At 63.0% G+C, this 56262-nt stretch carries 53 protein-coding genes and 1 pseudogene (2 of these 54 running past the window's edge); 26 read left to right on the top strand and 28 right to left on the bottom strand.

Annotated features, from left to right (window positions below; translation table 11 throughout):
• The 3 genes from AC0KWY_RS15310 to AC0KWY_RS15300 all read right to left on the bottom strand — a co-directional run.
• Positions 1 to 258 carry the beginning of a hypothetical protein gene (locus tag AC0KWY_RS15310; protein ID WP_474026354.1) on the bottom strand. The gene continues 861 nt to the left of window position 1, outside the view, so the window shows 258 of its 1119 coding nt (coding positions 1-258); it begins with the start codon at positions 256 to 258; its stop codon lies beyond the left edge, outside the window.
• A gap of 239 nt (positions 259 to 497) precedes the next feature.
• On the bottom strand, positions 498 to 707 hold the full coding sequence (locus AC0KWY_RS15305) for a hypothetical protein (RefSeq protein WP_474026353.1): 210 nt from the start codon (positions 705 to 707) through the stop codon (positions 498 to 500).
• Between the two features lie 840 nt (positions 708 to 1547).
• On the bottom strand, positions 1548 to 1778 hold the full coding sequence (locus tag AC0KWY_RS15300) for a restriction endonuclease (protein ID WP_474026352.1): 231 nt from the start codon (positions 1776 to 1778) through the stop codon (positions 1548 to 1550).
• On the opposite strand from AC0KWY_RS15300, the gene AC0KWY_RS15295 reads away from it, so the two are divergent.
• Positions 1769 to 1939 carry a hypothetical protein gene (locus AC0KWY_RS15295; RefSeq protein ID WP_474026351.1) on the top strand — a complete coding sequence of 57 codons (171 nt, stop codon included), beginning with the start codon at positions 1769 to 1771 and terminating at the stop codon, positions 1937 to 1939. The two genes, AC0KWY_RS15300 and AC0KWY_RS15295, sit on opposite strands and share 10 nt — an antisense overlap.
• Before the next feature lie 190 nt (positions 1940 to 2129).
• On the opposite strand, the gene AC0KWY_RS15290 is transcribed toward AC0KWY_RS15295, so the two are convergent.
• From AC0KWY_RS15290 to AC0KWY_RS15270, 5 genes and pseudogenes are all read right to left on the bottom strand, one after another.
• Positions 2130 to 2411, bottom strand: coding sequence for a hypothetical protein (locus AC0KWY_RS15290; protein WP_474029773.1), 282 nt, complete (start codon positions 2409 to 2411; stop codon positions 2130 to 2132).
• A gap of 69 nt (positions 2412 to 2480) precedes the next feature.
• Positions 2481 to 3038: pseudogene (locus AC0KWY_RS15285) on the bottom strand (recombination directionality factor); the annotation flags it as partial.
• A gap of 81 nt (positions 3039 to 3119) precedes the next feature.
• Positions 3120 to 4127 (bottom strand): YqaJ viral recombinase family nuclease, encoded by a 1008-nt coding sequence (locus AC0KWY_RS15280; protein ID WP_474026350.1) that lies wholly within the window; start codon positions 4125 to 4127, stop codon positions 3120 to 3122.
• Positions 4128 to 4220: 93 nt separating this feature from the next.
• On the bottom strand, positions 4221 to 5180 hold the full coding sequence (locus tag AC0KWY_RS15275) for a DUF932 domain-containing protein (RefSeq protein WP_474026349.1): 960 nt from the start codon (positions 5178 to 5180) through the stop codon (positions 4221 to 4223).
• Positions 5181 to 5281: 101 nt separating this feature from the next.
• Positions 5282 to 5689 (bottom strand): hypothetical protein, encoded by a 408-nt coding sequence (locus tag AC0KWY_RS15270; protein WP_474026348.1) that lies wholly within the window; start codon positions 5687 to 5689, stop codon positions 5282 to 5284.
• A 691-nt stretch (positions 5690 to 6380) separates the two neighbouring features.
• On the opposite strand from AC0KWY_RS15270, the gene AC0KWY_RS15265 reads away from it, so the two are divergent.
• From AC0KWY_RS15265 to AC0KWY_RS15230, 8 genes are all read left to right on the top strand, one after another.
• A complete protein-coding gene (locus AC0KWY_RS15265) occupies positions 6381 to 6575 on the top strand; it encodes a ribbon-helix-helix domain-containing protein (protein WP_474026347.1) in 195 nt (64 codons plus the stop codon).
• Positions 6576 to 6586: 11 nt separating this feature from the next.
• The gene (locus AC0KWY_RS15260) at positions 6587 to 8326 is read left to right on the top strand and encodes an Eco57I restriction-modification methylase domain-containing protein (protein ID WP_474026346.1); all 1740 of its coding nucleotides are present in this window, start codon (positions 6587 to 6589) and stop codon (positions 8324 to 8326) included.
• A complete protein-coding gene (locus AC0KWY_RS15255) occupies positions 8323 to 11391 on the top strand; it encodes an Eco57I restriction-modification methylase domain-containing protein (protein WP_474026345.1) in 3069 nt (1022 codons plus the stop codon). The genes AC0KWY_RS15260 and AC0KWY_RS15255 overlap by 4 nt, the downstream gene beginning before the upstream one ends.
• Before the next feature lie 57 nt (positions 11392 to 11448).
• The gene (locus AC0KWY_RS15250; protein WP_474026344.1) at positions 11449 to 13488 is read left to right on the top strand and encodes an ATP-dependent nuclease; all 2040 of its coding nucleotides are present in this window, start codon (positions 11449 to 11451) and stop codon (positions 13486 to 13488) included.
• Positions 13485 to 15233, top strand: a complete 1749-nt coding sequence (locus AC0KWY_RS15245; RefSeq protein ID WP_474026343.1) for a UvrD-helicase domain-containing protein — start codon at positions 13485 to 13487, stop codon at positions 15231 to 15233. The genes AC0KWY_RS15250 and AC0KWY_RS15245 overlap by 4 nt, the downstream gene beginning before the upstream one ends.
• Positions 15234 to 15570: 337 nt before the next feature.
• Positions 15571 to 16530 carry a site-specific integrase gene (locus AC0KWY_RS15240; protein WP_474026342.1) on the top strand — a complete coding sequence of 320 codons (960 nt, stop codon included), beginning with the start codon at positions 15571 to 15573 and terminating at the stop codon, positions 16528 to 16530.
• Complete coding sequence (locus AC0KWY_RS15235) at positions 16527 to 17501, top strand: tyrosine-type recombinase/integrase (protein ID WP_474026341.1); 975 nt, start codon at positions 16527 to 16529, stop codon at positions 17499 to 17501. Before AC0KWY_RS15240 ends, AC0KWY_RS15235 begins: the two co-directional genes overlap by 4 nt.
• Entirely contained in the window at positions 17494 to 18513 is a 1020-nt protein-coding gene (locus AC0KWY_RS15230; protein WP_474026340.1) for a tyrosine-type recombinase/integrase, read from the top strand. The genes AC0KWY_RS15235 and AC0KWY_RS15230 overlap by 8 nt, the downstream gene beginning before the upstream one ends.
• A gap of 391 nt (positions 18514 to 18904) precedes the next feature.
• Here the strand turns inward: AC0KWY_RS15230 and AC0KWY_RS15225 are convergent, their stop codons facing one another.
• The 4 genes from AC0KWY_RS15225 to rng all read right to left on the bottom strand — a co-directional run bounded on the left by AC0KWY_RS15225 (position 18905) and on the right by rng (position 24855).
• Positions 18905 to 20731: a DUF4365 domain-containing protein gene (locus AC0KWY_RS15225; protein WP_474026339.1), complete on the bottom strand. Its 1827-nt coding sequence runs from the start codon at positions 20729 to 20731 to the stop codon at positions 18905 to 18907.
• A gap of 339 nt (positions 20732 to 21070) precedes the next feature.
• Positions 21071 to 21931, bottom strand: coding sequence for a DUF6387 family protein (locus AC0KWY_RS15220; protein ID WP_474026338.1), 861 nt, complete (start codon positions 21929 to 21931; stop codon positions 21071 to 21073).
• A 43-nt stretch (positions 21932 to 21974) separates the two neighbouring features.
• Positions 21975 to 23225, bottom strand: coding sequence for a tyrosine-type recombinase/integrase (locus tag AC0KWY_RS15215; RefSeq protein ID WP_474026337.1), 1251 nt, complete (start codon positions 23223 to 23225; stop codon positions 21975 to 21977).
• Between the two features lie 178 nt (positions 23226 to 23403).
• A complete protein-coding gene (rng, locus tag AC0KWY_RS15210) occupies positions 23404 to 24855 on the bottom strand; it encodes a ribonuclease G (protein WP_474026336.1) in 1452 nt (483 codons plus the stop codon).
• A 34-nt stretch (positions 24856 to 24889) separates the two neighbouring features.
• Between rng and trhP the strand changes: the two genes are divergently transcribed.
• Both trhP and AC0KWY_RS15200 read left to right on the top strand, forming a co-directional pair.
• On the top strand, positions 24890 to 26164 hold the full coding sequence (trhP, locus tag AC0KWY_RS15205) for a prephenate-dependent tRNA uridine(34) hydroxylase TrhP (RefSeq protein WP_474026335.1): 1275 nt from the start codon (positions 24890 to 24892) through the stop codon (positions 26162 to 26164).
• Between the two features lie 43 nt (positions 26165 to 26207).
• Positions 26208 to 27287, top strand: a complete 1080-nt coding sequence (locus tag AC0KWY_RS15200) for an acyltransferase family protein (protein ID WP_474026334.1) — start codon at positions 26208 to 26210, stop codon at positions 27285 to 27287.
• Here AC0KWY_RS15200 and AC0KWY_RS15195 read toward each other — a convergent pair.
• Positions 27284 to 29242 carry an acetoacetate--CoA ligase gene (locus AC0KWY_RS15195; RefSeq protein ID WP_474026333.1) on the bottom strand — a complete coding sequence of 653 codons (1959 nt, stop codon included), beginning with the start codon at positions 29240 to 29242 and terminating at the stop codon, positions 27284 to 27286. The two genes, AC0KWY_RS15200 and AC0KWY_RS15195, sit on opposite strands and share 4 nt — an antisense overlap.
• A gap of 115 nt (positions 29243 to 29357) precedes the next feature.
• On the opposite strand from AC0KWY_RS15195, the gene AC0KWY_RS15190 reads away from it, so the two are divergent.
• On the top strand, positions 29358 to 30131 hold the full coding sequence (locus AC0KWY_RS15190) for an enoyl-CoA hydratase (RefSeq protein WP_474026332.1): 774 nt from the start codon (positions 29358 to 29360) through the stop codon (positions 30129 to 30131).
• 3 nt (positions 30132 to 30134) lie between these two features.
• Here AC0KWY_RS15190 and AC0KWY_RS15185 read toward each other — a convergent pair whose 3' ends face one another.
• Positions 30135 to 30734 carry an isochorismatase family protein gene (locus AC0KWY_RS15185; protein WP_474026331.1) on the bottom strand — a complete coding sequence of 200 codons (600 nt, stop codon included), beginning with the start codon at positions 30732 to 30734 and terminating at the stop codon, positions 30135 to 30137.
• A 92-nt stretch (positions 30735 to 30826) separates the two neighbouring features.
• Here AC0KWY_RS15185 and AC0KWY_RS15180 point away from each other — a divergent pair, with 92 nt between their 5' ends.
• Both AC0KWY_RS15180 and AC0KWY_RS15175 read left to right on the top strand, forming a co-directional pair.
• On the top strand, positions 30827 to 31813 hold the full coding sequence (locus tag AC0KWY_RS15180; protein WP_474026330.1) for a GlxA family transcriptional regulator: 987 nt from the start codon (positions 30827 to 30829) through the stop codon (positions 31811 to 31813).
• Between the two features lie 3 nt (positions 31814 to 31816).
• Positions 31817 to 32914, top strand: coding sequence for a hypothetical protein (locus AC0KWY_RS15175; RefSeq protein WP_474026329.1), 1098 nt, complete (start codon positions 31817 to 31819; stop codon positions 32912 to 32914).
• On the opposite strand, the gene AC0KWY_RS15170 is transcribed toward AC0KWY_RS15175, so the two are convergent.
• The 10 genes from AC0KWY_RS15170 to AC0KWY_RS15125 all read right to left on the bottom strand — a co-directional run bounded on the left by AC0KWY_RS15170 (position 32911) and on the right by AC0KWY_RS15125 (position 39485).
• Positions 32911 to 33789 carry an FIST N-terminal domain-containing protein gene (locus tag AC0KWY_RS15170; protein WP_474026328.1) on the bottom strand — a complete coding sequence of 293 codons (879 nt, stop codon included), beginning with the start codon at positions 33787 to 33789 and terminating at the stop codon, positions 32911 to 32913. The genes AC0KWY_RS15175 and AC0KWY_RS15170 overlap by 4 nt on opposite strands.
• 81 nt (positions 33790 to 33870) lie before the next feature.
• Positions 33871 to 34455: a Maf family protein gene (locus AC0KWY_RS15165; RefSeq protein WP_474026327.1), complete on the bottom strand. Its 585-nt coding sequence runs from the start codon at positions 34453 to 34455 to the stop codon at positions 33871 to 33873.
• Positions 34455 to 34925 (bottom strand): 23S rRNA (pseudouridine(1915)-N(3))-methyltransferase RlmH, encoded by a 471-nt coding sequence (gene rlmH, locus AC0KWY_RS15160; protein WP_474026326.1) that lies wholly within the window; start codon positions 34923 to 34925, stop codon positions 34455 to 34457. Before rlmH ends, AC0KWY_RS15165 begins: the two co-directional genes overlap by 1 nt.
• The gene (gene rsfS, locus AC0KWY_RS15155) at positions 34922 to 35287 is read right to left on the bottom strand and encodes a ribosome silencing factor (RefSeq protein ID WP_474026325.1); all 366 of its coding nucleotides are present in this window, start codon (positions 35285 to 35287) and stop codon (positions 34922 to 34924) included. Before rsfS ends, rlmH begins: the two co-directional genes overlap by 4 nt.
• A complete protein-coding gene (nadD, locus tag AC0KWY_RS15150) occupies positions 35287 to 35940 on the bottom strand; it encodes a nicotinate-nucleotide adenylyltransferase (protein ID WP_474026324.1) in 654 nt (217 codons plus the stop codon). The genes rsfS and nadD overlap by 1 nt, the downstream gene beginning before the upstream one ends.
• Positions 35933 to 36706, bottom strand: coding sequence for a BPSS1780 family membrane protein (locus AC0KWY_RS15145; RefSeq protein ID WP_474026323.1), 774 nt, complete (start codon positions 36704 to 36706; stop codon positions 35933 to 35935). Before AC0KWY_RS15145 ends, nadD begins: the two co-directional genes overlap by 8 nt.
• A 3-nt stretch (positions 36707 to 36709) precedes the next feature.
• Positions 36710 to 37456 (bottom strand): BPSS1780 family membrane protein, encoded by a 747-nt coding sequence (locus AC0KWY_RS15140; RefSeq protein WP_474026322.1) that lies wholly within the window; start codon positions 37454 to 37456, stop codon positions 36710 to 36712.
• Between the two features lie 9 nt (positions 37457 to 37465).
• Positions 37466 to 38392, bottom strand: coding sequence for a homoserine kinase (locus tag AC0KWY_RS15135; RefSeq protein WP_474026321.1), 927 nt, complete (start codon positions 38390 to 38392; stop codon positions 37466 to 37468).
• Between the two features lie 3 nt (positions 38393 to 38395).
• Positions 38396 to 38725 carry a DUF2782 domain-containing protein gene (locus tag AC0KWY_RS15130; protein WP_474026320.1) on the bottom strand — a complete coding sequence of 110 codons (330 nt, stop codon included), beginning with the start codon at positions 38723 to 38725 and terminating at the stop codon, positions 38396 to 38398.
• A gap of 31 nt (positions 38726 to 38756) precedes the next feature.
• Entirely contained in the window at positions 38757 to 39485 is a 729-nt protein-coding gene (locus AC0KWY_RS15125) for an LOG family protein (RefSeq protein WP_474026319.1), read from the bottom strand.
• A gap of 3 nt (positions 39486 to 39488) precedes the next feature.
• Between AC0KWY_RS15125 and polA the strand changes: the two genes are divergently transcribed.
• Together polA and AC0KWY_RS15115 are read left to right on the top strand one after the other, a co-directional pair.
• Positions 39489 to 42188, top strand: a complete 2700-nt coding sequence (polA, locus tag AC0KWY_RS15120) for a DNA polymerase I (RefSeq protein ID WP_474026318.1) — start codon at positions 39489 to 39491, stop codon at positions 42186 to 42188.
• 47 nt (positions 42189 to 42235) lie between these two features.
• Positions 42236 to 42826, top strand: coding sequence for a Uma2 family endonuclease (locus AC0KWY_RS15115; RefSeq protein WP_474026317.1), 591 nt, complete (start codon positions 42236 to 42238; stop codon positions 42824 to 42826).
• A 15-nt stretch (positions 42827 to 42841) separates the two neighbouring features.
• On the opposite strand, the gene AC0KWY_RS15110 is transcribed toward AC0KWY_RS15115, so the two are convergent.
• Positions 42842 to 43459 (bottom strand): adenylate/guanylate cyclase domain-containing protein, encoded by a 618-nt coding sequence (locus AC0KWY_RS15110; protein WP_474026316.1) that lies wholly within the window; start codon positions 43457 to 43459, stop codon positions 42842 to 42844.
• Between the two features lie 163 nt (positions 43460 to 43622).
• Here AC0KWY_RS15110 and AC0KWY_RS15105 point away from each other — a divergent pair, with 163 nt between their 5' ends.
• The 6 genes from AC0KWY_RS15105 to AC0KWY_RS15080 are packed head-to-tail and all read left to right on the top strand — an operon-like array spanning position 43623 to position 49814.
• Positions 43623 to 44222, top strand: coding sequence for a thermostable hemolysin (locus AC0KWY_RS15105; protein ID WP_474026315.1), 600 nt, complete (start codon positions 43623 to 43625; stop codon positions 44220 to 44222).
• On the top strand, positions 44215 to 46338 hold the full coding sequence (locus tag AC0KWY_RS15100) for an AMP-binding protein (protein WP_474026314.1): 2124 nt from the start codon (positions 44215 to 44217) through the stop codon (positions 46336 to 46338). Before AC0KWY_RS15105 ends, AC0KWY_RS15100 begins: the two co-directional genes overlap by 8 nt.
• Positions 46329 to 47114: an SDR family oxidoreductase gene (locus AC0KWY_RS15095; RefSeq protein ID WP_474026313.1), complete on the top strand. Its 786-nt coding sequence runs from the start codon at positions 46329 to 46331 to the stop codon at positions 47112 to 47114. Before AC0KWY_RS15100 ends, AC0KWY_RS15095 begins: the two co-directional genes overlap by 10 nt.
• 25 nt (positions 47115 to 47139) lie before the next feature.
• Positions 47140 to 47784, top strand: coding sequence for a TRAP transporter TatT component family protein (locus AC0KWY_RS15090; RefSeq protein WP_474026312.1), 645 nt, complete (start codon positions 47140 to 47142; stop codon positions 47782 to 47784).
• Positions 47785 to 48450: a response regulator gene (locus AC0KWY_RS15085; protein WP_474026311.1), complete on the top strand. Its 666-nt coding sequence runs from the start codon at positions 47785 to 47787 to the stop codon at positions 48448 to 48450.
• Positions 48447 to 49814: an ATP-binding protein gene (locus tag AC0KWY_RS15080; RefSeq protein WP_474026310.1), complete on the top strand. Its 1368-nt coding sequence runs from the start codon at positions 48447 to 48449 to the stop codon at positions 49812 to 49814. The genes AC0KWY_RS15085 and AC0KWY_RS15080 overlap by 4 nt, the downstream gene beginning before the upstream one ends.
• Here the strand turns inward: AC0KWY_RS15080 and AC0KWY_RS15075 are convergent.
• Positions 49780 to 50748: an SdiA-regulated domain-containing protein gene (locus tag AC0KWY_RS15075; protein ID WP_474026309.1), complete on the bottom strand. Its 969-nt coding sequence runs from the start codon at positions 50746 to 50748 to the stop codon at positions 49780 to 49782. The genes AC0KWY_RS15080 and AC0KWY_RS15075 overlap by 35 nt on opposite strands.
• A 111-nt stretch (positions 50749 to 50859) precedes the next feature.
• Here AC0KWY_RS15075 and AC0KWY_RS15070 point away from each other — a divergent pair, with 111 nt between their 5' ends.
• The 4 genes from AC0KWY_RS15070 to AC0KWY_RS15055 all read left to right on the top strand — a co-directional run bounded on the left by AC0KWY_RS15070 (position 50860) and on the right by AC0KWY_RS15055 (position 55630).
• Positions 50860 to 51561 carry a PepSY domain-containing protein gene (locus tag AC0KWY_RS15070; protein WP_474026308.1) on the top strand — a complete coding sequence of 234 codons (702 nt, stop codon included), beginning with the start codon at positions 50860 to 50862 and terminating at the stop codon, positions 51559 to 51561.
• Positions 51558 to 52226, top strand: coding sequence for a response regulator transcription factor (locus AC0KWY_RS15065; protein WP_474026307.1), 669 nt, complete (start codon positions 51558 to 51560; stop codon positions 52224 to 52226). The genes AC0KWY_RS15070 and AC0KWY_RS15065 overlap by 4 nt, the downstream gene beginning before the upstream one ends.
• The gene (locus AC0KWY_RS15060) at positions 52216 to 53538 is read left to right on the top strand and encodes a sensor histidine kinase (RefSeq protein WP_474026306.1); all 1323 of its coding nucleotides are present in this window, start codon (positions 52216 to 52218) and stop codon (positions 53536 to 53538) included. The genes AC0KWY_RS15065 and AC0KWY_RS15060 overlap by 11 nt, the downstream gene beginning before the upstream one ends.
• An 85-nt stretch (positions 53539 to 53623) precedes the next feature.
• Positions 53624 to 55630 (top strand): LTA synthase family protein, encoded by a 2007-nt coding sequence (locus AC0KWY_RS15055; protein ID WP_474026305.1) that lies wholly within the window; start codon positions 53624 to 53626, stop codon positions 55628 to 55630.
• Here the strand turns inward: AC0KWY_RS15055 and cobC are convergent.
• Positions 55609 to 56142 (bottom strand): alpha-ribazole phosphatase family protein, encoded by a 534-nt coding sequence (gene cobC, locus AC0KWY_RS15050; RefSeq protein ID WP_474026304.1) that lies wholly within the window; start codon positions 56140 to 56142, stop codon positions 55609 to 55611. The two genes, AC0KWY_RS15055 and cobC, sit on opposite strands and share 22 nt — an antisense overlap.
• Positions 56130 to 56262: the 3' end of an adenosylcobinamide-GDP ribazoletransferase gene (locus AC0KWY_RS15045; protein WP_474026303.1), read on the bottom strand. 629 nt of this gene lie beyond the right edge of the window; only the last 133 of its 762 coding nucleotides appear in the window; the start codon falls outside the window, past its right edge; it ends in the stop codon at positions 56130 to 56132. Before AC0KWY_RS15045 ends, cobC begins: the two co-directional genes overlap by 13 nt.

The following is a 56262-nucleotide window of genomic DNA, read 5'->3' as shown; positions in this document are numbered from 1 at the left end:
GGTCTTGTCGAAAACGAAAGGCAGGTCGGCTGACTTGATCGCATTGGCAACAAACGACTCTATCAGCGGGATGGCATACAGAGGCCACGGAATCCCTTGGTTGGTACTTTGATAGCGAGTCGGCATCCCACATTGATCAAGATCCCAGTATTGGAAGTTGTCACGGATGTGCTGGAAGATGCTGTCAGTTCCATTCGTTTTAAAATTGTTTTGCATAGTTTTATTTGATTGGTTGTTGGTGACGGGTTGCGGTTTCATGTTTTTTCGTTAGCGTTTATAGATAGGCATTGGCCTCATCAAATCAGCCTCGATGACTGACGTTATCTACCCTTCCTTAACCCTGTAAAAACCAGAATTGTTTAATGTTCAAATGTCCCCGGTGGGATGGCGGAATTAAATTTTTAGTCGCTTGATCCTCCAGGTTATTTCCTGTTCGGCATATACAGAGATAGCCCTTTTTTTGCCTCTTCAAGTCATGAATGCCATGCGGGTTTAAATTATTTTTCGCCCCCCTTCAGCGCTTCGCGCAGCTGCCCCACATTCCAACGCGTGTGCCCGCCGAAGCGGCGCGGTGCCGGGATTTCATTCCGACGAAGCCTTGCCCAAACCGTGGGTATTTCGCAGCAAAAAAGCACGGCCACCGTGTCTACATTGACGTGCGCCGCATCCGGCAGGCGGTCAAAATTGGTTACATCGTTCCAGTTCATTTCAGCTCCTTGGATCTCCAGAGAATTGCGGAGAGTGCGGCGCGAGTTTGACTTCAACGATACGTAGGGTCGAGGCACAAAAAGTCCCCGATTTTTGTGCCGGTTTCGAATCGGGCATTTCTTTCGATTCTTCGCATTGACTGCTGCGCGCTGAACGAAAACGCCAATTGACCGGTCAGGCCTCACGGACGTGTGTCAGCGACCGGCATATAGGATCCACTTTGTGACCGGCGTAATGGAGCCACCGGGGCAGCGAAGGAGTAAGCAACGGGAATTTCTGATTTTTCAACGAGCGATCGTTACCCTCGGCGGTTTTTTGCTGGGGTTCGATGAGAAGAAGGAAATCCGAAATGCACCACTACCGGCAGGCCATGATGCGGATGCGTCAGGGCGATTCAGATCGCGACATTGCCAAGGAGAGACCCGTGATGGGTGCCATATACTCGTGAAACACCTGTCCCGTGTGTGCTTCTACGAGTTGGATGCAGAGGTGATTCAGCAATCTCTTCCCCTGAAATTACGTCTCCGCTCGTTCAGTCCGGCTGCGCGGAATTGCTTCGACGCTGAGCCGTAGGCGGGTGTTGAATAGGTCAAAAGTGGTTTCAGCCCGGTCGCCTACGGTCAATTCGTCGCCCCCCCCGACAGGGCGCTATTCTTGGGTAGCGATAGCGGAACACCGCCACTAATTTGCCCCATGGGAAAACTTGCGGCTTCAAATCTTGAATCTCACAAACCTCGATATGGATCAACTGCTTGCGGCCAAGTCGGTATAGGGTTTTTTCAGCAATATCGGGTCTAGAAACGCCCCCAACCGGCAGCCGCCCGCTACGCCGCGTAGCGCTACTTCACCAACTCCATCAGCTTCCCATGCCCATCCACCACGTCGTACTTCACCTGGTCCGAAGTGATCTTGGCGAAGAACTTTCTGGCGCAGTCGATCTTCGATTTTTCTATCGCGCGTAAATCGAGCGTGGACATCGAGCCCTTGGTCTCGGCGATGAAGTAGACGTGTTTTACCTTGTCCTCCTGAAATCCGCCTCTTCTTCGACGGGAGCAAGACCATGGACACACCGACCTCCGACATCAGCCCGCTACGCCAACGCATGCTCGACGACCTGCGGATGCGCAAGCTTAACCCCAAGACGCAAAGCGCTTACATGACATTGCGCGCATCGGAATCTCGTTGCAGATTGACGATTTTTCACCAAGAAAAAAACTTTCACCTGAAATAGCGAAGGGGCAGATGCCCCTTCGCTATTTCTCAGTGACTATGCCGTCCCTGCGCCCTCATCCATCGTCCATAGGCCGAAACCAGAACGACAGAAGCCGCTCCGACGGCAAAGGTGATGGCATACGAGAGCAATGTTTCCAGCGGTGATTGATTGAGCATATTAATCTCCTCGGACTTGAGCTCCTGATCCGTCATGCTGTGGTAGCAGCGCCGGCCTTAGCATCCAGCTTGGCCTGCAAACTCGAACGCTCTCGGTCCTGTTGAGGCGGAATAACAGCCCCGGTCGCACTTTCCCCGCCATCCCGCGCAAAGAACTCTTCGACCACGGACTCGCCTTCTTCCTCGCTGTCCTCGAACGCCCCATTGCCAAAGCCCTGACGTGCCGCCGCGTCCAGTGCTGCCTGATCGAACCCGGCGAGCTGTCGCGCTTCATGGCGCTGTTTGGCTTCGTTCAGCCCATCTTCGACGGTCATCCCACTTCGTAACGAGAGATCCACGTAGTAAATCGGCGTGCCGTGACTCAGCCGCGTCGATTTCCCCCGAAGTCTCAGTTCCAGCGGCAGACAGGACAGTCGATCTCCTGAAATGGCCTGGAAGTAGTGCAGGCGAGCCGTCAGGGTTCGGATGCTGTTGAACCCTGTCGTCCGGAAGACAAAGCTCCCCAGCGGATCATCATCACCAATGCTGACGTTGAGTCAACCATAGGGCTTGCAGGCACCGCCCTTGGCAATCGGGCAGCTATCCGGTGACGGACAGGGCAATTGCCTGAGTCCATCCTCGGTCTGTCGCTTGCAGGTTTCTCCGTTCCCGACACACAACGGGCGCCCCGTCGTTCGGTCGAACAAGCTGTATTCAGCCCGGAAATTGAGTGCCGGATCGTTGAACAAGAGGCGGATTGGGATACTCCGGATCTTTCCGCCTTGTTCCTTGCGCAGCCCCTCATCAAGGGGATGCGGCAGCCAGCCGTCCTTGCCCTGAACTTGGGAGGTGATGGTGAATTGGTCATCCTTCTCCGGCAGACGCTTGCCGTTCTTCTCAACGACCTTGCCGATGGAAATCCGGCCGAGAACGGGAGGGGTAATTGCAAGACCTTTCAACATGTTGCGTGACTCCTGAAAAAATGACGCCTTCCCACTTCTCCTATTTGGGAGAAGTGGGAAGGCGTTTATGGGTTGGGGTTATCAGGCGATGAGAAAGCGCCGGCTGCCCGGTTTGGTCTGGCTGTAGCGTTGCTGATACTCGGGGTGGTCCTTGAGCAGTTGGGTGATATCGAGAGCCACACTGTCCTTGGCCTTCTTCCAGCTGACTGTCCCGGTTTCGAAAGTCGCCCGTGTGGCGCTGCCCATGGCCTGCTGGAGCGTCTGCTTTAACTGGGCTTCCAGCTTCTCCTGCTCAGCGATAGTTTGCCGAACCGAGAGCCAATCAGCGAAGGTTGCGGACAAGTTGCGCTCGGACGAGAAATCAACACTCTGCCCTTCGTCCTCTGGATACAGACAACGCAAAGCCAGATCGGCTGAGGCCGACCCGTCGGCCGGTGGTGGCGAATCCGTTTCGACGTAGTGCCAGAAATGCCGTTCCAGTTCGATCAGTCGGGTAATCAGTTGCTCGTCCCGGTTGATGCGGTGCAGTTCCAGATGCTGGCCGCCGAGCAGAACGGCCACATCGGCTGCCTGCTTACCTGTAACCGCGAGCTGGTGCATCACTTGGAGCTGCACGTATTCTGGAACGCCTTCCTTCCAAAGGCGCGCACCGTTAATCCCGGCCGTCTTGCATTCCAGAATCTGGACTTCATTGGACCCGGTGACTTCCCGGTCGATATTGGCCAGCATCCAAGGCAGGCTGGGGTCAGGATGCTGGAGAACGGCATTGATCCGCCGCACCCGGTGGCCAGTGCGCTTGGTGTAGTGCGCCGCCACGATGGGTTCGAGGATGTTGCCCCAATAAAGGGGCGACGCTTCGTCATGCGGATCGGCCTTGGGCAAATTGCCATCGCGACCCGTCTTCTCCATCCAGAGTTCCAACTGCGACTTGTACGGATTGAGACCGACGGCGGTAGCGGCATCGGAACTGCCAATGCCTTGCTTACGGATCGCCAGCCAGTCTTCACGCGGCAGTTCCTTGGTCTTGACCAGACGAAGTGCCGGACGAGGTTTCCCGGTCGGCTGCGTCATCAATTGTTGAGCTTTCATAACACCTCCAGAAAAGACGAAACCCCCAGCCGGCAAAAGCCGCTGGGGGTCTCAATAGGTTGAAAAATGAAGCGGGGTAAGGATTACGAGGATTTAGGCCGCCAGTAACAGCGCGGCATCCAGAGCACGTTGCTTGAGCATCGCTCCTTGACCGAACCAAGCGGAGTCCAGGCGGTTCTCGGTACTACGTGCCCGGCGTTCGTGATCGACGAATTCAGTCACCGCGTTGAGCAAGCCCCACGCGGTTTGCTTGGCGGATTCGAGTTCGGCACCTTTGCCTTGACCGTCGTACAGGCCCTGCACTTTCTTCAAGGCCCGTTCGTTGGTCAGCGATTCGTTCGGAGAACCTTGCTCGCAAAGCACGTTGAGGAAGTAGGCCATTGCCTCATGCGTTTTGACCTTCCGCTCGGAGAGGATGCGCATGCGATACATGAAGTGGTCCCATTGCGACACGGCAATCCCCAACTGGTGCTTGACGGCTTGGGCATCGAACTTCGTGCGGTGACCGACCTTGATCGCCTGCGGAGCCCCATTTACTGCGATGGCGAGGGTGTTATTACAGACGACGCGAACGGTGGTGGGCGTTGCCGTGGTGGCCAGCGTTCCATCGCATGAGGTGGCCAGCAGCAGGTAGCCATTGACCAGATCGTTGCCCTTGAGCGACAACGACTGACCGGTCTTGGCCAAGGCCCAGAACTTCTTGCCGCCTTTCAACACCCCAGCCGTTTCCAGCTCATAGCCGGAGACCTCGGTGAGGTCGCGGTAGAACTCCAGGACTTCACGCGGTTGGACGACCTGATAGCGCTGTGAGACGACCGACAGGGCTTGCTTGGTATCGGAACGGTAGAGGACTTTCTGTTCGTCGAAGGAATGGATGCTGCCGAGACTGCCGATGCTGTCGGCCAGAAAGCGGACCGGTGTTTCCTGAATGGTCCAATCCATGCCGGCAGACTTCTGCCAAACATCGATAGGTTGTTGAGAGGGAAGCCGGTTGCCAAGGCCGTGCCACGGTTCGGCCCCGACGTAGGCCATTTGTTGGACGAGGTGTGCCATGAGGAACTCCTGAAAGATGAGCGCATAAAGCCCGGCCGAAGCCGAGCAAGCGAGAAATCATGGGAAAAGGGAAGTGGAGAAGTGCAGCCCGACGAGAAGGGCTAGGAATGCTTCAGGCTGAAGGTGTGGCCACAGCTGTGGCAGAGGTAGTTGTTGAGGATTTTGTCGTCAATAACTTCGCCAAGCTTCACTCCGGTCGCGCTGCTTGCGGCACCGCTAATTAGCGCAGCGAGAACCGAGCTGGTGATGATGCTGAAGGCCGCACCAGGGCCGCCAGCTAGACCAGCAACCGCTCTGGCTTTGGCGCTTGCTGCGAGCATTGCGCTGGCTGCGCCCGACAAGGCACCAATTGCGCCACCGAGCCTGCGCGCGCTGTTGCGGGTTTCAATTCGCAACGAATGGCACTTGGGGCAAACCGGAATTGGCGCTTGGCCATGGAATGACTGAGCGTCATGGGGAGGGATGTAGTCCTCTTCGTCATTAAAGGACTGGGAACGATTGAGCGACATCGACAATTCCTCCTTTTCAAAAAGTGCCGGAACGTCTCGATAGAAGCAAGGTGTGTAGCACGCAGGGGCGAGTGCAAACGGCGAGGTATTCGAATGGAGAAGAAGTGGGGGTCACGGGAGCCTCCTAAAGCAAGAATCAATTATCAATCAGGGCGAGATTGCGCTGATGGAGCCGCTCTGTACTGCTCCGGTGGTGATATGTGATTGAAAAAAATTGGCTTTACGGAGGTGCGCCGGATTCTGATGGTGTTGATCAGGCAGTCCAGCGACGTGGCTACTCTGACCGGCGATCATGACCAGGAGCGGCAGCCGGCAGCATTCGGCCTATTGTGTTGAAAAAGTCCCCGAGCGAAATTGTCACCACTTTTTTGGGGTCATTTTATCCTTCCGGACACCCTGATCGCCTCAAAGGGGGCAATTGTGGGTCGGTTTTTTCAGAGCCGCGAATCAAACTGCCGCAAGCGAGTTTTTCAACAAAATAAGAGTGAAGCTGTGGCCCAAAGTCATTTCGCAGGGGCAACAGGTCTCCATCGCGGCCGTTGAGGTTCTAGCGCGTGACCGGCGTTTGACCTTCCCATTGCCGACCCCTCGGCACTCTGAAAAATGCCATCGTCAACCATTTGAGACTCAAAGCTCTGTCCACGTGCTGCGTCATGATGTAAAATGCTGCATCTAATTCGATGGGCTGGTCATGACTGTCAAACGAGGGCGCAAGCCGACTGGCAAACCGCGTGCAACACGCGCCTCGGCGAGCTTGCCCCCGGAGTTGTACGCGACACTGCAAGACATCGCAAAGCAAAAGAAGGTTTCCGTCGCTTGGGTCATCCGGGATGCAGCTGAGAAGTACATCGAAGAACAGTGGCCGCTGTTCGCAAAATCACAGTGAGCAATAATCCAATGGCAACCAAGAAAAAGACGGCCGAGAAGACACAGACCCACAGTGGGCGTTTCACCAGCCTCGACGAAAACAAGCTGCGCGGCGGCTACTACACCTCTTCAGCCATCGCTGATTGGTTGTGCGCTTGGGCGATTCGTTCCCCTAAAGACCGGGTGCTAGAGCCCAGTTGCGGTGATGGCGCATTCCTAGAAGCCGCCGCCAAGCGTTTTTCCGAACTAGGCACCCGTGGCCCCGCAATCGCACGACAACTGACAGGCGTTGAAATCGTCACAGCCGAAGCCGAGAAGGCAAGTGCTCGGCTGCTGGACGCGTTGGCTCAGCGTGCATCAGGTGTCGTCAACAACAGTGACTTTTTCAGTTGGTGGCAAGCAACGGAACAGCCGGTGTTTGACGCAGTGATCGGAAATCCGCCCTTTATTCGCTATCAGACATTTCCAGAGCCACACCGCAGCCTGGCGATGGCTCTGATGGTCGAACAAGGCCTGAAACCCAACCGCCTGACCAATATCTGGGTGCCATTTGTAGTCGCGGCGGTAGCCAGCCTGCGTCCTGGTGGCCGACTGGCGTTGGTATTGCCGGCAGAGCTACTTCAAGTTACGTATGCGTCTCAGCTGCGTTCATTCCTCACGGATCGATTCGAGCGCATAGACATCGTGGCGTGCAACGAGCTGTTCTTCGAGAAAGCTCAACAGGAAGTTGTTCTCTTGTTGGCCGATGGCGTACTGGCAGCGGGTTCGGACGACAATCTTTGTCGGGTGACGATGACTGAGACATGCACCGTTGGTGAAATCACGAATCGTGCGCCCGCCATCGTGCTGGCTGATGCCCAGCCGAAGACCATTCGCCATGACAACGAGAAGTGGCTGAAATACTTTTTGTCGGAGCGTGAAATCACATTCATGCGCGCGCTCCGAGACTCCGGCATGACCGCCAATCTTTCATCTCATGCCAGCGTTGACGTTGGTGTGGTGACCGGCAAGAATGAATTTTTCGTTCTAACAAGCGCGCAGGTCATGGAATTGGGCCTTGAAGGCTTTACGTCGCCCCTGGTTTCGCGATCAGCCCACCTCAAGGGCGCCAAGGTCGGCAAGGCCGATTGGAACGCCATGTCGGACGCAGGCGACCGCGTCCATCTGCTGCACCTAAAGAGGAGCGATGCTAAGCCTACGGCTGCGCTCGCAAACTACATTCGCTTCGGCGAAGGCAATGAGGTCCACAAAGGCTACAAGTGCTCGATTCGTGAGCCTTGGTATGCGGTACCGTCTGTGTGGACTCCGGATGGATTTCTGTTCCGGCAAATTTATGACTTCCCACGGGTCGTATTGAACCAAGCCGGGGCAACCTCGACCGACACGATTCATCGCTTGTCCTGCAAGAGTGAGACGCCAGAGCGCGTCATTGCCAACACCTACACCTGGCTCACTGCCGCGTCGGCAGAGATCGAAGGACGCAGCTACGGTGGGGGCGTACTGGAGCTGGAGCCAACCGAAGCTGAACGCCTACTTATGCCGGCAACACTCAACGGCGCCATACCGTTGACGGAGTGCGACAAGCTCATGCGAGCTGGTCGCCTTGACGAAGTGTTGGAAGAGAACGCGCGGATCGTTCTGCGGGGCCACATGGGCCTATCCGAGCAGGACTGTCTTATCCTGCGCGACATCTGGGTCAAGATGCGCAATCGACGCAACGCTCGGAAGCGCGGTCGCGTGAGCAAACCAGCCGATGGTGTAAGCGCGTGACGGACGAGGCCACAGCCAAGGCCGCGGCGCGTGTCCGCATCGCCGAACTGATTTTAGGCTTCCAACGCAACGAGGCCGATTACCTACGCCCCACCTACAACGAGACTCAGGCGCGCACGGACTTCATTACGCCGCTGCTTGCTGCTTTTGGCTGGGATGTGCATAACCGTGCCGGGCATCCGTCGGGGCTGCGTGAGGTCATTGAAGAAGCCACGGTCGATGTCGGCGAGGGGCTTTCAAAGCGACCGGACTATGAATTGCGTCTGGCACGGCAGCGCAAACTGTTTGTCGAAGCCAAGAAGCCTAGCGTCGCCATTGATCACAGCCGTGACGCGGCGTTTCAGACTCGTCGGTATGGCTACTCCGCCAGCCTGCCGATCGCCGTTCTAACCAATTTCCACCAGATCGCGGTCTATGACTGCGTTCCGGTTCCGGCGCAGACTGACGCGGCGAACGTCGCGCGTCTCTTGCTCGTCCGCTTCGATGAGTTCGAGGCGCGTTTCGACGAGCTGTGGCTGCTGCTTTCACGCCATGCCGTCTATTCCGGCGACTTTGATCGGCGCTTCGCGGTCGGCGGCACGCGTCACGGTGCCGAGCAGTTCGATGACTTCTTCCTGCGCCAAGTGCGCTCATGGCGCGAACGCCTCGCCACTGACATTCATGCCAACACGCCGGGGCTGAGTCCAGGCGAGCTGACCTACGCGGTCCAGCTGTTCCTGTCCCGCATCGTCTTTCTACGCATCTGCGAAGACCGCGACATTGAACGCTACGAGAACCTGAGAAACCTGCCGGCAGCCCATACGTTCGACGCATTGTTGGCCGAGTTGCGCCGCGCCGATGCGTTCTACAACTCCGGCCTCTTTCGCTTGCTTGACGATGCCCGCCTCGGTATTCGCATCAGCGATGCCGTGCTTCAGAGCGTCATCGGCGAGCTGTACTACCCGCAAAGCCCCTACACCTTCGCGGTGGTCGAGACCGAAGTCCTCGGCGAAATCTACGAGCAGTTCCTAGGTGAAGAAATCACCATCACCGGCGGGACGGTCGCGATCGTCCGCAAACCGGAAGTCCGTGAAAGTGGCGGCGTCGTCCCGACACCTCGCTACATCGTGGACGCCATCGTTGCCCGCACACTCACGCCGGCGCTGGCCGGGAATAGTCCGGCAGACCTTGCCGGTTTCACAGCAGCCGACATTTGCTGTGGTTCCGGTATCTTCCTGCTGGCCATCTATGAATTTATTCTCGACCATTGCCTGAGCTGGTACCTGGCCAATCGCCCGGCCGACCATATCGGCACCATGATCTATGAGGCTGGCGCCGGCAACTGGCGCCTGACCTTCGATGAAAAGCGCCGCATTCTTCAGAGCCACATCCGCGGCGTGGATATCGACGCCAACGCAGTCGAGGTCGCACAGTTCAGCCTGTTGCTGAAGTTGATCGAGAACGAAACGCGGGATGGGCTCACGGACTACGTGACGCGGCGCCGTGAACGCGCGTTGCCGGACTTGGGCGGAATCGTACGCGCAGGCAATAGCCTGGTCAGCCGTGCCGAGTGGTTGGCAGCCGTCGGGACGCCGATGCCCGAGGCGCTCATCCGTAAGGTCAATCCCTTCGATTGGCAGGCCGAGTTCCCCGTCGAGATGGGGCATGGCGGCTTCGACGTGATCGTCGGCAATCCGCCATACATCCGTATCCAGAATATGATGGGCTACTCGCCGGAAGAAGCGGGTTTCTATCAGCGTCCGACGTCACCCTATACGACAGCAAGGCAAGACAATTTCGACAAATACGCGCTGTTCTTCGAGCGCGCACTGGCACTGTTGCGCCCGACCGGCCGGCTCGGCTTTATCACGCCGCACAAGTTCATGACGATTCAGGCCGGACGCGCTTTGCGTCGCCTGCTCACAGCGGGCAATCCGCTGGAAGCCGTTGTGCATTTCGGCGTAAAACAGATCTTCGGTCGCGCCGCCAGCAACTACACCTGCATCATCCTCCTCGATCGCAGCGGCAGACCCGACGTTCAGGTCGAACAGGTGGGCAGTCTGGAAGCCTGGCGGTACGGTGAAGCGGGCGCCGTAACTACACTGGCGGCAGCAACGCTGGGCGAGGACGCCTGGCAATTCGCTGACACCGGAACGCGTGCCGTGTTTAACCGCCTGCGGGCGGCCTGTTCAACTCGACTTGGTACCGTCGCCGAAATTTTCGTTGGCGTGCAGACCAGTGCGGACGCCATCTACATCTTTCACAGTGCCGCAGAGACGGCAGACCACCATGTATTGCAGTGGGATGGGCGCGACTGGCCGATCGAGAAGGGCGTGCTTCGGCCATTCCTGCTTGACGTTCAGCTCACCGCCTTCAGCCGTCCCGCCGCGAATACCTGGCTGATCTTTCCCTATGAATTCGTCACGACTCGGGGCCGCACTGCGGCCCGACTGTTGCAGCCAGACGAAATGGCAGCACGCTATCCGAACTGTCTGGCCTACCTGACCGCGCGGCGCGCACAGTTGGAAGCGCGGGCAATCGCTGGCGGAAGGGCTGACGAGCAGCAGTTTTACCAGTTTGGCCGTTCGCAAAGCCTCGTCAAGTTCAACAGCCCGAAGATTATCCTGCCGGCACTGTCACTGGAGCCGCGCTACGTCTATGACGACAGCAACGTCATGGTGACGGGCGGCGGCAATGGCCCTTATTACCTGGTACGCCAACGCGATGGAAGCGGCGTGACTGATCACTACCTGCTAGCTGTGCTCAATCATCCGGTGAGCGAGGCGCTTGTGCGTACGAATACCAGCGTGTTCCGTGGCGGTTACTACTCGCACGGCAAGCAGTTCATCGAAGATTTGCCGGTGCCGATTCCCAGTGATGCCGCTAGGGCAACGATTGACGCGCTCGTCGTCCGCTTGATCGCCGCCCATGGTGACATCGCTACAGCCCGTACGCCACACGACAAGACGCTGTACGAACGTCAAGCCACTGACCTACGTCAGCAAATTGAGGCCCACATCACGCAGCTCTTCGGACTGACGCCCGCTGACATGGATATTGTCCGCGCCGTGCCCGTCCCAGGCTGAGGAGATAACGCGGCGCGGCGTGCCACATGACAACGCACAGTCCGGGAGGGGCATGCAATGAAGTTGAAGAACATAGCGGTCAAAAACTTTCGACTGCTGCATGACGCAAGTCTGATCCTTGAGAAGCAGACGACTGTGATCGTTGGCCGCAACAACAGCGGCAAGACCTCATTGACCGAAGTGATGAAGCGGCTTCTGGGGGATAGCAGCCCGTCGTTCCGGCTCGAAGATTTCTCATTTGCCACGCACCAAAGTTTCTGGAACGCCTTTGTGGCAGCGGCGCAGGGCGCCGATGAACCGGATGTGCGTAAGGCTTTGCCCACCATCGAGATCCAACTGACCTTCGGCTACGAAGCCGGAGAGGCGCTTGGTACCCTCAATGAGTTCGTCATTGATCTCGACCCCACCTGCACCGAGGCGCTCGTGGTTGCGCGCTATGCGCTCCGCGATGGAAAGGTCGGTGAGCTGTTTGCTGACCTGAATGCCCCGGACGAGAAGGCCACGCCGGATCAGATCGAACTGGCGAAGGCCGCGTTGCTCAAGGCCCTGCGCGACCGCGTCCCGGCACTGTTTGGGATAGTCTTCGCAGCAGTCGATCCCAATGACGCGACCAACGAGAAGATCGTTGAAGCCTCCGCTGTAAGGGCGCTTTGTGCCAGCGGCTTCATCGGCGCACAACGCGGCCTTGATGATGCCAGCCAAAAGGACCGTGTTGTCATCGGCAAGGTGCTTGAAAACCTCTTCGCCACTGCCAAGACGAACGCGGCCGACGCTGAGGGTCACGGTACGGCCGAAGAGCTTGAACAGGCCGTGAAAGACATTCAGGACAAGATCGGCGCAGATTTCAACTTGAAGCTTGACGCGCTGCTACCGGCACTTTCGCTGTTTGGCTACCCCAGCCTGTCGGACCAGAAGCTGCGTACCGAGACCACCCTTGATGTGGCGCGGCTGCTCACCAATCACACCAAGGTTCGATACACCGGCGCAAACGGCGTCCACCTGCCCGAGGCCTACAACGGTTTGGGGACGCGCAACATCATCTTGATCCTGCTGCAACTGCGGGAGTTCTTCAAACTCTACTCTGCCATGGAGCCGCGACCGGGAATGCATGTCGTCTTCATCGAAGAGCCGGAGGTTCACCTGCATCCACAAATGCAGGAGGTATTCATCCGCAAGCTCGGTGAGATTGCGACGGTCTTCAGCAAGGAACTGGGAACACACTGGCCCGTGCAGTTTGTTGTCTCGACGCATTCTTCACACGTCGCCAACGAAGCCCATTTCGAGACCATTCGATATTTTCTCGCGGCACTTGACGCGGCCGATGGCACGATGAAGACGGTGGTAAAGGACCTTCGCAAGGGCCTATCGGGGAAGGGCGAGCCGGACAGAACATTTTTGCACCAGTACATGACGTTGACGCGCTGCGACCTGTTCTTCGCCGACAAGGCCGTATTGATTGAGGGGACGACCGAACGCCTCCTGCTGCCCCGCGTGATCAAGATGCTGGATTACGGTAAGCCGGAGGCAACAAAGCTCGGCAGCCAGTACCTTTCAGTGATTGAGGTCGGGGGCGCCTATGCACACATCTTCTTTGATCTGCTTGTCTTTCTTGAACTCCGGACGCTCGTGATTACCGATATTGATACGGTCAAGGCGAACGGCAAGGGCCAATACGAGTCGTGCCAGGTACGCCACGGGGAGCGCACCAGTAATGCTTGCATAAAGGCCTGGTTCAAGAACGATGTCACCCCGGCCGAACTGCTTGCGGCGGATGCCGTTGCAAAAACAATTGCGAAGCGACGCATCGCGTTTCAGCAGCCTGAAGTGAAGGATGGCCCCTGTGGACGTAGCTTTGAAGATGCGTTCATGCTGGCCAATCCAGCGCTCTTTCCTTTCGCCGGACCGGGGGGCGAGGAGCACGAGACGCAGGCGTGGGAAGAGGCTAAGGGCGTAAAGAAGTCGGAGTTTGCTCTGAGGCACGCGCTTTCGACTGATGCTTGGCAGATACCGCGATACATCGCCGAAGGGCTTGCCTGGCTGGCAGAGAACAACCTGTCGGCAGGCATGGCGTCTCCAGCAACGGGAACCGTAGCATGAGTGTGGTTGAGCAACTAAGTCCCGCGTTGTTGGCAGCGCGTACTGCCGACGAACAGGTGGCGCAGTGCTTGAAGAACGGCACAAGCTTCCTGCTTGAAGCGGGCGCTGGGGCAGGGAAGACGTACTCGCTGGTCGAGACCTTGCGGCACCTCATTGCCACGCAAAGTGATGGCCTACGTCTGCGCAATCAGCGTATCGCGTGTATTACCTACACAAACGCGGCCACGGCCGTCATCAGCAGCCGGATCGATGGAAACCCTCTGGTCTTTACGGACACCATCCACGCCTTTTGCTGGTCGCTGATCAAGGGTTTTCAGGCGGCACTCCGGCAAAGATTGATGGCGCTCCCGGCCTGGCAGGAGCGTCTCGCCGCCGGCCCCGTGCTGATACATCAGCCCGTCGATTACGACCTGGGGCATCGCAGACTCACGGACACGCTTGTGTCGCTGCATCACGATGATGTCCTCGCGCTAACAGCAGCCTTATTGCCATTGCAAAAGTTTCAGACCATCCTCACCGATCGTTATCCATTCATCCTTATCGACGAATATCAGGATACGAATACGGAGATCATGGACGCCATCAAGTCCAACCTTTTGGGACGGGCAAGCGGGCCACAGATTGGGCTGTTTGGCGATCACTGGCAACGTATATACAACGACACCTGTGGTCATGTGACGCACGATGCGCTGGTCGAGATTGGCAAGAAGGCGAACTTCCGCTCCGCGACTTCTATTGTCGATGTGCTGAACAAAATGAGGACGGCGCTGCCGCAGTCCGTGAAGGATGAAGCCTTTGTTGGATCAGCCACGACGTACCACACCAATGCGTGGGTTGGGGACCGGCGGACGGGAGCGGGCGGCGGGCACTGGAAAGATGATCTGCCGGCAGATGCCGCACATCAGTTTCTTGAGGCATTCATCGCGAAGCTAAAAGGCGACGGCTGGGATTTTGCGCCCGACAAGACGAAAGTCTTGATGCTGACCCACAATGTGCTCGCTGCAGAACAAGGTTATGCCGCACTCGCGAAGGTGTTCCCCTACACCGACCATTTCATCAAGAAGGAGGATGACTACATCGCCTTCTTTGCAGACAAGCTGGAGCCGGCCTGTATTGCCTTTGGGCACCGCCGTTTTGGCGAAATGTTCGAACTGCTGGGCAGCACGGCGCCCAAGTTCACGTCCCATGCCGACAAGCTCCGCTGGTCAAGTGCAATGAATGAACTCGTGGCCCTACGTCAAACGGGCACGATCGCGGACGTGGTCGCGCATATCGCCAAAGGTGGCTACATCAGTCTCCCGGAGGCAATCGTTCGGCGCGAGCATGACGCGGATCACTACGAGGTCGCCGCCGGCGAGGAACTGCCTGACCGTATGGTCATTACAAGAAATCTACGGGCTATCCCGTACCGCGAGGTGATTGCACTCGATCAGTTTATCGACGGGCACACACCGTTCACCACTAAGCACAGCGTCAAAGGCGACGAGTTTGAGAATGTGGTCGTAGTACTCGGACGAGGCTGGAACAAATACAACTTTGATCAGTATCTGGAATGGGCTGGTTCAGGTAACGTGCCCACCGGCAAACAGGACACATTCGAGCGATACCGCAACCTGTTCTACGTATCGTGCTCGCGGCCGACGACGCGTTTGGCTCTATTGTTCACACAGAAACTTTCGCAGGCCTCAATTCAGACGCTCCAATCATGGTTTGGTGTCGAGGCAGTTCAGGCCTTCAGTATTTGAAGATACACGCCAACAGGTAGTTTGAAGTTTCTCGAACACCACCGTTTTTCGAACAGTCTGCCTATCGGCGATTCCGGTAATAGCCCGAGGTGCCAACCGGTCATTCGAGGCGACTTCCTGTCCTACGACGGTTGACCTGCCCATTGCAGCCGTTCGTGGCGCGGCACTCCAACGGCAGGATTGGCCGATTATGCAGAGCCCCCGATTATGTGGACTTGCCAGAGAGTGAAGCCGCGAAAGCGGCGCCATTTGGGGCTTGGCGGCGACTGATATCGCTGAGAGGTCAACATAATTTTCGCGGTCGTCTGAAGTGGTAATTCCACTTCAGGAGGCCGTTATGAACCAAGTCACTCTGTCACCAGCGGCGCCAAGCGCCCGCCAATCCGCTGCGCAGTCGGAACAAATTTCCGAGGAGTTGCGCCGCTACGACGAACACCTACGCAATGTACGAGGGCTGGCGGCGGCAACGCGTGTCGATTTGATTCGCGTCGCAGGCTGGCTGCTGCGGCAACAGTTCGAGGAAGGTGCCGTCGATATGGCCAAGCTACAGCCCGACGATGTTCGCCGATTCCTCGCCAGCCAACTCGACGCCCATCGAACTGCCTCCAACGCATCGCGGTTGGCGGCGGCGCTTCGAAGTTACTTCCGATATCGGACCACCTGCGGCGACCCGGTCGGCAGACTGACAGCTGTCATCACGAACCCGGTTCACTGGAAGCTGGCGTCCTTGCCACGCGCCCTCAAGCCGGACGAAGTCGAGCGCCTGCTGAACTCGTTCACCGCCGATCGTCGTTGGCCGAAGCGGGGCTATGCCATCGTCCGTTGCGCCCTGGACATGGGGCTGCGCTCCTGCGAAATCGCGCATCTCATGTTGGCCGACATTGACTGGCATGCCGGCACGGTGACGCTGCGCGGCACGAAGTCGCTGCGGCAGGACATCCTGCCCTTGCCGATGGAGACCGGCCAAGCCTTGGTCGACTACCTGCAACACGAGCGACCCACCGCAGTCAATCCGGCCGTCTTCGTCCGGCACGGGGCGCCGTACGATCAACCCATCACTCCGAATGCCATTCGGAACGTAATTCGCCGTGCCTACCACCGCATCGGCCTTACCCATTCCCGCTCGCATGCCCTGCGCCATACCCTGGCATGTCGCCTGGTGGAGAGCGGCAGCTCGCTCAAGGAAGTGGCCGATGTCCTGCGCCACCGTTCACTGAGCACGACGCTGATCTACGCCAAGCTCGACACGCCGAAGCTGTCCGCCGTGCCGCTGCCCTGGCCGGGGAGCGGATCATGAGCCGGCGCATCAGCCTGCAGGCGAGAATCAACGACTACCTTGCCGAGCGCCGTCGCCTGGGCTTCGAGTTGCACTCGCGGGACACGCTCCTGGCAAGTTTCGCCCGCTACGTCGCCGGTCGACATCACCGAGGGCCACTGACCGTCGATCTCATGGCGGATTGGGCACGGCGCGACAAAGGAAACCGGGGAACACCAGGCACCTGGGCGCATCGCTTGGCGTTGCTGCGGCCCTTTGCCCGCTACCTGAAACAGTTCGAGCCCGATACCGAGGTGCCGGATGAGTTGATCTTCGGTCCGGAGCCGGGACGGGTTGCGCCCCACATTTACCGCGAGGACGAGATCGTCGAATTGCTGGCGGCGGCTCGCCAGCTCGGGCCTCGCGGCAGTTTGCGCCCGATGGCCTTCGAGACGTTGTTCGGACTGATGGCTTCGACCGGACTGCGGGTCTCCGAGGCCCTTCACCTGCGCGACGCCGATGTCGATCTCAAACGCGGGATGCTGACCATCCGGCAAACCAAGTTCGCAAAGTCCCGGCAATTGCCGCTGCACCCGAGCACGGTCGAGGCATTGGCGCACTACCGGTGGCAACGCACCCGGCATGTTCCGAGCACCGGCGACACCCCGTTCCTGATCAGCAGCCGTGGCCGGCGGCTGGGGCAGCCGCTCGGCGACCGGCAGGCCCACCGGGTCTTCAATGCCTTGCGGGACAGCCTCGGCTGGGTCAATCGCGGGGCGCATGAAGCGCCACGGCTTCATGACCTGCGCCACACCTTTGCCGTCCGGCGCCTGATGCGCTGGCATGCCGAGGGAACCGATATCGATCAGATGATGCTGGCGCTGTCAACCTACCTGGGCCACGCCGAGATCTTCTACACCTACTGGTATCTGACGGCCGTTCCCGAATTGATGGCGCTGGCCGGCGGCAAGTTCGAGCACTTCGTCGATTTCCCGGGAGACGGCGATGAGTAAGGCCAAGCCCCAAAAATCGCCGCCGTCATTTGCCGCGCTCGTCCAAACCTACTTCACCGAGCATCTGACGCAGCACCGGGCGTTGAGCCCGCAAACGATCGCTGCCTACCGCGATGCCTTCATGCTGTTTCTTGGGTTTGCCGAGTCCCGTCTCGGCAAGACGCCGACCACGATGGCGCTGGCCGACATCACGCCGGATCTGATCATGGCCTTCCTCGATCATCTGGAATGCCAACGACACAATTCCGTGCGTAGCCGCAATGCCCGTCTGGCGGCGCTGCGGTCGTTTCTGAAATTCGCCGCCCACCGGGACGTGTCGTCGTTGCAAGTGATTGAACGCGCCCTCGGCGTTCCCGTGAAACGCTTCGAGCGACCGATGTTCGGCTACCTGTCTCGCGAGGAAATGCTGGCGGTGATCGGCACGTCGGACGGAACCTGGACCGGCCAACGCGATCAGCTGCTGTTCCTGCTGCTCTACAACGTCGGCGCACGCGTTTCGGAAATCACCGCGGTCAAGGTCGGCGATGTGGTGCTCGAGGCGGGCGCGGCTTGCGTTCATCTGCATGGCAAGGGCCGCAAGCAGCGCAGCGTTCCACTGTGGCGCTCGACCATCAAATCAATCCGGGCCTGGCTGAAAGTGAATCCGCAGTTCGATGCAGCGTCAGCGCTGCTGCCCAATCGCGATGGCCAAGCGATGTCACGATCCAACGTAGCGAAGCGTTTGGCGCTGGCGGTACAAGCCACCGCTGAAACTCTCCCCAACTTGGCAAAGCGGCACATCTCGCCTCATTCCATTCGCCACACGACGGCCATGCATCTATTGCAGGCCGGCGTCGACATGAGTGTGATCGCACTTTGGCTCGGCCATGAAAGCCCGGAAACAACCCACCAATACGTCGAGGCTGATCTGGCGATGAAGGAACGCGCTCTGGCTCGGCTGCAGGAACCCAAAGCAAAAATCTGCCGCTACCGTGCACCTGACTCGTTGACCGACTTCCTGAAAACGCTTTGATTATGTGGAGATCGGAATTCGCGCCTGCCGCTGCCATCCAGCGGTTGGCGAGTGATCCAACTCGAAGCTCCACATAATCGGGGGCTCTGCATAATCGGCCTTATGTAGAACTCTACATAAGGCCGACCTGCCGCCGGCTTGAAAATTTCCACGATTGACCGAAGGTCGGCCGAAGCGGCCGGTGAGTTCGGAACGGAAATTAAGGCTAGCGAATGACCGGTTCAAAATTCCACGGATGCGTACTTGTGCGACAAAGCAGCCAGATGACTTGTCCAAAATTGGCCGTCCGACGTCCACTTCAGCAGCCGGGCAGGCACAAAGCGATGCCTCGCCGACCAGTCCGCAGAAGTGTAGTGACATATGCAACTACCCGTGATCACCCCCGTGCCAGTCAGTACATGCGGTCGCCCTCAAAATACATCTCTCCAGCATATTTCAGCACTTCAAGGGACGTTGAAAATCTCTCTGCTATCGCGATTTTCCTCGGCAGTACCCTATCAAAGATTCGAATAACTTCTGGTAGTGCCCTCTCAACCGCTTGTGCGGAGCTTTCATCGAGGTGCGGCGCCCACGAAATAGATAACGCGGCGATATTCTCGAACGATTCGATGATGTAGGCATTTACCTCAATCGATTCTTCATCGCGCACATGGGTTGCAAGAGCAGTGCAAGACTCACGAAGCAGCAACTCAGCCTGCTGGGTATCAAAGGCAATATCAGCGCGGAAGCGTTGCAGCACAACTCGTCTGATTGAGAGATCGATTGGGAGACCCGGCTCACACTTGGTCCCGTCAACGATCCACCCTTCAGGGACATCCCGTGCAAGACGACTGATGCTGTTTAGCAATTTATCATTGAGCGCAGATGATCCTTCATGACCGGGCAATTGGCCAAGAGTCATTGTTTTTTCGATGCAACTTCTGACAGTTCCTTGTTCAAACTCCGACCAGTTACGGGCTTGCGGAATCAGTCCGACAGCAGGAGCAAACATCGGGGTCCTGATTGCACCCGAGATGTACTCGAATTCATCCGTGCAGAGGTTTGCCTCCTCTAGTGGCGCAAACACAAGCTCGGCGTCCAAAAGTCTCCGCTGCAGCATATCGAGTTCGCTCCGTGGGCATTCCCACGGCAGGAACTGACCCAGCATGTGTTCACGTAGTGTGGTTTGAAATAGCCGGTCGGCCGGAGTTGTAGCGACGCTAGCCAGCAGTTCAACCGCTACATCGTGCTCACATGACACAAAATAGTAGCCAGGCCAGCTTCTTGCACGCCTTCCAATTTGCCGAATGAAGCCAGTCGGCGGTTCAAATGCGTACTCATGATCCGATATTAAACTCGAGCCAATCTTGGCATAGCTTAACCAGCCAGTGAGATCTTTTCCAAGAGCGTCAGAAGAGTCTTCAGACTGCTGGATGCTGAAACGAATGGGGCTGCACACGAACGCAAGCCATTCACCTTTAGGAACTTGATAGGTAACACTCGACAACTCTTTGGTCAGTAAATCGGAGAATTGAGCGAGATCAGAGGTCGGAACGCGGAAGGACATGCCGGAAAAAAATTGACCGTCTAGTGTTCGTAGCGAGGTTGTCCACGCGGGGAGAGCGTCCCGGTGTACGGATGTATAGGCCGACCGACCCTTGTGAACGCGTCCTAAATGGAGCAGATTACTCGTGTCCGCAGCCGGAAAAACGCGGTAGCCCGGCATCAGTACAGGGAACACGTTCCGCTCCACAGATTCAGAATGTGCCTTCAGCAGACCGGCGTAAAAGTACGTGAGCGATGAAATAACTTGCGCCTGCTGTTCAGCCAATACCCCGTCATGGCTTACGTGTAGCGTCATCTCCTTGCTTGATAGAGACGAAACTTTTGAACGAATTTGCTGAGTGGCATCTGCCCAAAATGTCACTTTGGATTTACGGTCGTAGACAACCAGGAAAACAGGGTAATAGGCGAGCAGCCAAGCGCGGCACGTCTCGGATGCAATCCGAATGCTGAAGTCCCCGGACTTTAGTCGCCGTACTTTGCTGTCAGCATCAGCGGACGATTTAACTTGGCAGCGAAAGTGCAAAGGCGTCCGGTAACTCTCGATAAAAACATGGCAATTCAGATCTTCGCCGTAGTCACTCTGGATTATGTCCGCAGTCCAGCCCCATTCTGCGAGAAGCAGGGCGACCGCCTTCTGGCCAACATCACCGGTAACATGTTGTTCTGGTCTCATCCGCTATTCGTCTCTTAGCGTTCCATCCGATGCAATCAAATATGCAGCACCCTGGCGAAATGCAGGTGTTAGGGTAAATCATGGTCCCGGTCTGATGCCGAATTATTCATGTCGCGTGTCGAGCAGATGCTGGTTTTGAGGTGGCCTTATCGTCTGCTTCCGGCCTATTGTACGCATTCGGCATCTTGACTGAAAAGCGGTCGCTTATGACCTTAATCGCCATGACGCTCACCGGCCGCTTTGGCCCATTTCCGGTCCTCGGCCTCGGATAGGGGTAGGGAACGACGCTCGCCGTCCGCTCATTCCGAACCCGGTGTGCGGTTTTCCCGCGGCGGGCTCTCAGGCGCTGGCGCTTAGTTTGGTACGCAACTGAAAAACCAAGGCATCAATGACTTCTTCGCTCGCAATCTCCAATGCATTCGGGCGGATTGTTTTACGGATTTGAAGATCTGTTGCTGAAATCTTGTTGGGAAAAAGTGCTTCTGCGATTCTAAATTGAGTAATTTTCCTGCTTTGCGTTTCTGCCCATAAAGTTAGGTCAAGGTACGCAAGCAATCGTTGATCATGCCAACGAATGAAATCGGCTTCTGTGAATGCTCGCCGAATTGGTGCTATTCCTGCTTCATGTCGCGTAGTCTTTAGCCAATCCTTGAAGAAATTGATGAGTGCATCATCAGGCGATCCTAAATCTACAGAAACAAGAAATTTACGTTCTTTCGTTCCGACTTCCCGATGCATTTTCCATGCAGCTGTATTGTTGATCACTTTCTGTCCGCGCCGAATTTCCTCTTCAAATTCTCCGTCAATGATTTCATTTCCGTCTTCATCTACATCGAAATCATAAAAAGCAGCATGCGTGCACCTGTTTGACCACTCTTGATAGGGCGGTTCATTAAAGGAAAAGTAACCTTCAAAGAATTCTGATACGGTTTGATCGGTGACGGGAGGCGGTTGCTTTTTCATAGATACAGCATATGAATGCTTCTCGACGGGGTTCTTCAGTAGCTTCTCTGCTCTTTCGCGAGCGGTGCGCAAGAGATTCTCTGGCGTTTTCTTATCTTTTCCAGAATCGCATGCAAGCTCCCAGTTTTGCCGAAGATTCCCGCGAACCACGAGCGCTGAGGTCCAGTCTTCCAGTGACCAAGAAGCACAAACGTCGTATGCCTTTATGTCAAATTCTTTAGGTATGCCGGAGGTCAAGGGAAATGTCTATTCATTGTCAGTATCTGAAGCCAAGGTTCGTTTAGTAGGCCTTTGCATTCACGACCGACTGTGGAGAAACTTTATTTTCAGCACTTACGGATTGGCATGCCAACAAGAACTGAGCCCATAAGTGAAGGGCAGTACGGCGCTCTTCATAGTAGGAATGCTGGTCATAAATGCCCTCAACGCCAGGAAGTTTATGATTCAGGCACATTTCTGAAATGTCGCGCGACACGCCAAGTTTCCGCAGATGGCTTTTCATCGTGCTGCGAAGATCATGCGGAGTGAAACGACGAATGGCTGGGGTGTGATTTGCTATCCAATAATCAATTGCCGCTCGAATCGAATCCTTAGATACATACGTATCACCATCGTATCGCTCACATCGTGTTCGCAAGCGAGCCGGCAAGACATAGACTGAGTTACCGGCTAGCTCAAACAGTTGCTTAAACCAATCAACAACACAAGGTGCCAACGGGATATCCATAGCAGGCCCAGTTTTGCTTTGTGGTATGTGCCAGCGCGCTTCCTTGATGAATACATTCTCTCTCAACGCGGTATAAAGCTCGGAACCTCTCACTCCTGTTGCCAGTAGTATTTGTACTGACAGAAGGTTGTCTGATTTCATTTGTGCATTCATCAGCACGTACAACTCATCCGCACTCAGCATTAGCCGCTTCCTAATCTCAGGCCGTTTGCCAATAATGGCCTCCAATTGGATACCTGCACATGGACTGGCAAAGATGAGTTTCTTACCCGTCGCATGCTTGAAAATGCCAAGAAGAACACACCAAAGAGTAAAAAGCTCCACCCAACCGGTTTTGACGCGCTCAATCTGCGCGATAACATCAGCGGGGCCGACCGATTGAACGGACATGGCACCCATGCCATTTTCGATCCGTTTTAGATTTCTACCGTAGCTACGTTGAGTGCTTTCAGCCAGATTCTTGAGTACCAACTCACGATAGTCTCTGATCAACTCACGCACCGTCCAATCTCGGCGAGCTTTAGTCTTGCGCACCTCATCTGCCGGATTTACTCCGTCAAGAATGGCCAAGCGCTTCTTAGATGCCGTTAAGCGAGCATTAGCTAGCGACACATCTGGATAGCGCCCAAGAGTAACCTCTTGCCTACGACCTCCGTGTTGGTAGCGTAAGACCCAGGTTGCCGCACCGGCTGCTGACAGCGTAAACGTGAGACCTGCGCCATCTGACTTCGCCACCGGCAAACCTGCACGAACCCATTTCCGTAGTTGGATATCCGTCAGTAAGTTGGATTGGATTTTGGCCATCGTCGTGACACTCCGAAATGCAATGGGTAGCCAGCAACCCGGCTACCCATCTAGCTACCCATGAAAGGGCTATTTCGATTATACGGAGATCAACGGCGATTAACACTATCTAGGCACAACCCTTGTTAAATGGTGCATTACAAGGGCAATTCATATACGTCGATGAATTGAAATTACGCTACATCAAAACAATGTCGTACTGCTCGGGTGAATAACTCGGTTCGGACTGCAGGGAAACCGCCTTGCCGATGAAGTCGGAAAGCATCGCCAGCGATTGCGATTCCTCGTCGAGGAACAGGTCGACGATGGCCGGACCAGCCAGGATGCGGTACTCGCGGGCGTTGAACTGGCGCGCCTCGCGCAGCAGTTCGCGGAGGATTTCGTAGGCGACGGTACGCGCCGTCTTCACCTCGCCGCGACCGCCGCAGGTCGGGCACGGCTCGCACAGCACATGCGCCAGCGATTCACGGGTGCGCTTCCTGGTCATCTCGACCAGGCCGAGGTGGGTGAAGCCGTTGACCGTCAGCCGCGTGTGGTCGCGCGACAGCGCCTTGTTGAACTCTTCCAGCACCGACTTCTTGTGCTCCTCGTTTTCCATATCGATGAAATCGACAATGATGATGCCACCGAGGTTCCGCAAACGTAGCTGGCGGGCGATGGTGACCGCCGCCTCGAGGTTGGTCTTGAAGATGGTGTCGTCGAAGTTGCGCACGCCGACGAAGCCGCCGGTATTGACATCGATGGTGGTCATCGCCTCGGTCTGGTCGATGATCAGGTAGCCGCCGGACTTCAGGTCGACGCGGCGGGCCAGCGCTTTCTGGATTTCGTCCTCGACGCCGTGCAGGTCGAACAACGGCCGCTGGCCGATGTAATGTTCGAGCAGCGGCCGCACCGCTGGCGTGTATTCATCGGCGAAGGCCGTCAGTTTCTGGAAGTTTTCCCGCGAATCGATGATGATCTGCGTCGTTTCTGGATTGACGAAGTCGCGCAATACGCGCTGACCGAGCGACAGCTCCTGGTAGAGCAGGCTGGGCGGCGCACAGGTACGCGAACGCTGGCGGATGTCGGCGCAGATTTTCTTGAGGTAGGCGATGTCGGTGGCGAATTCCTCGTCGCTGGCATTCTCGGCCATCGTCCGGACGATGAAACCACCCGATTCGTCGGCTGGCACCAGCCGGGTCAGGCGCTCGCGCAGCAGTTCGCGCTCGGTTTCGTCCTCGATCCGCTGCGAGATGCCGATGTGCTTCTCCTGCGGCAGATAAACCAGCATGCGCCCGGCGATCGACAGTTGCGTCGTCAGCCGTGCCCCTTTGGTGCCGATCGGGTCCTTGACCACCTGGACGACGATGCTCTGGCCTTCGGCGAGGATTTTCTCGATCGGCCGCTCGGTGGCCGACTCGCGCGGCTGCCAGATGTCGGCGACGTGCAGGAAGGCGGTGCGTTCGAGGCCGACATCGATGAAGGCAGACTGCATGCCGGGCAGGATGCGGACGATGCGCCCGAGATAGACATTGCCGACCAGCCCCCGGCTGGCCGTACGTTCGATATGGAGCTCCTGGACGACCCCCTGTTGCATCACGGCAACGCGGGTCTCCTGGGGCGTGAAGTTGATCAGGATTTCTTCGGTCATGAGGGTAGAATTCGCGGTTTTTCAAGATTTTACTATGCGCAAGGCGCCTGAACTCCTCGCCCCGGCCGGTTCGCTCGAAATGATGCGCAGCGCCTTCGCCTTCGGCGCCGACGCGATCTATGCCGGCCAGCCGCGCTACAGCCTGCGCGTACGCAACAACGCCTTCGGCGACCTGACAATCCTCGGCGACGCCATCGCCGAAGCACATGCCGCCAGCAAGCAGTTTTTCGTCGTCAGCAACATCTACCCGCACAACGCCAAGCTGAAGACCTACCTCGACGACATGGCCCCGGTCGTCGCGCTCAAGCCGGACGCGCTGATCATGTCCGACCCGGGGCTGATCGACATGGTGCGCGCGCAATGGCCGGAGCAGGTGATCCATCTGTCGGTGCAGTCGAACACGGTGAATTGGGCGGCGGTCAGGTTCTGGCAGAAGATGGGCGTCAGCCGCGTCATCCTGTCGCGCGAACTGTCGCTCGACGAGGTCGCCGAAATCCGCCAGCAATGCCCGGACATCGAGCTCGAAGTCTTCGTGCATGGCGCGCTGTGCATCGCCTATTCCGGCCGCTGCCTGCTCTCCGGTTATTTCAACCACCGCGACCCGAACCAGGGCACCTGCACCAATTCCTGCCGCTGGGACTACAAGGTGTCGACTTCCGATGGGCAGCCGGTCAATTTTTACCAGAGTCCGGAGCAGGAAATCCTGCTCGAGGAACGCCAGCGCCCCGGCGAACTGATGCCGATCGAGGAAGACGAGCACGGCACCTACATCATGAATTCGAAGGACCTGCGCGCCATCGAGCACGTGCATCGGCTCACCGAGATCGGCGTCGATTCGCTGAAGATCGAGGGCCGCACCAAGAGTCCCTACTACGTCGCCCGCACCTGCCAGGCCTACCGCCGGGCGATCGACGACGCCGTCGCCGGCCGCCCCTTCGACCCGAGCCTGCTCGGCGAACTGGAAAACCTCGCCAATCGAGGTTACACCGACGGTTTCTACCAGCGCCACCACGACGCCGATTACCAGAACTACCTGCGCGGCCACTCCGAATCGGACCGCAGCCAGTATGTTGGCGACGCCGTCGCCTTCGACGCAGCGCGCGGCCTGATGCAGGTCGCCGTCAAGAACCGCTTCGCGCTCGGCGACCGCATCGAATGCGTGCATCCGCGGGGCAACCTGCGGGCGACCATCGGCCGCATGGAAAACGCGGCCGGCGAACCCGTTCCCGTCGCCCCGGGCAGCGGCCACACGGTGTGGATTGACCTGCCTGCCGGGCACGCCGGTTCATTCGTCAGCCGCCTATTCTGAAACCGATTTTGTGCACCGCAACAATTCGCGTAACATGATCGTCATGAAACCGACAACTTCGCGCATGCCCCTGCTCGATGCGCTCAAGGCTGCCGCCTCGCAGCTGGTCCTGTTGCACCACTTCGCGCTCTACGGCCCGCTGGCCGTGGCCTTCGGCGCGACTTTCCCGGAAGTTGCCGAATGGCTGGTCGATTACGGACGGATGGCGGTCCAGGTCTTCCTCGTCTGCGCCGGCTTCCTCGCTGCCCGCGGCCTGGCGCCGGACGGTCGGATACGGGCGGGCAACCCGCTGCCGCTGATCGGGCGTCGCTACCTGCGCCTCGCCCTGCCCTTCGTCGCTGCGATCAGTATCGCCGTCATCGTCTCGGCCATCGCCGACCAGTGGCTCGACGATCCGGCGGTGCCCGACCGCGCCACCTTCGGCCAGTGGCTGGCCCATGTCTTCCTGCTGCACGGCGTGCTCGGCGCCGAATCACTGTCCGCCGGCGTCTGGTACGTCGCCATCGACTTCCAGCTCTACGCCCTGATGGCGCTGCTGCTGTGGCTGGGGCGCAAGCCGCCCGGCGCGCTGCTGGCAGTGCTCGGGCTGGCGCTTGCCTCGCTGTTTCATTTCAACCGCGACAGCTGTCTCGACAACTGGGCGATCTACTTCTTCGGCTCCTACGGCCTCGGCGCCGCGGCCTGGTGGGCGTCGGCGCGCGGCCGCCTGCGGCTCTGGCTGGGGCTCATCGCCACCGTCGGCATCGCCGCGCTGGTCGAGGACTTCCGCCTGCGCATCGCGATTGCCCTGGCAGTGGCGCTGCTGCTCGCCTTCAGTCGGCGCAGCGGCCTCCTCGAACGCTGGCCGCAAGGACGGCCGGCGGCCTTCTTCGGGCGCATTTCCTACTCGGTCTTCCTCGTTCACTTTCCCGTCCTGCTCCTCGCCAACGCGCTGTTCGCCAACAGCGCCCCGCGCGATGCTGCGGCGATCACCTGGTGGACGCTGGTCACCTGGGGCGCCTGCATCGGCGCCGGCATGGCCTTCCATCGCTGGATCGAAGTCCCGGCCGGCAAGGTGCAGATGCCGGCCCTGCTCCGCCAGTGGGGCCGCCGCGCCCTGCAGGCCCTGCCCGGACGCGGTTAATTGGCCAGTTCGGGGCGCCGCCGGAAACCTTCCAGCGCTTCCGGGTTGGCCAGCGCCTCGACGTTCTTCACCGGCCGCTCGTGCACCACGTTGCGCACCGCCAGTTCGACGATCTTGCCCGACTTGGTGCGCGGGATGTCCGGCACCTGGACGACCTTCGCCGGCACGTGGCGCGGCGTCGTGTTGGCGCGGATCTGCTGCTTGATGCGCTCGACCAGCGCGGCGTCGAGCACGGCGCCCTCGGCCAGCTTGACGAAGAGCACCACGCGCACGTCGTCGTTGCGGCCCGGCGGCCAGTCCTGGCCGATCACCAATGACTCCAGCACTTCCGGCAACTGCTCGACCTGACGGTAGATTTCGGCGGTGCCGATGCGTACGCCGCCCGGATTGAGCGTCGCGTCGGAGCGGCCGTAGATGATCATGCCGTCGTGCGCGGTCAGTTCCGAGAAATCGCCGTGGCACCAGATGTTGTCGAAGCGTTCGAAGTAGGCGGCGCGGTACTTGCTGCCGTCGGCATCGTTCCAGAAGCCGACCGGCATCACCGGAAAGGGCCGGGTGCACACCAGTTCGCCCTTCTCGCCGCGCACCGGCCGGCCGTCCTCGTCGAACACGTCGACCGCCATGCCCAGCCCGCGGCACTGGATTTCGCCGCGATAGACGGGCAGTACCGGATTGCCGAGGACGAAACAGGAAATGATGTCGGTGCCGCCGGAAATCGAGGCGAGCAGGATATCGGCCTTGACCTCGCGATAGACCCAGTCGAAGCCTTCCGGCGACAGCGGGCTGCCGGTCGAGAACAACGCGCGCAGGGCGCCCAGGTCGTGCGTGCGTGCCGGCGTCAGGCCCTGCTTGGCGGCGGCGTCGATGAATTTGGCCGAGGTGCCGAAGTGGCTCATGCGCTCGGCCTCGGCGTAGTCGAACAGCACCCGGCCGCCGGCTGCGAATGGCGAGCCGTCGTAGAGCAGCAGCGTGGCGCCGGCGGCCAATCCCGAAACCAGCCAGTTCCACATCATCCAGCCGCAGGTGGTGAAATAGAACAGGCGGTCGCCGGGGCGCACGTCGCTGTGCAGGACATGCTCCTTGAGGTGCTGCAGCAGCACGCCGCCATGGCAATGGACGATGCACTTGGGGACGCCAGTGGTGCCCGACGAGTACATGATGAACAGCGGATGGTCGAAGGCGACCCGGTTGAACACCGGCATCGTCGCCGCATCGGCCACCGGCAGCGCCGGCCAGGCGACGGCGTTGGCGATACCGCCGATTTCCGGGGCTTGACTCAGATACGGCACGACCACGGTCTTCACCAGCGACGGCATCTGCGCCACGACTTCCGCGTTCTTGGCCAGGCAATCGACCGCCTTGCCGTTGTACCAGTAGCCATCGACGCAGACCAGCACCTTCGGCGCGATCTGACCGAAGCGGTCGAGCACGCCCTGCACGCCGAAATCCGGCGAGGCCGACGACCAGATGGCGCCGAGCGCCGTCGTCGCCAGCATGGCGGCGAGCGTTTCCGGCAGGTTAGGCAGGTAGCCGGCGACGCGGTCGCCTGCACCAACCCCGGCATCGATCAGGAAACGCTGGAAGCGGGCGACCTCGCGGCGCAGTTCGCTGCGGCTCATGCGCCGCTTGACCTTGTCCTCGCCCCAGAACACCAGCGCTTCGCCGTCATCGGCGTGGCGCAGCAGGTTTTCCGCGTAGTTCAGGCGAGCCCGCGGAAACCAGCGCGCGCCGGGCATCTTGCCGCCATCCTCGAGCACCGTCTCGCCGCGCTCGCCGACCGCAGCGCAAAAGCGCCAGACCTGCGGCCAGAATTCCTCAGGCCGGTCGACCGACCATTGCCACAGTTCGGCGTAGCGGCCGTGGCCGGTCGCCTGCATGAACTGCGCCATGCGGGTGTCGCCGACGGTGGCCGGATTCGGGGTCCACAACGGGGTCGCGGCTATCGGATAGGTCATCTTGTCTCCTCCGGGATGGTTTTTCGTGACAGCTTAGCAGGTTAACGTTAACGTCAACTGTCGCGCGCCGGACAATGCGGCGCCAGCCTTCAACAAGAATATCCAGGAGAATCCAATGAGCAACGTCGTACTGAGCGAAATCCACGGCAAGGTCGGCCTGATCCGCATCAACCGGCCGGAGGCGATGAACGCGCTGAACAACGAGGTGGTCGACGGCATCGCCGCCGCCATCGACGCCTTCGAAGCCGACGAGAACATCGGCTGCATCGTCCTCACCGGCAACGAGAAAGCCTTCGCCGCCGGCGCCGACATCGGCTTCATGAAGGACTTCGACTACATGCACGCCTACAAGACCGACTTCATCACGCGCAACTGGGAGCGCATCAAGACCACGCGCAAGCCGGTGATCGCGGCGGTGGCCGGCTTCGCGCTGGGCGGCGGCTGCGAGATGGCGATGATGTGCGACATGATCTTCGCCGCCGATACCGCCAAGTTCGGCCAGCCGGAAATCCGCCTCGGCACGCTGCCCGGCGCCGGCGGCACGCAGCGCCTGCCGCGCGCCGTCGGCAAGGCGAAGGCGATGGACCTGTGCCTGACCGCGCGCATGATGGACGCCGCCGAAGCCGAAAAGGCCGGTCTGGTCGCCCGTGTGATTCCGGCCGAGCAACTGCTGGACGAAACGCTGAAGGCCGCCGCGACCATCGCCGGCTATTCGCTGCCGGTGGTGATGATGATCAAGGAATCGGTCAACCGCGCCTTCGAATCCTCGCTCAACGAAGGCCTCTTGTTCGAACGCCGCGTTTTCCACGCGGCCTTCGCCCTCGAAGACCAGAAGGAAGGCATGGCCGCCTTCGTCGAAAAACGCAAACCGGCGTTCAAGAACCGCTGAGGTTCAGTCGGGAATAGCAGCGACCTCGCGGACGATCGCCGCCTGCGTGTCGCTGAGGCCGACCAGGCTGGCCTCGTGCAGCAACTCGGCGGCCAGCACCCCGCCCAGCCCGTCCGGCAGCGGGCGGGTAGCGCAGGCCGGGGCGACGACGGTGCACCGGAAACCGCGCCCGGTCGCCGCGCGCACCGTCGAACTGACGCAGTTGTGGGTCATGAAACCGATGACGATCAGGTTCTGCCGCCCTGTGGCTGCCAGCACCGCCTGCAGTTCGGTACCGGCAAAGGCGTCGGCCAGCGTCTTGTTGACGACGCTTTCGCCGGGCAGCGGCTGCATTTCGTCGAGCGGCCGGTAAGCAGGTGTTTCCGGGTTGAACAGCGGCCCGGCGCCGCGATGCAGAACGTGCACGACCGGTGTGCCGGCAGCGCGAGCACGCGCCAGCAAGCGGGCACCGGCAGCCAGCGCGCTGGCGATGCCGGGCAAGGCCAGTTGGCCGTCGAGGTATTCGCGCTGGGCGTCGATGATCAGCAACACGCTGTCGGCGAGCCGGTTCGGCGGGCTTGGCGGAGCGAAGCGCTGAAGGATGGTGAAGGCGTCGGTAGTCATGGCAATCTCCGTGTAAGTGGGCAGGGCAATGATGCGCGTCGGCAAAAGGCGGCGACAGCGGCATAATTGACATTCTTCGTGCCGAATCTGCCATGACCGCCCTCGCCCTCCTCGTTGCCCCCGGCTCCACGCCATCGAGCGTCACCAGCACGCTGGACATGGTCGCAGTCGCCCGCCGCCATCCGGCCGCCGCCGACTGTCGGCTCGACCTGCTGTCGGCGCAAGGTGGCGAGATCGAACTGGCGCCCGCCCTCCGTTTGCAAACGACGGCGCTGCCGGAGAGCCTGACCGGCTACGCGGCGATCCTCATCTCCGGCTTCTTCGCGGCTGATATCGACGACCTGGTGCGCCAGCTCGGCACCGTCTGGCAACCGGCAATCCGCCGCCTGACGGCGCTGCCGGCAGATCGCCTGGTCGCCGCCAGTTGCTACGGCAGCTTCGTTCTCGCCGAAAGCGGACGCCTCGACGGGCGTCCGGCAACCACCCCGTGGTGGCTGGCCGACGCCTTCCGCCAGCGCTATCCGCAGGTCCGACTCGACGCCGACCAGGCGCTGGTCGACGCCGGCCCGGCAATCACCGCCGGGGCGATGACGGCGCATGTCGACCTGTCGCTGCATGTCCTGCGCCGCCTGTTCGGCGCCCCGCTCGCCCGCCAGGTCGCCGGCATCATGCTGGTCGATGGCGCCCGCCGCTCGCAGCGGCCGTTCAAGTCCCTGCCGCAGCGCTTCGCCGACCCGCTGGTCGACGCGGCGGCGGCCTGGATGAGTCGCCGCGCCACCCAGGATTTCAGCACGCACGAACTCGCCGCCGCGCTGGCCGTCAGCTACCGCACCCTGCACCGGCGTTTCGTCGCCGCTGCCGGCATGGCGCCGCTCGCCTACCGGCAAGCGCTGCGCATCGAACACGCCCGCGAACTGCTGGAAACGACGCGCGACAGCGTCGAGCGCATCGTCGAAGCGGTCGGCTACCGCGACAGTTCTGCCTTCCGCCGCCTGTTCGCGCGCCAGGTCGGGCTCAGCCCGGCCGAGTATCGCCAGCGCTTCCGCCACCCCGAGCCCACTTTTCCGGAGACCGACTGAGCCATGCATCTGTTTGCCGACATCACCGCCCACGGCTTCGGCCACCTGGCGATCAGCGCGCCGGTCCTCAACGCGCTGGCCGAGATCGCGCCCGAACTGCGCCTGACCGTGCGCAGCCGCTTGCCGCTCGCCAAACTGCGCGAGCGGATCGCCCCGCCCTTCACCCTGATCGAAGCCGCCAGCGATTTCGGCTACGTGATGCACGACGCCCTGCGCGTCGACCGGGAGGCCAGCGCCGCCGCCTACCGTGCCGCACACGCCGACTGGCCGGCGCGGGTTGCGGCGGAAGCGGAATTCCTGCGTTCGCTGGCGCCGCACGCGGTGCTCAGCAACGTTGCCTACCTGCCGCTGGCCGGCGCCCGGCAGGTAGGCATTCCGGCGCTGGCGATCTGCTCGCTGAACTGGGCCGACCTGTTTGCCCACCATTTTCCCGGCGAACCCTGGGCGCCGCCGATCCATGCCCAGATCCTCGCCGCCTACCGCGACGCCGACGCCTTCCTGCGCCTGACGCCAGGCATGCCGATGCACGACCTGGCCCGCGTCGAACCGATCGCCCCGATCGCCGCCCGCGGCACCCGGCACGATCTCGGACTCGGCACCGGGCGCAAGATCCTGATCGCCCTCGGCGGCTTCGACCATCGCCTGCCGGTCGACGACTGGCCGCGGCTGCCCGCCACCCGCTGGCTGGTACCGGCCAGCTGGCAATGCCGGCACCCGGACGCGGTCGCCTTCGATGACCCTGGGCTGAGTTTCACCGACCTGCTCGCCTCGGTCGATGCCGTGATCACCAAGCCAGGCTACGGTTCTTTTGCCGAAGCCGCCTGCTGCGGCACACCGGTGCTTTACCTGCGACGCGACGACTGGCCGGAGCAGGATTGCCTGATCGACTGGCTGGAGCAGCATGGCCGCTGCCGCGAAATCGCCGCCGACCGCCTGCGCCGGGGCGACATCGTGCGCGACCTGGAAACCCTGCTGGCCCTGCCGGCACCACCTTGCCCGCAGCCGGACGGCGCACTCCAGGCGGCGCGCCGCATCCTGGCGACGGTCCAGGGCGGGAGCGCAGCAAACGGCGGGCGGCAGCTTACTGCGAACACGCGCTAGGAAGTCGCCAGGCGCTGCAGCAGGGTGAGTTGGGCGACCGCCTCCTGCATCGCCTCCATCCCCTTCGCCAGTTCTTCCAGGCCGGCCATGGCGGCTGACGAACTACTGCCAGTCGTTGCGCATGACGGCGATGAAATCGGTGGCCTTGAGCAGGTGCAGGCGGTCGCCGAATTCGAGGTCGCAGAAGAAGGCGATACAGTCGCTGCGGATTTCCGCGACCGAGCGGATGAAGTATTCGTCCTCACCTTGAGCGCGAAGGTCTTGCCCTCCTGTTGCCGTGCCAGATCGCCGCAGCCGCAGCGCAGATGCGCGACGAGCACGTCGAGGATGGGCTGCGGCCGGCCGTCGCTGCCGAACAGCGAGGTGACGGTACGGGCAACCGGGTCGGCCTCGGCAACCAGCCAGCTTTGCTGGGTCGGTTCGAAGTTCTGGCTCTTGAACGGGGCAAAGGATTTGCCCTCCGCCATCTGGCAGAAGACCAGCACCGCCTTGCCCTGCAACACCGAGCCGCCGATCGCCAGGCAGGGGAAACGCCCGCTCTGATACCAGGCCTGCATCAGGAAACCTTCGGACGCCGACAGGCCGTCGCAGAAGACGAGGGCGAAGCGCCGGCGGGCGCCGGTCGACGACAGGCTGAGCACCGAGCGGCCGCTGCCGGACAAGCGCTGCCAGGCGGCGCTGACCCGCGAAAAATCGGTTTCCGGCGGCACGAAGGAGAGCAGCAGGCCGGCTTCGCCGGCGACCCCGAGCTGGCTGAAGTCGGTCGGCGGAACCTTACAGTCGAAACGCCCGCTCTGCGGCTGGCCCGCCTGGCGGGATGTGGATGTCGGCCGGTTTTCCGGCGTGTCGCTGGAAAACAGCGAAAACAGGCCCATGATCTCTCTCCTCGCTTGTCGTTATGAGGAGCAATGTCAAGGGCACCCCGACCGCACGCAAGCGCGGCCGGCGGCTTCGACTCAGAAGCGCCAGCCGAACTGCTTGAGCAATTCGCCGGTCTCGCACACCGGCAGGCCCATGATGCCGGTGTAACTCCCGGCGATGTGGGCGACGAACAGCCCGGCCCGGCCCTGGATGCCATAGGCGCCGGCCTTGTCCATCGGCTCGCCGGAGAGGACGTAGTGGCGGATCTCGTCGTCGGCAAGTTCGCGGAAACGCACTTCGCTGACCGAGAGAACGAAGGCGCAGCGCTCGCCATCGGCGACGGCGACGGCGACGCCGGTCAGGACGCGGTGCGTCTGCCCGGACAGGCGGCGCAGGATGACCTCGGCGTCGGCGGCATCGACCGGCTTGCCGATGATTTCGCCAGCGAATTCTAGCGTGGTGTCGGCAGCCAGCACCGGATGCGCGACCAGATGGCGTTCCTTGAGCAGGTGCAGGCCGTGCGTCGCCTTCGCCCGCGTCACGCGTTCGACATAGGCGGCGGCAGGCTCGCCGGGCAAGGGGGTTTCGTCAACATCGCCGATCAGAGTGTCGAACTCGACGCCGATCTGGTGCAGCAGTTCGCGGCGGCGCGGGCTGCGCGAAGCAAGGTAGAGACGCATCAGCCTTCCCGGTGGTAGGGGTGGTTCTTGAGCACGCTGACCGCGCGGTACAACTGCTCGCACAGCAGCAGGCGCGCCATGCCGTGCGGCAGGGTCAGGCTGGACAGGCGGATCTTCTCGGCAGCGCGCTGCTTGAGCGCCTCGTCGATGCCGTCGGCGCCGCCGATCAGCAACGCGACGTCGCGCCCGTCCTGCATCCAGTGTTCGAGCCGCTGGGCCAGCTTCAGCGTGGTCAGGTCGTCGCCCTTCTCGTCGAGGACGACCAGGCGGCACGAGGTCGACAGAGCGTCCTCGATCCGCCCGCGTTCGGCGGCGAGCAGTTGTTCCCGGGTTTTCGAGCCGCGCGGTTCGGGCTTGATCTCGACGACGCTGGCCGCCGCCTCGCGCGGCATGCGCTTGAGGTATTCGGCGCAACCGGCGCCGACCCAAGCGGGTTGCCGGTGGCCGACAGCGAGGACCGCCAGTTTCATTCGCCGGCCGTAACGCCCGCCAGTTTGCGCCGCTGGGCCGGGGTCACCTGCCAGAGTTCCTCGAGGTTGTAATAGGTACGCACCGCCGGCTGCATGACATGGACGACCAGATCGCCGATATCGACCAGCACCCATTCGCCGGCGTCCTCGCCTTCGACCGAGACGATTTCGCCGCCGGCCTCGCGCACCTTCTCCTGAACGTTGCGGGCCAGCGCCTTGACCTGGCGGTTGGAATCGCCGGTGGCAATGACCAGGCGATCGAACATCGAGGTCAGCTTGGTGGTGTTGATCACTTCGATGTCCTTGCCCTTGATGTCTTCGAGGGCGGAAACGACGATTTTTTGCAGCTTGCGGATGTCCATCAGGGGTTTCTATAAAGGGAATGGGCGCGAATATAGTCGAGAACGGTGTCCGGCAGCAAATAACGCGCCGACAGGCCGTTGGCCAGCAGCTTGCGGATCTGCGTCGCCGAAATGGCAAGCTGGGTCATCGCGAAGGTGACGATGCCGCCGCCGGGCGACGCGCGCAGGCCGCCCGCGTCGGCCAGTCGGCGCTGGTGAAAGACGGCAGCCAGTTCCGCCGGCAGGCTGGCAGCTTCGACCGGGAACCCCGGGCGGTGCGAGACCGCGACATGGGCGAGTTCGAGGATGTCGTGCCAGCGGTGCCAGCCCGCCAGGCCGGCGAAGGCATCGGCGCCGACGAGCAGGACCAGCGGCCGGGCGGCACCGAGTTCGGCGCGCAGGCGTTCCAGCGTGTGCACCGTGTAACTCGGCGCGCTGGCGTCGACTTCGGCGGCGTCGACCGCGAAACGGGGATTGTCGGCGGTGGCCAGGCGGACCATCGCCAGCCGCTGCTCGCCGGTTACCTGCGGTACCCCGCGGTGCGGCGGATTGCCGGCGGGCAGCCAACGCACGCCGCCGAGGCCGAGATGGGCGAGCGATTCCTCCGCCAGCCGCAGGTGCCCGAAATGCACCGGATCGAAGGTGCCGCCGAAAATCGCCAGCGGCTCAGACAATTTCGGAGATGCCGAAGATGTCGCGATAGACGACGTAAAAGCTGGCGAATACGGTCGGCGCGATGACCAGTCCCATGATCAGCGTCACCAGCGTCGTCGCCAGGCCCTGCAGGCCGGGTAGCAAGCTGAGCAGCAGCCCGAGCAGCAGGCCGGGCAGCATGGCGGCGACGATCAGCAGCCCCAGCCCATAGACGACGAAGGGCCGCCAGTTCATCCGGCAGGCGACGAAGCTGAAGAACAGCGATTTGCCGAGCGGCAGCCGGTGCCAGGCGGCGAGCACCGGCGCGAACCACCAGGCCATCAGCACCGGCACCATGCCGATGACGACGATCAGCACCGAAAAGCTGAAGTCGGCATCCTCGACCAACGCGCGCTCGGCGCGGCTGTCGGCGAGCATGTACTTGAGCAGGGCACCGCCGTCGGCAACCGTCGACAGGCCGAGCACGGCGAAAGTCGCCAGCAGGTAGAGGGCACCGAGCACGAGCAGGGTCCGGGTGTTGTCGCGGAAACCGCCGAACAGGGTCTGGATGGCGACCGGCTGATGGCGCTCGATGTTGCGGGCGGCCAGCATCAGGCCGACCGACAGGCCCGGGATGACCAGCGAGGCCGCCAGCGCGCCGAGCATCGGAAACAGGTTGAGAAAGACGACGATGAACCAGTAGGTGATGACCAGCAGCGACAGCATCAGCGGGCTGCGGCGGTAGATGGCGAAGCCACCGAGCACCCATTGCCAGCCGTGCGCTGCCGGAAGCGTCTGCGCGCGCATCGCTCAGGCCCCCGCAAAGATGTCGCGGTAGGACGCGTAGACCGCCGCCGAAAAGATCGGCAGCAGCAGCAACAGCCCGAGACCGATCGGCAGCATGGCGAAGAACGCCGCCACCACCAGGAAGGTTCCGAAGATCACCATCACCAGCCAGTTCTTCGCCCCGGCGGCGAAACTGGCCTTCATTGCTGCCAGCGGCGCCATGCCGTGAAAATAGACCAGCGCCGGCGCGAACCAGGTGGCCATGATCACCGGCACCGAGAGCAGCATGACGAGCAGGCCGGCCAGCATGAAACCGCCGAAGGCGATGCCGAAACCGCCGATCCGCCCGGAAATCGCCCCGCCCAGCAAACCGCCGCTGATCAGCAGGAAGGCGATCAGCGCGATACCGAAGACGCCGATGGCGAAGAACACGCCGACCATCACCAGTTGCCCGGCATGCTGGCGGAAGCCGGCGAACAGGTCGGCGATCTGCGGTTCGCCCCCATCGGCAATGGTCCGTGAGATATGCAGCATGCCGGCGCCGAACAGCGGCACCAACAGGTGGGCGGCAACCTGCCCGAACAGCGGCACGATCGATATCGCCATCAGGATGACCAGCAGCAGGATGCTCGCCCCCAGCCAGATGCCGGGGTGGGCAAGAAACATCGCCCAGCCCTGGGCGAGCCAGTCGAAACAGGCGCCGGCGTCAACCTCGCGGCTATCGCCCTTGAAGGGCGCGGGGGGAATCGGGAATTGCGGACTTTCGCTCATGGCCGGATGCTAGCCGGGGAGCGCATCGGCGGCAAGGCGCAAGTGCACCAGCAGGGCCTTGAAATCGTCCGGATTCTTGATCGTCACCACTTCGCCGGCGCGCGGCCGCAATTTGGCATCGAGTCGCAACAGCCAGAAACGCAGCGCCGCCGCCCGCCGCAACGCCGGCCAGGCCGCCCGTTCGGCAGCTTGCGGCGGGCGTACGCCGGCATAGCCGTCGACCAGTGCCGCCAAGCGCCCGGCATCGCCACACCAGTCGTTGGCGACCACTGCCAGGTCGAACAGCCAGGCATCGACGCCGGCAAAATAGAAATCGAGCAGACCGCCGAGTTCGCCATCGTCGCGCCAGAGGACGTTGTCGCGAAACAGGTCGGCGTGGATCACCCCCCGCGGCAGCGCCGACCAGTCCTGCTCGGCCTGGAAGGCGAGTTCGTCGGCGAGCAGCGCGGCATCGGCAGCGCCGAGCAGGGGCAGCAGGTCGTCGCCGACTTGCTGGCGCCACGCCGCACCGCAGGGATTGGCCGGCGCCCCGGCAAGATCGGCGGCGGCCAGGTGCAACTGCGCCAGCGCGGCGCCGACGGCGCGGCATTGCGTCGCATCGGGGGTGTCGACGGCGCGCCCGGGCAAGCAGGTGAGCAGCGCCGCCGGCTTGCCGCACAACGGCCGCCACAGGCGGCCGGCGGCGTCGGCCAGCGGTCGCGGACAAGGCAGACCGGCATCGGCCAGATGCGCCTGCAGGCGCAGATAGAAATCGAGCGCTGCCGGATCGAGCGCTTCGAACAGCGTCAGCACGAAGCGGCCGCGGCCCGTCGTCACGAAATAATTGGAGTTCTGCATGCCGGCGGCGATGCCGGCATGTTCAAGGAGTTCGCCGGCCGCCAGCGGCGCCAGCCAGGCGGCGAGTTCGGCGCGCCCGACCGTGGTATAGACGGACAAGGCTTACCAGCTATGGATGACCCACATCGGCGGCCGCACCGGGTTGGGATTGATCTCGCTTTCGACCATCACGCCGTCGCCCTGGCGATCGACCAGGTAGTAGGGCTTGCCGTGCGCCGGCGTCACCTTGACCATGTAGAGCTTGCCGTTGGCACGGAATTCCTCGCGCGTTTCCTTGTCGTTGCGGACGATGGTCACCTGCGGCTCGAGCGCCGCGTCGAAGGGTTCCATTTCCGGCGGCGGGGGCGGCACGGCGGGCAGCGGTTGCAGTTCGCCCTGTTGCGCCCAGACGGGCAAGGCGGCAAGAAGCAGGATGGGGAGAAGACGGCGCATGTTTTTTCCTTTCGGTATGCCAGCCATTTTATTACAGGTTGAGCATCATCTCCCGTTCGTTCGGCAGCGGGCTGAACGGACGCGCCTCGTAATGCTTGAAGATCGCTTCGACGACTTTCTCCGGATCGTCGATGATCTGGATCAGCTCGGTGTCCTCGGGATCGATCATCTTTTCGCGCACCAGCGTGTCGCGGAACCAGTCGATCAGCCCCTTCCAGAAATCCGAGCAGACCAGGATCAGCGGAATCTTGCGCGCCTTGCCGGTCTGGATCAGGGTCAGCGCTTCCATCAGCTCGTCGAGCGTGCCGAAGCCGCCGGGCATGACGACGTAGGCGCTGGCAAAGCGGACGAACATGTACTTGCGCGCGAAGAAGTGGCGGAAGGTCTGCGAGATGTCCTGGTAGGGATTGCTCTGCTGTTCGTGCGGCAGCTGGATGTTGAGCCCGACCGACGGCGACTTGCCGTGGAAGGCGCCCTTGTTGGCCGCTTCCATGATGCCGGGGCCGCCGCCGGAGATCACCGAGAAGCCGGAATCGGAGAGCAGGCGGGAAATCCGCTCGGTCAAGTCGTAATACGGCGTGCCTTCCTTGACCCGGGCCGAACCGAAGATCGTCACCGCCGGCTTGATCGCCGCCAGGCGGTCGGTGGCCTCGACGAACTCTGACATAATGCCGAAAATCCGCCAGGACTCGCGGGCCGTCGCGCTTTTCAGCAACGCCTCGGTCTCGATGCCCATCACCAGTTTATCGCTCTCGGTCATCCCATGCCTCTTCTCTTGTTGGTGGACGGTTCGTCCTATCTGTACCGCGCCTATCACGCCCTGCCCGACCTGCGGAATCCGGCCGGCGAGCCGACTGGCGCGCTGTACGGGGTTCTGAACATGCTACGTCGTCTGGAAAACGACCACAAGGCGGACTACAAGGCGGTCGTCTTCGACGCCAAGGGCAAGACCTTCCGCGACGACTGGTATCCCGAGTACAAGGCGCACCGCCCGCCGATGCCCGACGACCTGCGCGCCCAGATCGAGCCGATCCACGCCGCCATCGCCGCCGCCGGCTGGCCGGTGCTGTGCATCGACGGCGTCGAGGCCGACGACGTGATCGGCACGCTGGCGACCAAGGCCGCCACCGACGGCATCGACACGCTGATTTCCACCGGCGACAAGGACCTGACCCAATTGGTCGGCCCGCATGTCCGCTGGTACAACACGATGAGCGAGGAAATGCTCGACGCGGCCGGCGTCGAAGCCAAGTTCGGCGTGCCGCCGGAAAAGATCGTCGATTACCTGGCGCTGGTCGGCGATACCGTCGACGGCGTTCCCGGCGTCGCCAAGTGCGGCCCGAAGACCGCCGTCAAATGGCTGACGCAATACGGCTCGCTCGACGCCATCGTCGCCAACGCCGAGCAGATTTCCGGCGTCGTCGGCCAGAACCTGCGCGATCACCTCGACTTTCTGCCGCTCGGCAAGAAGCTCGTCACCGTCGTCTGCGACCTGCCGGATTTGCCGGCGCCGACGGCCTTGACCGCCACGGCGCGCGACCGCGACACCTTGCGCGAACTGTACACGCGCTACAACTTCCGCACCTGGACGCGCGAACTCGACAGTGACGCGCCGCCAGCCAGCGAAGAAGCCGCCGCACCGCCTGCCGCGCCGAGCGAAGTCCGCTACGAGACGGTGTTCACCTGGGAACAGTTCGAGCACTGGCTACAAAAGATCGAAACCGCGCCGCTGACCGCGCTCGACACCGAAACCACCAGCCTCGACAGCTTCGCCGCCCGCATCGTCGGCATCTCGCTCTCGGTGACGCCCGGCGAGGCCTGCTACATCCCGCTCGCCCACAATGGCCCCGGCGTCGCCGAACAGTTGCCGCGCGACGAAGTGCTGGCAAAACTGAAACCCTGGCTGGAAAACGCCGAGCGCCAGAAGGTGCTGCAGAACGCCAAGTACGACCAGCACGTCTTCGCCAACCACGGCATCGCGCTGGCCGGCATCGCCCACGACACGATGCTGCAGAGCTACGTCATCGAATCCGACAAGGGCCATGACCTCGGCCAGTTGTGCAGTCGCCATCTCGGCCTCGACACCATTGCCTACGAAGACCTGTGCGGCAAGGGCGCCAAGCAGATCGGTTTCGACCAGGTCGACATCGAGCGCGCCGCCACCTACGCCGCCGAGGACGCCGACGTGACGCTGCGCGTCCATGAGGTGCTGCACCCGCAGTTCGCCAAGGAGCCGGGCCTCTCCCGCATCTACCACGAGATCGAACTGCCCGCCCGCCAGGTCATCTGGCAGATGGAGCGCACCGGTATCCTGATCGACGGCGACACGCTCGCCCGTCAGAGCCACGAGATCGGCCAGAAGATCATGGCGCTGGAAGCCCAGGCCTATGAACTCGCCGGCCAGCCGTTCAACCTCGCTTCGCCCAAGCAACTCGGTGAAATCCTGTTCGGCAAGCTCGGCTTGCCGGTGAAGAAGAAGACCGCCTCCGGCGGCCCGTCAACCGACGAGGAAGTGCTGTCCGAACTGGCGCTCGACTACCCGCTGCCCAAGCTCTTGCTCGAACACCGCTCGCTGTCGAAGCTGAAGGGCACTTACACCGACAAGCTGCCGCGCATGATCAACCCGGACAGCGGCCGCGTGCATACGCATTTCTCGCAGGCCTCGGTAGTGACCGGCCGGCTCGCGTCCAGCGAACCCAACCTGCAGAACATCCCGGTGCGCACCGACGAAGGCCGGAAAATCCGCACCGCCTTCGTCGCCCCCGAAGGCAGCAGCATCGTCTCGGCCGACTACTCGCAGATCGAGCTGCGCATCATGGCGCATCTCTCCGGCGACGCCCGCCTGCTCGACGCCTTCGCCCACGGCGAGGATGTGCACCGCGCCACCGCTGCCGAGATCTTCGGCGTCACACCGCTCGAAGTCGGCCCGGATCAACGTCGCGTCGCCAAGAGCATCAACTTCGGCCTGATCTACGGCATGAGCGCCTTCGGCCTCGCCCGCCAGCTCGGCCTGGAGCGCAGCGCGGCGCAGACCTACATCGACCGCTACTTCGCCCGTTACCCCGGCGTCGCCCGCTACATGGAAGAAGCCCGGGCGACGGTGCGCGAGCACGGCTACGTCGAAACCGTCTTCGGTCGCCGCCTGTGGCTGCCGGAAATCCGCTCGAGCAACGGCAACCGCCGCCAGGCGGCGGAGCGCGCGGCAATCAACGCGCCGATGCAGGGCACCGCCGCCGACCTCATCAAGCTCGCCATGATCGCCGTCCAGGGCTGGCTGGAGCAGACCGCCCGCCAGTCGAAACTGGTCCTGCAGGTGCACGACGAACTGGTGCTCGAAGTGCCGGACGGCGAACTGATGGAAATCCGCACGCATCTGCCGCGCCTGATGACCCAGGTGGCGCAGTTGAAGGTGCCGCTGGTAGTCGAAGTCGGGGTCGGGCCGAACTGGGAAGCCGCCCACTAAGGCGGTGATTTATTGCATAATTTTTCCGTCGACCGCAGGAGGGCGCCATGAAACTCGCCGATGACATCTACGTGACGGAAACCGAATACCTGGCTCACGAGGTGCGCAGCCCGGTGCGCCACGAATACGTCGCCGGCCGCATCCACGCGATGACCGGCGCCTCGCTGCGCCACAACGTCATCGCGCTCAACATCGCATCGCTGTTGCGCAACCACCTGCGCGGCTCGCCGTGCCGCGCCTTCATGGCCGACACCAAGCTGCGCGTCGCCAAGACGCACAGCATCTACTACCCCGACGTGCTGGTCACCTGCGACCCGCAGCACCTGGCCGTCGGCCCGGCCGACCAAGTGGTCGACAACCCGCGCCTGATCGTCGAGGTGCTTTCCGAAAGCACCGCCGCCACCGACCGCCGGGAAAAGCTGCAGGCCTACCGCAGTCTGCCGACCCTGCTCGAATATGTGCTTGTCAGCCAGGACGAGGCACTGATCGAAATCCACCGGCGCAGCGGCGACATCGGCTGGCAACTCGCCACGCTGACGGCGGGCGACCCGGTCGAACTGAAGAGCGTCGAACTGCTCACCGATTTCGCGGCGATCTACGAGGAAAGCGGGCTGCCGCTGCTGCCCGGTAGCGACTGACGCCGCCGGAGCGCCTCAGCGGACCATCCGGAACGCCGCATTGGCACCCGGCGGCACATTGGCGATCGGTTCGAACGCGTAGACACCGGCTGCCGCATCGCGCACGGCGTCGGTCACCAGGACTTCGCCGGCGCGGGCGATGTCTTCGCCCAGCTTGGCTGCCGCGTTGACCTCGCTGCCATAGACATCGCGGTCGCCGATCCGCAGCAGCCGCCCGAAGCCGAGACCGACGCAGAGGCCGATGCGTTCCGCCGGCTCGCGCCCGACGTTGTAAGCCTGGCAGACGCGCTGCATGGCATCGGCGCACTCGATCGCCTTGACGATATTGCGGAAGATGATCAGCAGGCTATCGCCCTCGACCTTGAGCAGGATGCCGTCGTGGGCATCGATGCACGGCGAGAGCAGGCGCTGCGATTCGTAGATCAACTGCAGGAAATGGATGATCCCGAACGACGCGACGCCGCTGGAAAAGCCGGACAGGTCGGTGAACATCACCGCCCATTCCTCGCCGAACAGATCCCAGATGCGGGCGTCGATCTTGTCCTTGTCGGCGCCGGGCGCCAGCCGCTCGGCGATCAGTTTTTCGATCCGGTCCTCGGATGCGCTGAGGCCGACGTTGCGCGTGTATGCCATATCCCCCCCGGGTACTTTTCAGTTGGAAGGACAATGATGCCCCAAGCGGCAAACTTCCGGAACGCAAGCGACGAATCGCGCATGGCAAAAAAGCAAACGCTTAAGTTTCCTTTAATTCGCCGGTCGCATCCTTGGCGCCATAGTGTTCAACGAGGTCATCATCGTGGCTGCCATCCAGAAGATATTCCAGACCCGCCGACCGGTGTCGACGGTCCGTCACACCATCGTCGGCGCGCCGCGCCGGGCGCAGGCGGAAGCCTTCATCGGCGACATCTTCCGCCGCCACTACGACGCCACGGTGCGCAGCTTCGCCCCCAACCTGATGCTGCTCGAAGACAACGAGCGCATCACCGCCGCCGCCGGCTGGCGCTGTGCCGGCGAAGACCGGCTCTTCCTCGAAACCTACCTCGACGAGCCGATCGAAGCCGCCGTCGCCCGCCTCGCCGGCCAGCCGGTCAAGCGTGAGGCGATCGTCGAAGTCGGCAACCTCGCCGCCGACCGCCCCGGTGGCAGCGTCGATGTCATCCTCAACCTGGCCCGCCACCTCGACCGGCTCGGTTACGAGTGGGTCGCCTTCACCGCTACCCGCGAGCTGATCGGCATCTTCCGCCGCCTCGGCCTGCCGCCGCTGGCCCTGGCGCCGGCCGACCCGGAGCGTCTCGGCGCCGATGCCGCCGACTGGGGCAGCTATTACGACAGCCGGCCGATCGTCGTCGCCGGCCGCATCGCCCTGGCCCTGGAAATGGTGAAACGCCATGGCTGATTTCTCCTGGCAAGCCGAACTCGCCACCCGTCCGGCCGACGCCCCGCTGCTGCTCGACAGCCAGCGCAGCTGGAATGCCGGCGAGATCGTCGCCGAACTGCTCAACCTGCGCGAACGCCTGGCCGGCAGCCGCGTTGTCGGCGTGCTGGCCGACAACAGCCCGGCCTGGATCATCGCCGACCTCGCCTGCCAGGACAGCGGTCGCGTGCATCTGCCGCTGCCCGCCTTTTTCCACACGGAACAACTGCGCAACGCGCTCGAACAGGCCGGCGCCGACACCGTGCTCACCGACCAGCCCGAACGCATCGGCGCCCTCGACCTCGGCTTCGCCATCACCGGCCGCTGGCAGGGGCTGACCTGGATGCGCCGGGTCGTCGAGCCGGTCGAGCTGCCGCCGGGCAGCGCCAAGATTTCCTTCACCTCGGGCAGCACCGGCGCGCCCAAGGGCGTCTGCCTGAGCCGCGACGGCCTGCTCGACACGGCCCGCGCGGTGCACGAGCGCCTTGCCGATCTGCCGCTCGAACGCCACCTGGCGGTGTTGCCGCTGGCCCTGCTGCTGGAAAACGTCGCCGGCGTCTATGCGCCGCTGCTGCGCGGCATGCCGGTGTACCTGCCGCCGCTCGCCGAACTCGGCTGGGCCGGCATGCAGGGCTTCGACCCGGCGGCGCTCGACCGCAAGGTCAGGGAAACCGGCGCCGGCAGCGTGATCCTGGTGCCCGAGCTGCTCAAGGCCTGGGCGACTTACCTCGGTTTCACGCGCAGCCAGCCGTCGGCCACGCTGCAGTTCGTTGCCGTCGGCGGCGCGCGCGTCGCCCCGGAACTGCTGGCCGGCGCGCGCGCCCTCGGCATTCCCGCCTACCAGGGCTACGGTCTGACCGAAGGCGGCTCGGTGCTGGCGATCAACCGCCCCGGCGACGACGCCGACGGTGTCGGCCGTCCGCTCGGCCATGCCCGGCTGGCCATCGAGGACGGCGAACTGACCGTGCGCACCCGCGCCTTCCTCGGCTACACCGGACAGGCGGCGGCCAGCGACGCCGCCTTCCCCACCGGCGACCTCGCCAGCTTCGACAGCAGCGGCCACCTGCACCTGCAGGGTCGGCGCAAGAACCTGCTGATCACCTCGTTCGGCCGCAACGTCTCGCCGGAGTGGGTCGAAGCGGCGCTGCTCGCCCAGCCGCAGATCATCCAAGCCGTCGTCACCGGCGACGGCCAGCCGGCGCTGTCCGCCATCGTCGTGCCGCTGCCCGGCATCCCGGACGGCGCACTCGGCGAAGCGATCGCCCGCGCCAACGCCGGCCTGCCGGATTACGCGCGGATCGCCCATTTCATCGCCAGCCCCGCCTTCACCGCGGGCAACGGCCTGGCCACCGGCAACGGCCGGCCGCGCCGGCAAGCCATCATCGACCATCACCGTGCCGCCCTGGCGGCGCTCCATTCTTCAGAGGAGTCTCCGATGTCCTTCTACGACACGCTCAAGTTCGAAACCGCCCAGGCCCGCGCCTACCTGCTCTCCGCGCCGATCATCAGCGAATGCCTGCAGGGCCGCGCCAGCCTGCCCAGCTATCTCGCCTTCCTGGCCCAGGCCTACCACCATGTGCGCCACACGACGCCGCTGCTGATGACCCTCGGCGGCCGCCTGCCCGAGCGGCTGGCCTGGATGCGCGCCGGCGTCGCCGAGTACATCGAGGAGGAAATCGGCCACGAGGAATGGATTCTCAACGACATCGCCGCCGCCGGTGGCGACGTCGCAGCGGTACGCAACAGCCGCCCCGAGCTGCCGGCCGAACTGATGATCGCCTACGCCTACGACCTGATCAACCGCGGCAACCCGGCCGGCTTCTTCGGCATGGTCTTCGTCCTCGAAGGCACCAGCGTCGACCTCGCGCTGAATGCCGCCGACCGCATCCAGGCGGCGCTGGGCCTGCCCGACACGGCCTTCTCCTACCTGCGTTCGCACGGCACGCTCGACCAGGAACACACGCAGCACCTGGCCAACATCCTCGACCTGATGACGCCGGAAGATCAGGCCGACGTGCTGCACGCCGCCAAGGTCTTCTTCAAGCTCTACGGCGACATCTTCCACGCCCTGCCGGTCGAGGTCGCAGCATGCAACTGAAAGGCGCCCGCATCGTCCTCACCGGCGCCAACGGCGGCCTCGGCCGGGTGCTCGCGCGCGAACTGGCGAACGCCGGTGCCGCCCTGCTGCTGACCGGCCGCGACCCGGCGGCGCTGGCCCGCATCGACCTGCCGGCCGGTTGCGACTACCAGTTGCTGCAAGCCGACCTGACGCACGGCGGCGGCATCGAGAGCACGGTCCAGGCCGCCCGCAGCTTCGGCGCCAACATCCTGATCAACAACGCCGGCGTCGCCAGCTTCGGCCTGCTCGCCGAGCAGGATTGGAACGACGTCGAACGCATCCTGGCGACCAATCTCGGGGCGCCGATCCGCCTGACCCAGGCCCTGCTGCCCTGGCTGACGCAACAGCCGGAGGCGGCGGTGGTCAATATCGGCTCGACCTTCGGCAGCGTTCCCTTCGCCGGCTTCACCGCCTACTCGGCGGCGAAGGCCGGGCTGCGCGGCTTTTCCCAGGCGCTGCGGCGCGAACTCGCCGACAGCACGGTACGCGTCATCCATGTCGCGCCGCGCGCCATCGACACGCCGATCAACCCGCCGGCGGTGCGCGCCCTGAACCGCGCCCTGGGCAGCGCCACCGACACGCCGGAGACAGTCGCCCGGCACGTCCTGGCCATGCTCGCCAACGATGTCGCCGAAGGCCACATCGGTTTCCCGGAACGCTTTTTCGCCTGGCTCAACGGCTTCGCCCCCGGTCTCGTCGACCAGGGCCTGCGCGGCAAGCTGGCCAAGATCAAACAACACGCCGCCAAGGCGTGACCCTCAACAGAACACAGGAGGCATCATGTCCCGTTTGAAATCCTTGCTTTTCGCCGTCGGCGTCGGTTGCGCGACGCTGCTCCACGCCGCCCCCGGCGACGAACTGATCCGCCCGATCCAGGACCGCTGGGCGGAAATCAAGTACAAGGCGCCGGAAAAGCAGCAGGCCGACCTCTACCGCGAACTCGCCGTCCAGGCCAACCAGATTGCCAAGGCCAACCCGAATCTTGCCGCCGCGCTGATCTGGGAGGGCATCGTCGTCTCCAGCGAAGCCGGCGTGCGCGGCGGCCTCGGCGGCCTGTCGCTGGCCAAGGAAGCCAGGGCACTGCTCGAAGAAAGCCTGAAGCTCGACGAGAAGTCGCTCAACGGCTCCGCCTACACCAGCCTGGCGACGCTCTACGCCAAGGTACCGCGCTGGCCGATCGGCTTTGGCGACAAGGAAAAGGCGGAAGCGCTGTTCCGCAAGTCGCTGGCCGTCAACCCGGACGGGATTGACCCGAATTTCTTTTACGGCGAGTATCTGATCGATCAGGACAAGGTGGCCGAAGGCCGCCGCTACCTGGAAAAGGCCCTTGCCGCGCCGGCCCGCCCGGGTCGCGAACTGGCCGACCAGGGCCGACGCCAGGAAATCCGCGCCCTGCTCGCCAAAACTGCCGGAGAAGCACGCTAATTGAGACTATTGCTGGTTGAAGACGACACCCTGCTCGGCGACGGAATCCGCGCCGGGCTGATGCTCGCCGCCTACGCGGTCGACTGGGTGCAGGACGGAAAAATGGCACTGCTGGCGCTGGCCGACCACAGTTACGATGCCTGCATCCTCGACCTCGGCCTGCCCGGCAAGGACGGACTCGCCGTGCTGCGCGAAATGCGCGGGCGCGGCGACCAGACGCCGGTACTGTTGCTGACCGCACGCGATACCCCGGAAGACAAGATCGCCGGTCTCGACCACGGCGCCGACGATTACCTGACCAAACCCTTCGACCTCGGCGAACTGCAGGCGCGCATCCGCGCCCTGCTCCGCCGCGCCGGCGGCAAGGCGCAGCCGCTGCTCGAACATCGCGGCGTCAGTCTCGACCCAGCGAGCAAGCGGGTCAGCTTCAATGGCCAGGAAGTCTCGCTATCCGGCCGGGAATACGCGCTGCTCCACGCGCTGATCAGCCAGCCGGGCCACATCCGCAGCCGCAGCCAGCTCGAGGAAAGCCTCTACGCCTGGGGCGACGAAGCCGGCAGCAACACCGTCGAAGTCTACATCCACCATCTACGCAAGAAATTCGGCGCCGACTTCATCAAGACGGTACGCGGCCTCGGCTACCAGCTCGCCGACCACAACGCATGAAACGCCTGCTGCCGCCGGAGCACCTGCAATCCTTGCGCTGGCGGCTGCTCGCCGCGATCGGCGCGGTCGTCATGACGACCTGGCTGCTCACCGGCTGGTTCAGCTACACCCAGGCGCAGCACGAAGCCGAGGAAATGCTGGACGGCAGCCTGGCGCAAACCGCCCGCCTGCTGCTGGCGATCACCCACGACAACGAGGACGACCTCGGCGAACTGGCCCCGCGACTGGCGACGGTACGCGGCGCCGAGGACGTCTACGAGCCGCCGCTGGAGTTCCAGATCGGCCGCGGCGACGGCACCATCCTCGCCCGCTCGCCGGATGCGCCGGAGTTCCCCATCCTCGGCGTTGCCGGCTACAACGACATCATTCGCCATGAAGAAGCCTGGCGGGTACTCAACGCGGTTTCCGCCGACGGCCGCTACCGGGTCCAGGTCGCCCAGGCGATCGGCCTGCGCGACCGCGCCGCGCTCGAAGTCGCCACCCAGACGGTGTGGCCGCTGCTGCTCATCACGCCGGTACTGATCCTGCTGATCTACTTCTCGATCAAACGTGCGCTGCGGCCGCTGGAGCAACTGGCCCGCGAGGTCGCGACACGCACCCCGGACAGCCTGGCGCCGCTGACCGCCACCCGCATTCCGACCGAGGCGCGGCCGCTGGTGGTGGCGATCAACCGGCTGTTCCGCCGCGTTGGCCGGACGCTCGACAACGAACGTCGGTTCACTGCCGACGCCGCCCATGAACTGCGCACACCGCTCGCCGCGCTCAAGGTGCAGACGCAGGTTGCCCTGCTCGGCGGCGATTCTCCGGTACGCGAACACGCGCTGCACCAGATCGAGATCGGCGTCGACCGAGCCGGCAGGCTGGTCGAGCAGTTGCTGCGTCTGGCCCGGCTCGACCCGCTGAGCTGCCCGCCACACAGCCTCCCGGTCGATCTCGGGCAACTGGTCGAGCGCGTCGTCGCCGCCAGCCATGCCGAGCGCCCCGTCGCCACGCCGCAACTGAACGCCCCTTGTCTTGTGCAGGGCGACAACGACCTGCTGCAGATCGCCGTGCGCAATCTGGTGGACAACGCCCTGCGCTATTCGCCACCGGACAGCGCGATCCGCGTCGCTATCCAGCGTCGCGACGACGCCAGCTACGACCTGACCGTCAGCGACAACGGCCCCGGCGTTCCCGAGGCCATCCTGGCCCGGCTCGGCGAGCGCTTCTTCCGCGCCGAACCGGGAAAGACCGAAGGCAACGGGCTCGGGCTGGCGATCGTTGCCCGCATCGCCGAACTGCACGGCGCCCGCCTGCATCTGGCCAACCCACCGGGCGGCGGCTTCGCCGTCAGCCTGCTGGGCTTGCGGGCGGCGGGCGAGTAAAGCGGTAGAACAGGTTCGGTTCGCTGACCAGGTAGAGCCGCCCCTGGTCGTCCAGGGTCACCCCCTCCGCCTGCGGCACCGCCTTCTGCAGGCCGCTGCGGCCGGCGGCCAGCGACAGGCTGCTCAGCGGCCGGCCATCGGCGGCGAATTCGACCAGACGGCGTGACTCCTCGGACAAGGCAAGCAGGTGGCCGCTCGCCGCGTCGAAATGGAGGCCGGCCAGGTCGCTCCCCGGCAAGCTCGCGTCGCGTACCGTGTCCTCGGCAATGGCGAGCGCAGCCGTCGCTGCAAAGGGAAAGCCGCGCACCTCGTAGATGCGCTGCGGATCGCGCTCCTTGGCAACGAACAGGCGGCCGCTGGCGGCGTCGAAGGCCAGCCCCTCGAAGCCCTTGTTGCCGTTGCGGCCGATACCGAGCGCCAGGCGCGGCGCCTGCCCGGCATCGATCGCCCTTGTCCCCTCGTCGATCCGGACATGGACCAGCGCCTGTTGCCGCTCGTCGGCCAGGACGTACGCGCCGGGCCCGACATACTCGATCGCCTCCGGATCACCGACACCGCTCAGCGGGATGCGCCGCAGCACCTCCCCGGCCAGCGACAGCTCGATGATTTCCGGATGGGCATTGGTGACAGCGAACAGGGTCCGGCGATCCGGATCGTAGGTCAGCCCGGAGACATTGGCAGCGATGCCGGCCAATGGCCGGGCTTCGATCTCGACCCGGTAGGCGGGCAGCCAGAGCGCCCGCTCGCGTTGCGCGGCATCGGCCGTCGCCTGCTGCCAGTGGAGAGCGACGGCCGGCCAGCGGACGAACGGCGCGGCGCCGCCGAGGACGACCAGGATCGCCAGCAACAGGCCACCGGCGCGGCGCCAGCCGGCCGCCAAGCGCAGCCGGCGAACGGGAAGGGAAAGCGGAACGGACAGGCTGGAAGGGGTCATGGCGGTAGCGGCGGCAATCGAGGACGGCACCATCCTGCGCTGCCGACGCTAAACGGCGCCTGACGCTACAATTCATCAACCGTTTACCCTGGCTGCCGCAGCATGCGCCCCATGAAATTCCTGCCTGCCCTCCTGATTGCCCTGCTGCTGCCGCCCGCCCACGCCGAAGAGCAATACGTCATCCGCCGCGCCGTCGAGGCGGGCCAGCTCAAGCCGCTGGCGGAAATCCTGGCCGGCGTCCAGAAGACGCATCCGGGCAAGGTGCTCGACGTCGATCTCGAACGCGATCTCTCCGGCAGGCGCATCTACGAAGTCACCGTGCTCAGGAACGACGGCCAGCGCAGCAAGCTGCTGGTCGACGCGGTGAGCGGCAGGGAGCTGCCGCACGCGGCGACGGCAACGCCGCGTCTCGACATGGCGAAGGCGCTGCGCGCGCTGCTCGCCCGCCACCCGGGCAAGGTGCTCGAACTGGAACTCAAGCTGACGGCCGACAAGCGGCTGATCTACGAGGTCCAGGTCATCCTGCAGGACGGGCAGTTGCGCGAGTTCGTCATCGACGCCCAGAACGGCGAAGTGCTCGACGGCAACGGCCACCGCCAGGAAGTCCTGAAGAAACTGATGCCGCTGCCCGACCTGCTCGGCCGCCTGCCTGCCCGCTACCGCGGCATCATCCACGAGGTCGAGCTGGAATACGACCAGGACGGCCGCTATTTCTACGAGGTCGAAGTCCGTCTCGATGACGGCCGCGTCTTCGAACTCGACATCGACGCGGTCAGCGGCAAGCTGCTCAACGACGAGGAAGTGAGCCGATGAAGGTGCTGCTGGTCGAGGACGACCGCGAACTCGCCGCCCGGATCGCCGCCGCGCTGAGCGCCGACGGCATGATCGTCGATACCGTGCACGACGGCGACGAGGCGGCCTTCGTCGGCAGCACCGAGGACTACGACGCCGCCGTGCTCGATCTCGGCCTGCCCGGCCAGGACGGCGTCTCGGTACTGCGTCACTGGCGCGAACAGGGCCGCCGCCTGCCGGTCCTGGTGCTCACCGCGCGCGGCCGCTGGAGCGACAAGCTGGCCAGCTTCGACGCCGGCGCCGACGATTTCCTGAACAAACCCTTCCTGCACGAGGAAGTCGCGCTGCGCCTGCGCGTCCTGAAACGGCGTGCCCTCGGCCACAGTTCGCCGATCCTGCAGGCCGGCCCGTTGAGTTACGACGCCAACGCCGACCGTTTCACGCTCGCCGGCGCCCCGCTCAGCCTGACCGCCCAGGAAAAGCGCATCCTCGCCTACCTGATCCAGCGCAAGGATTGCGTCGTCAGCCGCAGCGAGATCAGCGAGCACGTCTACGCGCGCGACCTCGATCCGGATTCCAACACCCTCGACGTGCTGATCGGCCGCATCCGGCGCAAGCTCGGCGTGCCGCTGATCCAGACCGCGCGCGGGCGCGGCTTCTGCCTCACCGAAGGCGATGCCGTTTAAGCGGCTGCACCGTTTCGGGCTGGCATCGCGACTGGTCGCCCTGGCCGCGATCGCCGCCCTGCTGGTCAGCACGCTCGGCGGCTGGGTGTTGCGGCAGAGCGTGCAGAACACCCTGCTCCGGCATTTCGAGCAGCGCCTCGAGGAACGGACCGAACGCTTGCTCGCCGGCTTCTCGGTGCCGCCCGGCAGCAGCCAGATCCACTGGCAGGGGCGCAGCAACGACGAATTCGGCCGTATCTTTTCCGGCTGGTACTGGCAACTGGAAAGCAGCGGCGAACTGCAGGCCTCGCGCTCGCTCTGGGACAGCCGCCTGGATACCGCCGGCAGCCGGCCGGTGCCCGGCAACCCCGACCTGCGGCAAGGGGTCGACCCGCAGGGACTGGCCGTCTTGGGCATCGTCCGCAGCATCGACGTCGATGGACAGCCGGCCCGCCTGCACGTCTATGGCCCGGCCGCCGACATCGCCAGCGAGCTCGATCGCCTCGACCGCATCCTGTTGTTCACCCAGCTCGGCCTGCTCGTCTCGCTGCTACTCACCAGCATCCTGCAGGTCCGTCTCGGCCTGTTGCCGCTGCGCCGGCTGCGCGACCGGCTGGCGGCGGTACGCACCGGCAGCGCCGCCAGCGTCGGCAACGACTACGGCCCGGAACTGGCGCCGGTGGCCCAGGAACTCGACCTGGTGCTGGCCCGCAATGCCCGCATCGTCGACCGCGCCCGCGGCCACGCCGCCGACCTCAGCCACGCGTTGAAGAAGCCGCTGTCGCTGCTCGCCGCCGATGGCGAACTGCAGCGCAATGCCCTGTTGCGCCAGCAGGTCGGCGCCATGACCCAGTTGATCGACCGCCACCTGGCCCGCGCCGGCAGCGGTGCCGGCAGCGTCCGCCAGGTGGCGGTCGGCGACTGCATCGACGGCCTGATCGGCCTGATGCAGCGCCTGCACCGCGATCGCGGCCTGAGCTGGCAGCTCGACGTCGAGCGCGAACTGCACTGGCGCGGCGAACAGACCGATTTCGAGGAAATGCTCGGCAACCTGCTCGACAACGCCGGCAAATGGGCGAAGTTACGGGTCGTCGTCGGCGCCCGCCGGCAGCACGACGAGGTCGTCATTGCGATCGACGACGACGGCCCCGGTCTGTCGGCCGGACAGATCCGCGAAACCGGCGTGCGCGGCCGGCGCTTTGACGAAAACATCGAGGGCAGCGGTCTCGGCCTGGCGATCAGCAGCGACATCGCCGAAACCTATGGCGGCGAACTGTGCCTCGATCGATCGCCGCTCGGCGGCCTGCAAGCCAGCCTGCGCCTGCCCGGCTGAGGCACAATAGCGCTCCCGGACGAACTTAATGGCCGTTTAATTGATCTGATCCAGACTTTTCCGGCTCCGCCCCAACGAGATTTCCATGCCCCAACCTGCAATTCCCGCCTCCCGCCTTTCCCGTCTCTGGCAACGCCTCGATCTCTTCGGACCCTACGCCGGCATCGCCATGCTCTTCCTGGTCGGCCTGCCGCTGCTGACGCTGTCGCGCGCGGCGCTGATGCTGTGGCAGTCGGAACGGGTCGCCGCCACCGGCATCTGGAGCACGATGCTGCTGCAGGGCGTGCGTGTCGACGTGATCCAGCTTTCCCTGCTCGCCCTGCCCCTGCTGCTGCTTGCCCCGCTGCTCGCCGGCAAGCGCCTGTGGCCCGCCTGGCGCAAGCTGAACGTCGCCTGGATGACGCTGATGATCGCCGCCCTGGCGCTGCTCGAGATCGCCTCGCCGGCCTTCATCAACGAATACGACAGCCGGCCGAACCGGCTCTTTGTCGAATACCTGAAATACCCGAACGAAGTCGTCGCCATGCTGTGGAGCGGTTTCCGCCTGCACCTGGTCGGCGGCCTGCTGGTCACCGGCCTCTGTGGCTGGGGCGCCTGGCGCATGATGCGCGCTTGGCAACGGGCCGAGGCACCCTGGTCCGCCTGGAAACTCTGGCTCACCTGGCCGATCCTGTTCCTCGTCTGCGCGCTGGCAATTCGTTCCAGCCTGCAGCACCGGCCGGCCAACCCGGCCACCTTCGCGCTCACCGCCGACCCGATGGTCAATACGCTGATCCTGAATTCCGCCTGGTCGGTGGCCTACGCGATCTACGGCATGCAGCACGAAGCCAATTCGAGCGAGATCTACGGCAAGATGGAAACCGCCGACATGCTCGCCGAGTTTCGCCAGGCCCGCGCCAGCTTCGGCAACCCGCACCCGCTGGTCAATGACCCGGAAATCCCGACCCTGGTCAACCAGCAGGCAACGCTACGCCGCAGCAAGCCGCTGAATCTGGTGATCGTCCTCGAGGAAAGCCTGGGCGCCACCTTCGTCCAGTCGCTCGGCGGCGTCCCGGTGACGCCCAACCTGGAAAAGCTCAAGCACGAAGGCTGGTGGTTCGAGCAGCTCTACGCTACCGGCACCCGCTCGATCCGCGGCATCGAGGCGGTCACCACCGGCTTCCTGCCGACGCCGGCGCAGGCCGTCGTCAAGCTGTCGCTGGCGCAGCGCAATTTCGCAACGCTCGCTTCCATCCTCGGCCAGCACGGCTACGAGTCGGAGTTCATTTACGGCGGCGAAGCGCATTTCGACAACATGCGCGGCTTCTTCACCGGCAACGGCTTCACCCACATCACCGAGCAGAAGGACTACAAGAATCCGAAATTCATCACCGGCTGGGGCGTTTCCGACGAAGACCTGTTCGACAAGACGCACGAACGCCTGAACGCCAAACACGCCGAAGGGCAGGCCAGCTTCACGCTGGTGTTCACCTCGACCAACCATTCGCCCTTCGACTTCCCCGACGGCCGTATCGAGCTTTACGAGCAACCCAGGGCGACCGACAACAACGCCGTCAAATACACCGACCACGCGCTCGGCGAGTTCATCGCCAAGGCCAAGGCCAGCCCCTACTGGCAGGACACCCTGTTCGTCGTCGTCGCCGACCACGACATCCGCGTGCGCGGCGACAGCATGGTGCCGGTCGAACGCTTCCACATTCCTGGCCTGATCCTCGGCGCCGACCTCAAGCCGAAGCGGGTGAAAACCGTCGCCAGCCAGATCGACCTGGCGCCGACGCTGCTCTCGCTGATGGGCGTCGACGCCAAACACCCGATGCCCGGCCGCGACCTCACCCGCGAGGCCGACGACCTGCCCGGCCGGGCGATGATGCAGTACGAACAGAACTACGGCTGGATGGAAGGCAACCAAGTGGTCGTCCTGCGCCCGGAAAAGGCCCCCGCCTTCGCCCACTACGACCGCCAAACGAAGCGCCTGAGCGCCGCCGAAGCGGCGCCCGCCGACGGCGACGCCCTAGCCAAACGGGCATTGGCGCACGCGCTGCTGCCGGCTTGGCTGTACCGCGAACAGCGCTACCGGCTGCCCGAGAAATAATCGAGTCGGGTCAGGCTGCCGTACCCGGGAGCCGGCCGATGCAGCGCGCTGGCCAGCGTCTCGCCGGCGGCCGCGGCGAGCAACGCGCGAATCACGCCGGCGTGGGTGACCAGCAGATGCGCGCCGGCCGGCAGTTCATCGATGAAGGCGAGCACGCGCCGCTGCAACTGGCGCGGCGCTTCGCCGCCGGGCGGCGCGTAGCCGTCGATGTCGGCGGCCCAGGCGTCGAGTTCGGCACGCGCGATGTCGTCCCACGGACGACCTTCCCAGGCGCCGAAATCCAGTTCCATCAGCCGCGCATCGAGCCGCGGCGCCGGCTGCAGGGCTTCGGCCAGCGTCCGGCAACGCTGCAGCGGGCTGCTCCAGACCGGCAATCCCGGCGGCAGTTCGCGGCGCAGGCGCTCAACAATGGGCGCCGGATCTTCGGCCGCAATGTCGAGCTGACCGTAACAGACGCCGGGCGCGATCAAGGGGCGCGGGTGACGCACCAGGTACAGCGTCAGCGCGGCCATTGCGCGAGCAATCCGAGGTAGAAGGCGATTTCGGCGAGCTGCTGGGTGGCGCCCAGGCAGTCGCCGGTGTAACCGCCCAGCCAGCGGCGGAACTTGGCCGCCAGCCAGACCGTCGCCAGC

It is taken from the genome of Azonexus sp. MM2026_4, from assembly GCF_055901855.1.
Note: the sequence above shows the minus strand (reverse complement) of the source record. Positions and strands in the feature narration are given on the sequence as shown.

Excerpts from the sequence above, each read along its gene's own strand:
- AC0KWY_RS15305 (WP_474026353.1), bottom strand. The coding sequence starts at position 707 with ATGAACTGGAACGATGTAACCAATTTTGACCGCCTGCCGGATGCGGCG.
- AC0KWY_RS15295 (WP_474026351.1), top strand. The coding sequence starts at position 1,769 with ATGGACACACCGACCTCCGACATCAGCCCGCTACGCCAACGCATGCTC.
- AC0KWY_RS15290 (WP_474029773.1), bottom strand. The coding sequence starts at position 2,411 with ATGACCGTCGAAGATGGGCTGAACGAAGCCAAACAGCGCCATGAAGCG.
- AC0KWY_RS15280 (WP_474026350.1), bottom strand. The coding sequence starts at position 4,127 with ATGAAAGCTCAACAATTGATGACGCAGCCGACCGGGAAACCTCGTCCG.
- AC0KWY_RS15275 (WP_474026349.1), bottom strand. The coding sequence starts at position 5,180 with ATGGCACACCTCGTCCAACAAATGGCCTACGTCGGGGCCGAACCGTGG.
- AC0KWY_RS15270 (WP_474026348.1), bottom strand. The coding sequence starts at position 5,689 with ATGTCGCTCAATCGTTCCCAGTCCTTTAATGACGAAGAGGACTACATC.
- AC0KWY_RS15265 (WP_474026347.1), top strand. The coding sequence starts at position 6,381 with ATGACTGTCAAACGAGGGCGCAAGCCGACTGGCAAACCGCGTGCAACA.
- AC0KWY_RS15260 (WP_474026346.1), top strand. The coding sequence starts at position 6,587 with ATGGCAACCAAGAAAAAGACGGCCGAGAAGACACAGACCCACAGTGGG.
- AC0KWY_RS15250 (WP_474026344.1), top strand. The coding sequence starts at position 11,449 with ATGAAGTTGAAGAACATAGCGGTCAAAAACTTTCGACTGCTGCATGAC.
- AC0KWY_RS15245 (WP_474026343.1), top strand. The coding sequence starts at position 13,485 with ATGAGTGTGGTTGAGCAACTAAGTCCCGCGTTGTTGGCAGCGCGTACT.
- AC0KWY_RS15240 (WP_474026342.1), top strand. The coding sequence starts at position 15,571 with ATGAACCAAGTCACTCTGTCACCAGCGGCGCCAAGCGCCCGCCAATCC.
- AC0KWY_RS15235 (WP_474026341.1), top strand. The coding sequence starts at position 16,527 with ATGAGCCGGCGCATCAGCCTGCAGGCGAGAATCAACGACTACCTTGCC.
- AC0KWY_RS15230 (WP_474026340.1), top strand. The coding sequence starts at position 17,494 with ATGAGTAAGGCCAAGCCCCAAAAATCGCCGCCGTCATTTGCCGCGCTC.
- AC0KWY_RS15225 (WP_474026339.1), bottom strand. The coding sequence starts at position 20,731 with ATGAGACCAGAACAACATGTTACCGGTGATGTTGGCCAGAAGGCGGTC.
- AC0KWY_RS15215 (WP_474026337.1), bottom strand. The coding sequence starts at position 23,225 with ATGGCCAAAATCCAATCCAACTTACTGACGGATATCCAACTACGGAAA.
- rng (WP_474026336.1), bottom strand. The coding sequence starts at position 24,855 with ATGACCGAAGAAATCCTGATCAACTTCACGCCCCAGGAGACCCGCGTT.
- trhP (WP_474026335.1), top strand. The coding sequence starts at position 24,890 with ATGCGCAAGGCGCCTGAACTCCTCGCCCCGGCCGGTTCGCTCGAAATG.
- AC0KWY_RS15200 (WP_474026334.1), top strand. The coding sequence starts at position 26,208 with ATGAAACCGACAACTTCGCGCATGCCCCTGCTCGATGCGCTCAAGGCT.
- AC0KWY_RS15195 (WP_474026333.1), bottom strand. The coding sequence starts at position 29,242 with ATGACCTATCCGATAGCCGCGACCCCGTTGTGGACCCCGAATCCGGCC.
- AC0KWY_RS15190 (WP_474026332.1), top strand. The coding sequence starts at position 29,358 with ATGAGCAACGTCGTACTGAGCGAAATCCACGGCAAGGTCGGCCTGATC.
- AC0KWY_RS15185 (WP_474026331.1), bottom strand. The coding sequence starts at position 30,734 with ATGACTACCGACGCCTTCACCATCCTTCAGCGCTTCGCTCCGCCAAGC.
- AC0KWY_RS15180 (WP_474026330.1), top strand. The coding sequence starts at position 30,827 with ATGACCGCCCTCGCCCTCCTCGTTGCCCCCGGCTCCACGCCATCGAGC.
- AC0KWY_RS15175 (WP_474026329.1), top strand. The coding sequence starts at position 31,817 with ATGCATCTGTTTGCCGACATCACCGCCCACGGCTTCGGCCACCTGGCG.
- AC0KWY_RS15170 (WP_474026328.1), bottom strand. The coding sequence starts at position 33,789 with ATGGGCCTGTTTTCGCTGTTTTCCAGCGACACGCCGGAAAACCGGCCG.
- AC0KWY_RS15165 (WP_474026327.1), bottom strand. The coding sequence starts at position 34,455 with ATGCGTCTCTACCTTGCTTCGCGCAGCCCGCGCCGCCGCGAACTGCTG.
- rlmH (WP_474026326.1), bottom strand. The coding sequence starts at position 34,925 with ATGAAACTGGCGGTCCTCGCTGTCGGCCACCGGCAACCCGCTTGGGTC.
- rsfS (WP_474026325.1), bottom strand. The coding sequence starts at position 35,287 with ATGGACATCCGCAAGCTGCAAAAAATCGTCGTTTCCGCCCTCGAAGAC.
- AC0KWY_RS15145 (WP_474026323.1), bottom strand. The coding sequence starts at position 36,706 with ATGCGCGCGCAGACGCTTCCGGCAGCGCACGGCTGGCAATGGGTGCTC.
- AC0KWY_RS15140 (WP_474026322.1), bottom strand. The coding sequence starts at position 37,456 with ATGAGCGAAAGTCCGCAATTCCCGATTCCCCCCGCGCCCTTCAAGGGC.
- AC0KWY_RS15130 (WP_474026320.1), bottom strand. The coding sequence starts at position 38,725 with ATGCGCCGTCTTCTCCCCATCCTGCTTCTTGCCGCCTTGCCCGTCTGG.
- AC0KWY_RS15125 (WP_474026319.1), bottom strand. The coding sequence starts at position 39,485 with ATGACCGAGAGCGATAAACTGGTGATGGGCATCGAGACCGAGGCGTTG.
- polA (WP_474026318.1), top strand. The coding sequence starts at position 39,489 with ATGCCTCTTCTCTTGTTGGTGGACGGTTCGTCCTATCTGTACCGCGCC.
- AC0KWY_RS15115 (WP_474026317.1), top strand. The coding sequence starts at position 42,236 with ATGAAACTCGCCGATGACATCTACGTGACGGAAACCGAATACCTGGCT.
- AC0KWY_RS15110 (WP_474026316.1), bottom strand. The coding sequence starts at position 43,459 with ATGGCATACACGCGCAACGTCGGCCTCAGCGCATCCGAGGACCGGATC.
- AC0KWY_RS15100 (WP_474026314.1), top strand. The coding sequence starts at position 44,215 with ATGGCTGATTTCTCCTGGCAAGCCGAACTCGCCACCCGTCCGGCCGAC.
- AC0KWY_RS15095 (WP_474026313.1), top strand. The coding sequence starts at position 46,329 with ATGCAACTGAAAGGCGCCCGCATCGTCCTCACCGGCGCCAACGGCGGC.
- AC0KWY_RS15090 (WP_474026312.1), top strand. The coding sequence starts at position 47,140 with ATGTCCCGTTTGAAATCCTTGCTTTTCGCCGTCGGCGTCGGTTGCGCG.
- AC0KWY_RS15080 (WP_474026310.1), top strand. The coding sequence starts at position 48,447 with ATGAAACGCCTGCTGCCGCCGGAGCACCTGCAATCCTTGCGCTGGCGG.
- AC0KWY_RS15075 (WP_474026309.1), bottom strand. The coding sequence starts at position 50,748 with ATGACCCCTTCCAGCCTGTCCGTTCCGCTTTCCCTTCCCGTTCGCCGG.
- AC0KWY_RS15070 (WP_474026308.1), top strand. The coding sequence starts at position 50,860 with ATGAAATTCCTGCCTGCCCTCCTGATTGCCCTGCTGCTGCCGCCCGCC.
- AC0KWY_RS15065 (WP_474026307.1), top strand. The coding sequence starts at position 51,558 with ATGAAGGTGCTGCTGGTCGAGGACGACCGCGAACTCGCCGCCCGGATC.
- AC0KWY_RS15060 (WP_474026306.1), top strand. The coding sequence starts at position 52,216 with ATGCCGTTTAAGCGGCTGCACCGTTTCGGGCTGGCATCGCGACTGGTC.
- AC0KWY_RS15055 (WP_474026305.1), top strand. The coding sequence starts at position 53,624 with ATGCCCCAACCTGCAATTCCCGCCTCCCGCCTTTCCCGTCTCTGGCAA.
- cobC (WP_474026304.1), bottom strand. The coding sequence starts at position 56,142 with ATGGCCGCGCTGACGCTGTACCTGGTGCGTCACCCGCGCCCCTTGATC.